The organism is Bifidobacterium sp. SO4, from assembly GCF_018555355.1.
Taxonomy (GTDB): domain Bacteria; phylum Actinomycetota; class Actinomycetes; order Actinomycetales; family Bifidobacteriaceae; genus Bifidobacterium; species Bifidobacterium miconisargentati.
In genome coordinates, this window is record NZ_JAFEJP010000003.1 from 1 (window position 1) to 57,671 (window position 57,671).

At 62.4% G+C, this 57,671-nt stretch carries 55 protein-coding genes and 2 pseudogenes (1 of these 57 running past the window's edge); 40 read left to right on the forward strand and 17 right to left on the reverse strand.

Annotated elements, in window-relative coordinates; all coding sequences use genetic code 11:
* Positions 1-236: 236 nt before the first annotated feature.
* Positions 237-1,115 carry an Abi family protein gene (locus JS536_RS02940; protein WP_214355712.1) on the forward strand — a complete coding sequence of 293 codons (879 nt, stop codon included), beginning with the start codon at positions 237-239 and terminating at the stop codon, positions 1,113-1,115.
* 197 nt (positions 1,116-1,312) lie between these two features.
* Here the strand turns inward: JS536_RS02940 and JS536_RS02945 are convergent, their stop codons facing one another.
* From JS536_RS02945 to JS536_RS02955, 3 genes are read right to left on the reverse strand one after another with little or no spacing between them, the layout of a single operon-like run.
* A complete protein-coding gene (locus JS536_RS02945) occupies positions 1,313-1,639 on the reverse strand; it encodes a hypothetical protein (protein WP_214355713.1) in 327 nt (108 codons plus the stop codon).
* Positions 1,639-2,274 carry a type II toxin-antitoxin system antitoxin SocA domain-containing protein gene (locus tag JS536_RS02950; protein WP_214355714.1) on the reverse strand — a complete coding sequence of 212 codons (636 nt, stop codon included), beginning with the start codon at positions 2,272-2,274 and terminating at the stop codon, positions 1,639-1,641. Before JS536_RS02950 ends, JS536_RS02945 begins: the two co-directional genes overlap by 1 nt.
* On the reverse strand, positions 2,271-3,491 hold the full coding sequence (locus JS536_RS02955) for a tyrosine-type recombinase/integrase (RefSeq protein ID WP_214355715.1): 1,221 nt from the start codon (positions 3,489-3,491) through the stop codon (positions 2,271-2,273). Before JS536_RS02955 ends, JS536_RS02950 begins: the two co-directional genes overlap by 4 nt.
* 324 nt (positions 3,492-3,815) lie before the next feature.
* Here JS536_RS02955 and JS536_RS02960 point away from each other — a divergent pair, with 324 nt between their 5' ends.
* On the forward strand, positions 3,816-4,040 hold the full coding sequence (locus tag JS536_RS02960) for a helix-turn-helix transcriptional regulator (protein ID WP_214355716.1): 225 nt from the start codon (positions 3,816-3,818) through the stop codon (positions 4,038-4,040).
* Between the two features lie 183 nt (positions 4,041-4,223).
* On the opposite strand, the gene JS536_RS02965 is transcribed toward JS536_RS02960, so the two are convergent.
* Both JS536_RS02965 and JS536_RS02975 read right to left on the reverse strand, forming a co-directional pair.
* Complete coding sequence (locus tag JS536_RS02965; RefSeq protein ID WP_214355717.1) at positions 4,224-4,853, reverse strand: HAD family phosphatase; 630 nt, start codon at positions 4,851-4,853, stop codon at positions 4,224-4,226.
* A 180-nt stretch (positions 4,854-5,033) separates the two neighbouring features.
* On the reverse strand, positions 5,034-7,010 hold the full coding sequence (locus tag JS536_RS02975) for a bifunctional ADP-dependent NAD(P)H-hydrate dehydratase/NAD(P)H-hydrate epimerase (RefSeq protein WP_240544227.1): 1,977 nt from the start codon (positions 7,008-7,010) through the stop codon (positions 5,034-5,036).
* A gap of 191 nt (positions 7,011-7,201) precedes the next feature.
* On the opposite strand from JS536_RS02975, the gene abc-f reads away from it, so the two are divergent.
* Positions 7,202-8,803 (forward strand): ribosomal protection-like ABC-F family protein, encoded by a 1,602-nt coding sequence (gene abc-f / locus JS536_RS02980; protein ID WP_214304475.1) that lies wholly within the window; start codon positions 7,202-7,204, stop codon positions 8,801-8,803.
* Positions 8,804-8,910: 107 nt separating this feature from the next.
* Positions 8,911-9,618, forward strand: a complete 708-nt coding sequence (locus tag JS536_RS02985) for an SDR family NAD(P)-dependent oxidoreductase (RefSeq protein ID WP_214355718.1) — start codon at positions 8,911-8,913, stop codon at positions 9,616-9,618.
* Positions 9,619-9,756: 138 nt separating this feature from the next.
* Here JS536_RS02985 and JS536_RS02990 read toward each other — a convergent pair whose 3' ends face one another.
* The 6 genes and pseudogenes from JS536_RS02990 to JS536_RS03015 form a co-directional block, all read right to left on the reverse strand.
* A complete protein-coding gene (locus tag JS536_RS02990) occupies positions 9,757-10,422 on the reverse strand; it encodes a hypothetical protein (RefSeq protein ID WP_214355719.1) in 666 nt (221 codons plus the stop codon).
* A 141-nt stretch (positions 10,423-10,563) separates the two neighbouring features.
* The gene (locus tag JS536_RS02995) at positions 10,564-12,009 is read right to left on the reverse strand and encodes an energy-coupling factor ABC transporter ATP-binding protein (RefSeq protein ID WP_240544228.1); all 1,446 of its coding nucleotides are present in this window, start codon (positions 12,007-12,009) and stop codon (positions 10,564-10,566) included.
* Between the two features lie 74 nt (positions 12,010-12,083).
* A pseudogene (locus JS536_RS03000) lies at positions 12,084-12,779 on the reverse strand (energy-coupling factor transporter transmembrane component T); the annotation flags it as partial.
* A gap of 155 nt (positions 12,780-12,934) precedes the next feature.
* Positions 12,935-13,573 (reverse strand): MptD family putative ECF transporter S component, encoded by a 639-nt coding sequence (locus tag JS536_RS03005; RefSeq protein ID WP_214355853.1) that lies wholly within the window; start codon positions 13,571-13,573, stop codon positions 12,935-12,937.
* A gap of 106 nt (positions 13,574-13,679) precedes the next feature.
* Entirely contained in the window at positions 13,680-15,266 is a 1,587-nt protein-coding gene (locus JS536_RS03010) for a HAMP domain-containing sensor histidine kinase (protein ID WP_214355722.1), read from the reverse strand.
* Entirely contained in the window at positions 15,263-15,934 is a 672-nt protein-coding gene (locus tag JS536_RS03015) for a response regulator transcription factor (protein ID WP_214355723.1), read from the reverse strand. Before JS536_RS03015 ends, JS536_RS03010 begins: the two co-directional genes overlap by 4 nt.
* Between JS536_RS03015 and JS536_RS03020 the strand changes: the two genes are divergently transcribed.
* From JS536_RS03020 to JS536_RS03070, 11 genes are all read left to right on the forward strand, one after another.
* Positions 15,933-16,217 carry a hypothetical protein gene (locus tag JS536_RS03020; protein WP_214355724.1) on the forward strand — a complete coding sequence of 95 codons (285 nt, stop codon included), beginning with the start codon at positions 15,933-15,935 and terminating at the stop codon, positions 16,215-16,217. The two genes, JS536_RS03015 and JS536_RS03020, sit on opposite strands and share 2 nt — an antisense overlap.
* A 21-nt stretch (positions 16,218-16,238) precedes the next feature.
* On the forward strand, positions 16,239-17,138 hold the full coding sequence (locus JS536_RS03025; protein ID WP_214355725.1) for a hypothetical protein: 900 nt from the start codon (positions 16,239-16,241) through the stop codon (positions 17,136-17,138).
* Positions 17,139-17,351: 213 nt separating this feature from the next.
* A complete protein-coding gene (locus JS536_RS03030) occupies positions 17,352-18,212 on the forward strand; it encodes a hypothetical protein (protein ID WP_214355726.1) in 861 nt (286 codons plus the stop codon).
* 102 nt (positions 18,213-18,314) lie between these two features.
* Entirely contained in the window at positions 18,315-18,722 is a 408-nt protein-coding gene (locus JS536_RS03035) for a hypothetical protein (RefSeq protein ID WP_214355727.1), read from the forward strand.
* Between the two features lie 179 nt (positions 18,723-18,901).
* A complete protein-coding gene (locus JS536_RS03040) occupies positions 18,902-20,020 on the forward strand; it encodes a peptidoglycan-binding protein (protein WP_214355728.1) in 1,119 nt (372 codons plus the stop codon).
* Positions 20,017-20,793 carry an ABC transporter ATP-binding protein gene (locus JS536_RS03045; protein ID WP_346427454.1) on the forward strand — a complete coding sequence of 259 codons (777 nt, stop codon included), beginning with the start codon at positions 20,017-20,019 and terminating at the stop codon, positions 20,791-20,793. The genes JS536_RS03040 and JS536_RS03045 overlap by 4 nt, the downstream gene beginning before the upstream one ends.
* Positions 20,786-21,985: an ABC transporter permease gene (locus JS536_RS11945; protein ID WP_214355854.1), complete on the forward strand. Its 1,200-nt coding sequence runs from the start codon at positions 20,786-20,788 to the stop codon at positions 21,983-21,985. Before JS536_RS03045 ends, JS536_RS11945 begins: the two co-directional genes overlap by 8 nt.
* Before the next feature lie 313 nt (positions 21,986-22,298).
* Entirely contained in the window at positions 22,299-23,822 is a 1,524-nt protein-coding gene (locus tag JS536_RS03055; protein ID WP_214355729.1) for a DUF3375 domain-containing protein, read from the forward strand.
* Positions 23,823-23,848: 26 nt separating this feature from the next.
* Positions 23,849-24,676 (forward strand): DUF4194 domain-containing protein, encoded by an 828-nt coding sequence (locus tag JS536_RS03060; RefSeq protein WP_214355855.1) that lies wholly within the window; start codon positions 23,849-23,851, stop codon positions 24,674-24,676.
* On the forward strand, positions 24,673-28,278 hold the full coding sequence (locus JS536_RS03065) for an ATP-binding protein (protein WP_214355730.1): 3,606 nt from the start codon (positions 24,673-24,675) through the stop codon (positions 28,276-28,278). Before JS536_RS03060 ends, JS536_RS03065 begins: the two co-directional genes overlap by 4 nt.
* 397 nt (positions 28,279-28,675) lie before the next feature.
* Positions 28,676-28,927: a hypothetical protein gene (locus JS536_RS03070; RefSeq protein ID WP_214304487.1), complete on the forward strand. Its 252-nt coding sequence runs from the start codon at positions 28,676-28,678 to the stop codon at positions 28,925-28,927.
* A 3-nt stretch (positions 28,928-28,930) separates the two neighbouring features.
* Here the strand turns inward: JS536_RS03070 and JS536_RS03075 are convergent, their stop codons facing one another.
* A complete protein-coding gene (locus tag JS536_RS03075) occupies positions 28,931-30,364 on the reverse strand; it encodes an MATE family efflux transporter (RefSeq protein WP_346427455.1) in 1,434 nt (477 codons plus the stop codon).
* A 133-nt stretch (positions 30,365-30,497) separates the two neighbouring features.
* On the opposite strand from JS536_RS03075, the gene JS536_RS03080 reads away from it, so the two are divergent.
* Positions 30,498-31,100, forward strand: coding sequence for a Type 1 glutamine amidotransferase-like domain-containing protein (locus JS536_RS03080; RefSeq protein WP_346427456.1), 603 nt, complete (start codon positions 30,498-30,500; stop codon positions 31,098-31,100).
* A 22-nt stretch (positions 31,101-31,122) separates the two neighbouring features.
* Here JS536_RS03080 and JS536_RS03085 read toward each other — a convergent pair whose 3' ends face one another.
* Complete coding sequence (locus JS536_RS03085) at positions 31,123-32,445, reverse strand: MFS transporter (RefSeq protein WP_214355732.1); 1,323 nt, start codon at positions 32,443-32,445, stop codon at positions 31,123-31,125.
* A gap of 580 nt (positions 32,446-33,025) precedes the next feature.
* Here JS536_RS03085 and JS536_RS03090 point away from each other — a divergent pair.
* The 4 genes from JS536_RS03090 (at position 33,026) to JS536_RS03105 (ending at position 36,027) form a co-directional block, all read left to right on the forward strand.
* Complete coding sequence (locus JS536_RS03090) at positions 33,026-33,427, forward strand: VOC family protein (protein WP_214355857.1); 402 nt, start codon at positions 33,026-33,028, stop codon at positions 33,425-33,427.
* Positions 33,428-33,518: 91 nt separating this feature from the next.
* Positions 33,519-34,223 carry a response regulator transcription factor gene (locus tag JS536_RS03095; protein WP_214355733.1) on the forward strand — a complete coding sequence of 235 codons (705 nt, stop codon included), beginning with the start codon at positions 33,519-33,521 and terminating at the stop codon, positions 34,221-34,223.
* Positions 34,202-35,533 carry a hypothetical protein gene (locus JS536_RS03100; protein WP_214355734.1) on the forward strand — a complete coding sequence of 444 codons (1,332 nt, stop codon included), beginning with the start codon at positions 34,202-34,204 and terminating at the stop codon, positions 35,531-35,533. Before JS536_RS03095 ends, JS536_RS03100 begins: the two co-directional genes overlap by 22 nt.
* A gap of 104 nt (positions 35,534-35,637) precedes the next feature.
* Positions 35,638-36,027, forward strand: a complete 390-nt coding sequence (locus tag JS536_RS03105) for an SdpI family protein (protein WP_214355735.1) — start codon at positions 35,638-35,640, stop codon at positions 36,025-36,027.
* Between the two features lie 192 nt (positions 36,028-36,219).
* On the opposite strand, the gene JS536_RS03110 is transcribed toward JS536_RS03105, so the two are convergent.
* Positions 36,220-36,489 carry a type II toxin-antitoxin system RelB/DinJ family antitoxin gene (locus tag JS536_RS03110; RefSeq protein WP_214355736.1) on the reverse strand — a complete coding sequence of 90 codons (270 nt, stop codon included), beginning with the start codon at positions 36,487-36,489 and terminating at the stop codon, positions 36,220-36,222.
* 502 nt (positions 36,490-36,991) lie between these two features.
* Here JS536_RS03110 and JS536_RS03115 point away from each other — a divergent pair.
* The 12 genes from JS536_RS03115 (at position 36,992) to JS536_RS03170 (ending at position 49,723) form a co-directional block, all read left to right on the forward strand.
* Positions 36,992-37,513, forward strand: a complete 522-nt coding sequence (locus JS536_RS03115; RefSeq protein ID WP_214355737.1) for a GNAT family N-acetyltransferase — start codon at positions 36,992-36,994, stop codon at positions 37,511-37,513.
* A complete protein-coding gene (locus JS536_RS03120; RefSeq protein WP_240544231.1) occupies positions 37,506-37,985 on the forward strand; it encodes an ASCH domain-containing protein in 480 nt (159 codons plus the stop codon). Before JS536_RS03115 ends, JS536_RS03120 begins: the two co-directional genes overlap by 8 nt.
* Before the next feature lie 284 nt (positions 37,986-38,269).
* A complete protein-coding gene (locus JS536_RS03125; protein ID WP_240544232.1) occupies positions 38,270-39,451 on the forward strand; it encodes a glycosyltransferase family 2 protein in 1,182 nt (393 codons plus the stop codon).
* Positions 39,448-41,148, forward strand: coding sequence for a glycosyltransferase family 39 protein (locus tag JS536_RS03130; RefSeq protein ID WP_214355738.1), 1,701 nt, complete (start codon positions 39,448-39,450; stop codon positions 41,146-41,148). Before JS536_RS03125 ends, JS536_RS03130 begins: the two co-directional genes overlap by 4 nt.
* 226 nt (positions 41,149-41,374) lie before the next feature.
* Positions 41,375-43,438, forward strand: coding sequence for a hypothetical protein (locus tag JS536_RS03135; protein ID WP_214355739.1), 2,064 nt, complete (start codon positions 41,375-41,377; stop codon positions 43,436-43,438).
* 3 nt (positions 43,439-43,441) lie between these two features.
* Positions 43,442-44,104, forward strand: coding sequence for an ATP-binding cassette domain-containing protein (locus JS536_RS03140; protein WP_214355740.1), 663 nt, complete (start codon positions 43,442-43,444; stop codon positions 44,102-44,104).
* 138 nt (positions 44,105-44,242) lie between these two features.
* On the forward strand, positions 44,243-44,767 hold the full coding sequence (locus tag JS536_RS03145; RefSeq protein WP_240544233.1) for a hypothetical protein: 525 nt from the start codon (positions 44,243-44,245) through the stop codon (positions 44,765-44,767).
* A complete protein-coding gene (locus JS536_RS03150; protein ID WP_214355741.1) occupies positions 44,764-45,705 on the forward strand; it encodes an ABC transporter ATP-binding protein in 942 nt (313 codons plus the stop codon). Before JS536_RS03145 ends, JS536_RS03150 begins: the two co-directional genes overlap by 4 nt.
* The gene (locus JS536_RS03155) at positions 45,702-46,487 is read left to right on the forward strand and encodes a hypothetical protein (RefSeq protein WP_214355742.1); all 786 of its coding nucleotides are present in this window, start codon (positions 45,702-45,704) and stop codon (positions 46,485-46,487) included. The genes JS536_RS03150 and JS536_RS03155 overlap by 4 nt, the downstream gene beginning before the upstream one ends.
* A gap of 499 nt (positions 46,488-46,986) precedes the next feature.
* Positions 46,987-48,180 (forward strand): hypothetical protein, encoded by a 1,194-nt coding sequence (locus JS536_RS03160; RefSeq protein ID WP_240544234.1) that lies wholly within the window; start codon positions 46,987-46,989, stop codon positions 48,178-48,180.
* 1,044 nt (positions 48,181-49,224) lie between these two features.
* Positions 49,225-49,461 carry a hypothetical protein gene (locus JS536_RS03165; protein WP_214355743.1) on the forward strand — a complete coding sequence of 79 codons (237 nt, stop codon included), beginning with the start codon at positions 49,225-49,227 and terminating at the stop codon, positions 49,459-49,461.
* On the forward strand, positions 49,454-49,723 hold the full coding sequence (locus tag JS536_RS03170) for a DUF4160 domain-containing protein (RefSeq protein ID WP_214355744.1): 270 nt from the start codon (positions 49,454-49,456) through the stop codon (positions 49,721-49,723). Before JS536_RS03165 ends, JS536_RS03170 begins: the two co-directional genes overlap by 8 nt.
* A gap of 27 nt (positions 49,724-49,750) precedes the next feature.
* Here JS536_RS03170 and JS536_RS03175 read toward each other — a convergent pair whose 3' ends face one another.
* Together JS536_RS03175 and JS536_RS03180 are read right to left on the reverse strand one after the other, a co-directional pair.
* Entirely contained in the window at positions 49,751-50,959 is a 1,209-nt protein-coding gene (locus tag JS536_RS03175) for a histidine kinase (RefSeq protein ID WP_240544235.1), read from the reverse strand.
* Complete coding sequence (locus tag JS536_RS03180) at positions 50,935-51,633, reverse strand: response regulator transcription factor (RefSeq protein ID WP_214355745.1); 699 nt, start codon at positions 51,631-51,633, stop codon at positions 50,935-50,937. Before JS536_RS03180 ends, JS536_RS03175 begins: the two co-directional genes overlap by 25 nt.
* 377 nt (positions 51,634-52,010) lie before the next feature.
* On the opposite strand from JS536_RS03180, the gene JS536_RS03185 reads away from it, so the two are divergent.
* From JS536_RS03185 to JS536_RS03205, 6 genes and pseudogenes are all read left to right on the forward strand, one after another.
* Positions 52,011-52,265 carry a hypothetical protein gene (locus JS536_RS03185; protein ID WP_214355746.1) on the forward strand — a complete coding sequence of 85 codons (255 nt, stop codon included), beginning with the start codon at positions 52,011-52,013 and terminating at the stop codon, positions 52,263-52,265.
* 11 nt (positions 52,266-52,276) lie between these two features.
* Positions 52,277-52,621 (forward strand): hypothetical protein, encoded by a 345-nt coding sequence (locus JS536_RS03190; protein WP_214355747.1) that lies wholly within the window; start codon positions 52,277-52,279, stop codon positions 52,619-52,621.
* A 7-nt stretch (positions 52,622-52,628) separates the two neighbouring features.
* A pseudogene (locus JS536_RS11775) lies at positions 52,629-52,703 on the forward strand (N-acetyltransferase); the annotation flags it as partial.
* Positions 52,704-53,057: 354 nt separating this feature from the next.
* A complete protein-coding gene (locus JS536_RS03195; RefSeq protein ID WP_214355748.1) occupies positions 53,058-53,516 on the forward strand; it encodes a hypothetical protein in 459 nt (152 codons plus the stop codon).
* Positions 53,517-53,673: 157 nt separating this feature from the next.
* Positions 53,674-53,973, forward strand: a complete 300-nt coding sequence (locus JS536_RS03200; RefSeq protein WP_214355749.1) for a DUF2316 family protein — start codon at positions 53,674-53,676, stop codon at positions 53,971-53,973.
* A gap of 50 nt (positions 53,974-54,023) precedes the next feature.
* A complete protein-coding gene (locus JS536_RS03205; RefSeq protein WP_214355750.1) occupies positions 54,024-54,719 on the forward strand; it encodes an SOS response-associated peptidase in 696 nt (231 codons plus the stop codon).
* Positions 54,720-54,787: 68 nt separating this feature from the next.
* Here JS536_RS03205 and JS536_RS03210 read toward each other — a convergent pair whose 3' ends face one another.
* A complete protein-coding gene (locus tag JS536_RS03210; protein WP_214355751.1) occupies positions 54,788-56,149 on the reverse strand; it encodes an MATE family efflux transporter in 1,362 nt (453 codons plus the stop codon).
* Between the two features lie 659 nt (positions 56,150-56,808).
* Between JS536_RS03210 and JS536_RS03215 the strand changes: the two genes are divergently transcribed.
* Both JS536_RS03215 and JS536_RS03220 read left to right on the forward strand, forming a co-directional pair.
* A complete protein-coding gene (locus tag JS536_RS03215) occupies positions 56,809-57,555 on the forward strand; it encodes a hypothetical protein (RefSeq protein ID WP_214355752.1) in 747 nt (248 codons plus the stop codon).
* Between the two features lie 36 nt (positions 57,556-57,591).
* On the forward strand, positions 57,592-57,671 hold the start of the coding sequence (locus JS536_RS03220; protein WP_214355753.1) for a bifunctional indole-3-glycerol phosphate synthase/tryptophan synthase subunit beta. The gene runs 2,008 nt beyond the window's last position; the window shows 80 of its 2,088 coding nt (coding positions 1-80); it begins with the start codon at positions 57,592-57,594; the stop codon falls past the right edge of the window.

Below are 57,671 nucleotides of genomic sequence, written 5' to 3' on the forward strand. Positions count from 1 at the left end.
CTGCCGCTTCGTCGCCATGCTGATCCTGTCTTCCATACGACAAGCCAAACAGACCAACCCGGTTTCGCGCTCACTCCAGGTGAGGCACCACTACCCATTTCGCGCTCAAAAAACGTGAGGCACGTCGACACATGCACGCAACCAAGGACGGGTGATAGTATGAACGCCAACAGAAGCCTCCCACGCCTCCTCACAGTGCGCAACCCGGGAGGTTCTCTCATCTTCGGAGGCCTGCGATGAAACCCCCGAAAACCCTTGACGAAATGGTCTCGCTCATGCAGTCGCGCGGACTGGAGATCGCACATCCGGACGATATGCGCAGGATACTGTTCGATTCCAACTATTACCGGCTGTCCGGCTACTTCCGACCATTCCAGAACGACCCGGCTCATGGCGACAACGATTTCAAAACGGGAACCACGGCCGAGGACTTCCTCGCCCCGTACCGTCTCGACACCGAACTGCGCGGGCTCATACTCAAAGGCACCGCGCGCATCGAACTCGCCGTGAGGTCCCGGTTCGCATACCTGGTCGCGCTCGACGGCGGAGCCTACGACTACCTGTCCGAAACCTCGTACCAGCCCGCACGCAACGGGCGGGGAGTGGAGCTGCGCGCCAGGCTCATCGCGAACATGCACAAGTGGATGGACATGTCCAACGAGGTGTGCATACGCCATTACCGCAGTCGGAACGAACCCGTGCCGATCTGGGCCGCGGTTGAGACGATGCCGTTCGACACCATCTCCCGCATGATCGGCCTGCATTCCGACACCAATGCGCTCAGACAGTTGTACAAGTCCCTGGGATTGCGTACGAACATCCGTACCTCGGCCGAGATCATCCACGCGATGGTCTACCTGCGCAACATGTGCTCGCACCACAGTCGCCTCTGGCATCGGGAAATGGTGATCGTGCCGCCGGTCACCAAGGACATGCGCAAACGGTTCCCCGGTCTCGCGTACGAAGGGAAATCGGTGGAGCAGGCGCTGATCGCGCTCCTGTACCTCGTGGATGAGATCAACGGGAATGACGAATACTCGTCGGGGCTGCTCGGCTTCCTGGACGCGCATCCGGAATACGCGGGCGGCCTACGGCACCCGCTGCACTGGGAGTGACCCGAAATGGCTCCACGACAACCCTGAATAAACGAAAAGGCCCCGCCGGCGCTGCGAACGCCGAACGGGGCCAAGCCGGGGGAGTGCTACCAACACTCCGTTTCCGGCGGTTGAAGAATCCAACAAGGAAATAAGAAAGGAGGATGCTTCAACCACCCATCCTAGTTGATAGGTTGGGCGAAGCCTACCCGAAAATGCTATTTCGAATTACGGCCGAACAGGAAACCCAACGCGGTCGTGGCAATCAGCTTGAACGCATCGAATAAATCAGCCAGCGGATCACTGCCGGACAATACCGGACAGAAATGCTCAACGAACGCGGAAACCGTCATCACGGCAAGACAGACGACCACGATTCGCAGCGCGGCACTGTTTTTGAAATCCTCGACCTTCCACGTGCGTTGCTCCTGAGCAGTTACGTCGGAGGCCCGCAGGTCTTCAATCTCAGCCGGCAGCGCATCATCGGTGTACGGGCTGGCGTCGTTGACCACGTCATCCGGCACGGGAGGAATCGGACGTGCCATCATAAGCCCCCGAGACCAAGCGCGGAGAGGAATGTGTCATCGTCGGCCATATCCTCATCCCTTATATACATTGAGCGTGCCTGCCATGCCTTGTCCCAGGCGGACCCTGGAGCTCTGACGAGATTGGCCAGACTGGCCGCGGAATACCCGGAGAGGTTGTTCCATGTCAGATCCAACGCATGCCGGGCATTGCTGCCGGGACGTTCCTCAAGCCACTGCGTGCGACCGTTGGCCCCAGCGAGATACGCTCCCACGGGGTTGCCGGAATCCGACAGCAGCCGCCCGTGTAGGCTTGCCAGAACCGGCCCGGTCTCCCAAGCTTGGAACTGTTCGGAGACGAGTCGCAATCCCGACCGGCGCATATACAGGCAGGCGACCACGTACATGAGTTTCTGCAATTGCATCGAGTTTATCGGCATGAAATCATCGAAGGAACGCCGAAGCACGCTATTGGCGACGATCGCCGGATCCATGCCCGGACCGCCTATGCGCCCGTCGTTCTTCCTCTTCCACGACGGAGGGGCCTTCGTCGTCGGTTCCGCTGCTGTCATACCGACCAGAATACCCTCGGCAATGGAGGAGGCCTGATGGCGAACGTCGTGGGACACGCCACCGGCAAAGGCGTCCGCGGTCATGAGACGTCGTCCAGATCGGGTATCGCCCTGCTCATCGTCCGCGCCAGCGCCTCCGGCCGCCAATGCGTGTACATCGCGGTCGTCTCGATGTCCGCATGCCCCATGATCAGCATGCGCTCGTCATCCGCGGCACCCGACTCGCCGATCATCGTCGACGTCCAATGCCGGGCGCTGTACATGTCCACGTCGGGCAGGCCGCCCGCCGCAAGGCATTTCCTCCACCGCACCTTCTCCACGTTGAACGTGAGCGGACGCCCCCACGCATTCGCGAACATGAGCTGACGGGGGCCGATGCCCCACATGGCCACATGACCCCACAAACGGTTCCACAGCTTCTCGGAGACGGGCACGAACCGGTTGCCCCGTTCGCTTTTCGGCGTGGTCAGCCACCTGTCCCCATACAGGTGCGTCGCATCCAGCCAGTCCGGGATGACCGCGTCAACACCGCCCGCGTACCGTTGCACCTGCTGGCAGACGAAGATGCCGGGCACGCCGTTCCTGCGCTCCAACTGGAACGGCATCAGACCATAGCGTTCACCGGGACGCATGCCCGTGGCAAACGCCAGCGTGAACATCAGGTTCCACATGTCGCGCATCTCCGGCGTATCCGAGTTCCCGCCGTTGCTGCCCGACTCGTAGCTGCCGGTGGAGGAGATCAGCCGCGCCGGCTCGTCCGGCCCGAGTATCGGACGCGGCCTGCGCCGCGCCCGCGGCAGACGCAGATGACGCATGGGATTGGATTCGATGAGCCCCTCGTACTCCGCATCCTTGAGCATGGCGGACAGGACGGACAGGTGGCATCGGACCGTGGAACGGGCGCGCGTGCGCCCCAGGAACCGTTCCAGCTTCAATATGTGCTCGGGTTTCAGCTCGTCCAGGCGCAGGCCGCCGATCCGCTCGCACATGGTCCTCATCCAACCGTTCTCCGACTGCCACGAGTTCGGTTTGATATGGTTCCTGTGCTCCGCCATCCACCGTTCGGCGTAGTCGCGCACGAACGGGCTGTTCGAGGAGCGGATGAGCCCGGTGCGCTCGTATTCGGCGACCTTCGCCTCGAACCTCGCGCGCGCCTCGGCCTTGACCTTGCCCGTCGACTCGATGTAGCGGCGAGCCCCGGTCGCGGGGTCGGGCTCCACCTCGCGGCGGAAATGCCACGTTCCCTTCGAATCCTTGAACACGCCTCCGGCGCCCTTGGTGCGTCGTCTCGTCGTTGTCATGATGCCTCCCAACCGGGTTCGGGAGTACACTCTATAGTCCACTCTATGCGGTTGTACAACGGTCGAGGAACGGCGGAAAACTTGGGTTTTCAAAACCACCGGATTCCACCCCAAAACGACGTTGCGACAGTGGGTTATCCGCATGATTCCAACGTTTTTCACACCTCTTACGAACAATCCGAAGGAGAAGGTTCATCTAGGATGGTCGGTAAGACAGGTTATAGCCGGGAAATTCCATGCATGCGGGCGAATCGTGAGACAATGCAAGATGATGCTTGATTTGATTCTTATGAATCTTACGAAACGTCAGTAGGGAGGCCAACGATGGCGGACAAGGATTACGTGTACCCGGAGGTGGGGGAGTCGCTGCGCAGGGCGCGGGAAAGCGCCGGCATGAGCCAGGATCAGCTGGCGGAGGCGTCGGGAATCTCGCGCATCACCATCAGCCGCATCGAACAGGCGCATATCAACCCGTCGTTCCGTTCATTGGAGGCGCTGGCTCAGGGCATGGGACGGAAGCTGACGATCAGCTTCGATCCGGTTGAGTGAGTTTTTGTGACTTTCCCCTCCAGGGGAAGCCATTTGTCGGTGAGCAACTATTCCGAAGACTCAGCTGTAGCATGGTTGCTGAATGCGATGAGACCGTGAATTCCTGAAGTGATCCGGATGCTCCCCTCAGTCTGCTATCGCAGACAGCTCCCCTCGGAAGAGGGGAGCCGGAGCGAAGGCGTCTTACAACGCGACGCCAAGCTGGGCGAGGGAATCGCGGGCGGCGATGGCACCTTCGAACAGGACGCCGTGGACACCGACCTCGTTGGCTCCGACCACGTTCTTGGCGGTGTCGTCGAAGAAGACGCACTGCTCGGCCTTAAGGTCGAAGCGCTTGAGCGCCAGCTCGTAGATGTCCGCGTTGGGCTTGTGCAGCTTCTCCACGCCCGACACCACGGTGCCATCCAACAGTTGCTCCAGGCGCGGGAACTTCTCGAAGGCCAGATGGAAGGTCTCATGCGACCAGTTGGTCAGACCCCACACGCCGTAACCGTGGCGCTTCAAGTCCTCCATCAGCTCGACCATGCCCGGCAGCGTGCGCGGCAGCGCGTCCGCGTAATGGTCAATGTAGTACTTGAAGATCTGCGCGATATCCTCGCCCTGTTCGCGCACCACGTCCGGATAGATGCTGGCGAAGTCCTCGCCGGCGTCCATCCGGTCCTCGTAATGGAAGAAGCCACACGGGTCGTCGTCGGCGCAAATCCGGGCGACGACATCGTCCGGGAACTTGCCTTCAAGACAGGCGCGGGTGTTCCAATCCAGCAGCACGCCGCAGAAATCGAAGATCACATCGGTGATGGGGGAGTTGGTCATGATGCTCCTCAAGCAAGCGGGAAACGGTATTCGGTTTGCTCCTGCGAACCGGACTGTCCATGTCTCGGCGGTCGACTTCGCCGCCGCCACCCCTCACCGGGAAAACCGGAGAGGGACAGGCAATCCAAGTTCAATAGAGCCGTTCGGCTTCAGTGTACTCGCGGTATCCGCGCGATTCGGCTACGCGACCACGTCCGCGATGGCCTCGGGAATGGCGCGAATCACGTCGCCGGCCACAATGGGGTGCCCCAGCGTCATGAAACGCTGGCGGCGGCTGTGACCGACCAGCTCCGGCTCCTGCCATCCCTGCTGCTCCGACTCGGCGGCGATGGACGCCGCCATGCCATGCAGGTACGCGGCCGAGGTCACGGTTTCCGCCGTGGTGATCTCATCGCCCTGCTGGGCGAGCAGCGCGCCGATGAGACCGGCCAGCACGTCGCCGGCGCCGGCCGTGGCTAGCCACGCGGGCGCACTACCGGACACGTACGTGTGGTCCTCGTCCACCACGATGGTCACAGCACCCTTGAGCAGCACGGTGGCACCGGTCAGTTCGTGCGCGCGACGGGCACAGGTCAGCGGACGTGTCATCACGTCGTGCGCCGTGTATGCGGGGGAACCCTCGTTGGCGGCAGACGGAACGGAGACGCCGTCGCCGGTCGGCGCGACCTCGCCATCGCCCTCATCGCCATCGGACGTGACGGCAGGCTCGGTCTCGTCCAAGTCGACTGCGGAAGCCCGGTACGGCTGATCATCGTCTGTGCGGTCCGCAGCATCCGTATCGGACTGTGACGGACCGTCATGGACGAATCCGACTGAACCGGTATCGTCCGCTCCGCGCTCACCGGATTGCGAGGCCGACTCAAGCCGATTCAGCAACGACGCCATTTCGCCGGCGTGCGGGGTAATGACCACCTGGCCGGGCACACGTTCCGGCAGCAGGTCAAGCGCGCCGGCATCCACCACGACGGGCGGCATGTCGTAGGCGGCATCATCCACGGCGGGATCCCCGTCCAGCGCGTAATGCCGGAGCAGCGCGCCGATCGTCTCACGTTGGATATCGGCGTCGGCACCTTCGGCATCGGCGTTCGGCACGCCGGAACCGACCACCCAGGACTGCACATGTCCCTTGCCCATCACCGCCTCGGGCAGGGCCGTGAGCACCATGTTCTGCGCACGTTCGGGGCCAAGGTAGCGCACCATGCCGGTGTTCGCGCGTGCGGCGGCGCGTGCGGTAAGCACGGCCGCACCGGGGTAGCGCTGGGAGCCCGTCACGAGTCCCACCACGCCGCGCGAATACTTGCCGTCCTCGACGTGCGGCAGCCGTACCGCATCCGAAGCGAAGGCGTTGTCCACCACCTCGACGGCGGGTTCCACATCGTCGATGTCGAACCCGAAATCGACCAGTTCGATGCGTCCGCAGCCGAACGTCGCCGGAGGCAGGACCGCGCACGGCTTCATCGCGCCGAACGTCACCGTCACATCGGCCGGCAGATACGGACCCGGCAGCGAACCATCGTCCACCCCCACGCCGGAAGGCGTATCCACGGCGACCACCAGCGGGAAATCGCCGGACGGTTCACGTCCCGGCATGGCCGGAGTATCCGGCACCTCACCGTCGAGGCCCAACGCTGCGGCCAACGCGGCCGGGATGCCCCGCAACGCGCCATGGATGCCGATGCCGGTCATGGCGTCGATGATGAGATGCGACTTCGAGGCCAGGGAGACCGCGGCCTGCAGGCGTTCGCCGGCCTCTCCAGCCGAGAATCCCGAAGCGCAACCGGGGATTTCGGCGGCCGGGTCCAGCACCAGCACCTTGCCGCCGGCACGCACGAACTCGGCGAAACCGGCCTCATGCAGCGAACGGCCCACGGCCACGGCCGTGACGGCGGCACCTTCCTGCGCCAACGCGGCCGCGGCGAACAGGCCATCGCCGCCGTTGTCGCCGGCACCGGCCAGCAGCACGATCGACGTATCCTCCAACGCCAGATCCTCATCGTCGAGCAGCCCGGCGGCGGTGTGGGCCACGGCCTGCGCGGCCATGCGCATCAATGGCACGCCCTTGTCCAGCAACGGACGTTCCATGGCCCTCACGGTTTCGGCATCATAAGCGCTGTGCAGCAGCAGCTCGCGGCGGTCGGCGTCATCGTCGTATTCCATGGCAGTCCCCTTCACAAAACGGCATATGCAATCATCGATTTTAGTGGTTTCGCCGGTCGCGGACCGCCAATGTCATGTTCAGCGAACACGGGCATCCCTCCGGTCTTCCGTGGTTCTTCACGCCTTCCGCTACCATGGTCTGTTGGTTTATCGCAGTTTCAACGAATCACAAGGAAAGCGACGGGTGAGGTATGGCGATTGATGCACAGGGTCTGGAAATTCAGATCGGCGCGCGGACGTTGCTGCATCCCACCGACTTCCATGTGGCCAAGGGCGACAAGATCGGTCTGGTGGGCCGCAACGGCGCCGGCAAGACCACGCTCACGCGCGTGATCACCGGCGACATGCTGCCCACGGCCGGCAAGGTGCGCGTCTCCGGCAAGCTCGGCTACCTGCCACAGGACACGCACGCCTCCGACCCCACGCAGACCGCGCTCGACCGCATGATGAGCGCGCGCGACATCGCCACCATCATCAGCCGCATCCGCAAGGCCGAAAAGGAAATGACCGATCCGGATCCGGACGTGATGAGCAAGGCCATGACCCGCTACGACAAGGCTATGCAGGACTTCGACAAGGCCGGCGGCTACGCGGCCCAGTCCGAGGCGACCGCGATGGCGGCCTCGCTGGGACTGCCCCAGGAGGTCATGGAGCAGCAGCTCGGCACCCTGTCCGGCGGTCAGCGCCGACGCATCGAGCTGGCGCGTATCCTCTTCTCCGATGCTGACACGCTCATCCTCGACGAGCCCACCAACCACCTGGACGCCGACTCCATCGAATGGCTGCGCGGCTACCTCAAGAAGTACGAGGGCGGCTTCCTGGTCATCTCCCACTCCACCGAACTGCTGGACGAGACCGTGAACAAGGTGTGGCATCTGGACGCGCAGCTTGGCCAGATCGACATGTACTCGCTGAGCTGGAAGGGCTACCTGCACCAGCGCGTGGTGGACGAGGAGCGCCGACGCCGCGAACGCGAGGTGGCCGAGAAGAAGGCCGAACGCCTCATGAAGCAGGGCATCCGCCTGCACGCGAAGGCCACCAAGGCCGTGGCCGCGCAGAACATGATGCGCCGTGCCGAAAAACTGCTGTCCGAAACCTCGGAGGCGCAGAAGAAGGAGAAGGTGGCGGACATCCGCTTCCCGGAGCCCGCGCCCTGTGGCAAGACGCCGATCATGGCCAAGGACATCTCCAAGGCATACGGCTCCAACATCGTGTTCGCCGGCGTGAACCTCGCCATCGACAAGGGCTCGCGCGTGGTGATCCTCGGCTACAACGGCGCCGGCAAGACCACCACCCTGCGTCTGCTGGCCCATCTCGAGGAGCCGGACACCGGTTCCGTGGACTACGGCCACGGCTGCAAGATCGGCTACTTCGCCCAGGAGCATGACACGCTCGACCTCAACGCCACCGTGTTGGAGAACTTGCAGCATGTGGCCCCCGAACTGGACAACACGCAGGCCCGTTCCATCCTGGGCTCGTTCCTGTTCTCCGGCGACGACGCGATGAAGCCCGCCCACGTGCTCTCCGGCGGCGAGAAGACCCGTCTGGCATTGGCGACCTTGGTGACCTCGCGCGCCAACGTGCTCCTGCTCGACGAGCCCACCAACAACCTCGACCCGGCCTCGCGCGAGGAGATCCTCAAGGCCATCGCCAAGTACGAGGGCGCGATCGTGCTCGTCACCCACGATGAGGGCGCCGTGGAGGCACTGAACCCGGAGCGCGTGCTGCTCATGCCGGATGGTGACGAGGATCTGTGGAACGACTCCTATCTGGAGCTCGTCGCCGAGGAATAATCTCTTCTCTTGTTTTTCGGCTCCTCTTCCCGAGGGGAGCCCTTCCGGGATAATGAAGGTGATCCCGTAATCCTCAAACCTCAATCATCACCATGAAGGGAAGCGTCATGACCACCGCGAACGGACAGAAGATCGCCATCGTCACCGGCAGCGCGCTGGGACTCGGCTACGAGTTCGCCAGCCAGCTCATCGCCAAGGGATGGCTCGTCGCCGGCATCGACTTCAACGCCGAGCGTCAGGCCGAGCTCACCGCGCAATGGCCCTCCGAATCGTATCGCGCGTACGTGGGCGACATCACGGATGAGGCGTTCGTGCGCGAATCCGTGGCCGACATCGCCGCGCTGGGCCACATCGACCTGCTCATCAACAACGCCGGACAGCCGTCCTTCAAGGTGCCCACCGCCTACGAGGCCGCCGACGTGGACAAGTGCCTCAAGGGCCTCAAGGGCATGATCCTGTGGACCGTGGAGACGCTCAAGGCCTGTGACGAGAAGGACGTCAAGATCGCGCAGATCATGAGCACCGCCGCCACCCGAGGCAACGCGAACGAAAGCGTGTACTGCGCCACCAAGTGGGGCGAGAAGGGCTACACCAAGAGCCTGCAGGCCGCGTACAAGGGCACGAGCGTCAAGGTGGTGGCCGTCTACCCCGGCGGCATCGACACCGCTTTCTACCGTGACAGCCACGACTACGTGTCCGAGGCCAAGCAGCACACCTTCATGCAGCCCGGCCCGCTGGCCGAGGTCATTCTGTTCAACCTCATCAACGAGGCGAACCTCACCGTCACGGACATCGAGATCAACCGCAACAGCTGAAATCGCGGTTGAGCGGCGGTGTGGCCGCCGTGATTTTCCGTAGTATGGGCTGTAACCGCGTGTACAGACGAAGCGGACGCGGTTACAGCCCATTTTGCTGCTTCAACAGGCAGTAGTTGCGCGATCGTTGCGTTGCGCTCAGCCGAGATGATGCAGCGCGCGGATGATGCGGCAACGGTCTTCGACAGTGCCTTCGTCGGCGCACATCGTGGCGTACCAGCGCGGGTTGCGCAGGGTTTCGCCGGCGTCTTCGGTCTCACCCGCGGCGACGAGCGTGCCGAGATCATTGGCGTACTGGAAATGCAGGTGGCTGAGCAGACCGCCCTCGCCGAACGCCTTGCGCGAGGGCAGGGGAGCGATGGCCAATAGCCAACGGAACGGGCTGTCCTCGGCGTTCGGGTCGTCGGTCACGAACACGTAGGTGGGTGAACCTTCCAGCCCGTGCTCGATGACGTGGTCGATGCGATATTCGTAGGTGTCGAGGTCGGTGTTGTCCTCCGCGTACCAAGTGATGCGTACGTCCGCTTGCTCGCTCCGCGGCTCGCCGACGGTCCAGTAGCCGATATGGATGATGTTCTCCGGGCTCGTGGTCGAGCAGGCCATCGACCAGAACGTGCGGATGCCGTGGGCGGCCATCGGCGCTATCTTCGGGTCGGCGAGCACCGCCTGCTCGGCCTCCTCCCAGGTACTCCGGATAGACGAATCCTCGGAGTCGATGTAGTGCTCAAAACTCTCCCAATCACCGAGCCAATCAGAGAGGTTGAAAGACTGGAATTCCGCCGTTTGCTGTTGCGTGGTATTCACTATGGGTTCCTTTCCGGTACGTATGGGTACATATTGCTGCAGATTTTTGTGTTCCGGTTGCCTGTTTGTTGATTGACTACCCTTCGGTCGGCTTCGCCGCCAGCTCCCCTGACAAGGGGAGCCAAGAAATGCGATTCGTCTTCATGCCGCGAAAGTCCGTTCGAGGTTAACGATGCGGGTGCACCAGCCGGCGGCGAGCTCCTCGTCGTGCGTCACCACGAGAATCGTCTTGCCTTGCGCGGCCAGTCCCCGCAGTAGTTCGCCCACCTGTTCCATGTGGTAACGGTCGAGGCCGCTGGTCGGCTCGTCGAGGATGATGAGGTCCTTGCCGCACATCAGGGCCGAGCCGATGGCCACGCGCTGCTTCTGCCCGCCGGATAGGCTCATCGGATGCCGGTCCGCGAACCGGGAGAGATCCAGATCCTCCAGCACGAGGTTCGCCTGTGCCGACACAGCCGGGTCGGTCTCGTCCAGGCCGATCGTGAGCTCATCGCGCACGCTGTCCGAAAACAGCTGATAGTTCACGTCCTGCATCACCAGGAATCCGGTGCGGGTCAGGTCGCGTGGTTTCGCCGTGCGTCCGTTGAGCGCGACGGAGCCGGAAATCGGCTTGGCCAATCCGGTTAGCGTGCGTACGAGTGTGGTCTTGCCGCAGCCATTGTGGCCCATGAGCCCGATGATGTCGCCGGCGTGGAACTCCAGGTCCGGGATGTGCCGGGTGAAGCCGTCGCGTCCGCGATAGCCGATGACAAGATTCCGCGTGGACAGCAACGGTTCTGGATTTCGCATCCCCGATGATGTCGCGTCGCCAAACCGAGATGATCCTGGAGTTGTCCGCCCGCCGGAGTTCGGGGACAATCCCCGTTGCGCGCCGCTTCGCGTCTCCAATTCGGCGATGCGGCGGCGGTATGGTTCGAGATCAAGCGCGCGCAGCCCCATCGCGGCAATGCAACCGGGGGAAAGCGCCAGGAACTCGTCCGCCTCGTACTGCCGGGCGATACGCCCGCCGTCGAACACCACGTACCGGTCGGCCACGCCGTTGAGCCAGGCAAGCCGATGCTCGGCGATGACGATGGTCAGCCCACGGGCCTTCATCGCCTCGATGAGCACACGCATGTCCGCGATGGCGGCCTGGTCGAGATTGCTGGTCGGCTCGTCCAACACCACCAGCCGCGGGTCGAGCATGCAGGCCGCGGCCATGGCGATGCGCTGCTTCTGCCCGCCGGACAGGTGGAAGATGCTGCGGCCAAGCAGCCCCGTGACGCCGAAACGTTCGGCCACGGCGTTCACGCGCCGGTCGATCTCGTCCGCCGGCAGCCCCATGTTTTCGGCGGGGAAGGCTAGTTCGTCGGTCACGTTGGCGTTGAAATACTGGGTCTTCGGGTTCTGGAACACGCTGCCGACCAATGGGGTGAGCTGGTCGATGGGCGTGGTGGCCGGGTCGAGCCCGCAGGTGTGCTGGCTGCCGGCGAACGCGCCGTGGAAGAACTGCGGAGCCAGCCCGTTCACCACACGTGAGTACGTGGTCTTGCCGCAGCCGCTGGCCCCGCACAGCACCACGCATTGGCCACGAGGAATGCTCAACATGATGTTCATTAATGCCGGGGTGTCGGCATGCTCGTAAGTGAACGACATGTTGTCGGAATACACTTCGGGCGTCATCAGCGAATCACCCCCGCGATATCAAGAATGAGCGGGATTGCCGCGGCAACCATTGCGAGCCAATCCACGGCACGCAGGCGAATCAGCGTACGCGACGTATGCTCGCCCTCACGTCCGAGCCCCTTGGTTAGCGCCGCCACGGACAGGTCCTGCGCCACGGTGGTGGCGTTCATGAGCAGCGGGATGAGAATGTATTCCAGGGATTGCGCGGGATGCCGCACGAGTCCCCAACCGCCCGAGGCGATGCCACGCAAGGCCATCGCGTTGCGGATCTGCCGGTAGTCCTCGGCGATGGTGGGGAAGAACCGGATCACCACCACGCAGGGGATCACCACTGCCTCCGGCACACGCATGCGACGCATCGCGCAGATGAACGCGCTGGCGGACGTGGTGGTGAAGGCGTAGGCGCCGGTCATGAAGCAGGGCAACATCATCGTGGCGCCCACCGCCAGCGCGGAGGCCACGTGCAGCCATGGCAGTCCCAGGGCCTCCGGGTCGAGCAGGCCGAGCGCGGTGAGCACGGCGTACAGCACCGCGAAATTCGCCGCGAGTCGCCACCGGCCCGCAACCGCCAGCGGAACCAGGAACAGCACCACCATGATGATTTGCGTGATGAGCGTCACATGGAAGAACAGCATGAGATTGGCCGTCAGCAGCAGGAACAGTTTCGTGCGTGGATCGAGCGTACGATCGGCGAGACCGGATTGCCTAGAGCTGCCGGATCGGGCCGATGGAAGGCCATCGGTATCGGCCGAAAATGCGGGCGCCCCCGGTGCCGTCGTGGCCGCCGGGGGCTGAAGGGACGCCCGGGAGTCGGACGTCACAGGTTCCGTGGAAAAGGAGGATCGCATCAGACGATGCCGGCCTTGACGAAATGCTTCCTCAACATCTTCTGGCCGAACCATCCGCCGATCAGCGCGCACACCAGGATCGCGGCCATCGAAACGAAGAACGTGCCGGTGTTGATGTTGGCGAACACGCCGTCGATGTACGCCGCGTCCTTGCCGCGTGCCTGAAGGCTGGCCACATAGGCGTCCTTCATGAACCACAGCGGCAGGATCGGGCCGGTGAGCCCGTAGGAGAAGACCACGTAGCTCACGAGCAGCAGCGCCTTGCTCTTGTACTTGCCGGCGCGCGCGATGAGGTCGGCGGCCACCGGGAAGACGATGCTGGCGATGAACGAGAGCACGAAATGGCCGGAGACGAACAGGAACAGGCCGATGACCACGCCCATCACCGTGATGCCGCCGAACTTGCCGAGACGCGCGGCCAGCAGCATGTAGACGCAGCCGGAGATCAGCGCGGCGATGGCGGGCAGGAAGATGGAGCCGAAGCCTCCGGTGAACAGGGTGCTCACCAGCGTGGCCGCGCACACCATCACGAAGTAGAGCGCGGCGAACACGCCGATGGTGATGAGGTCGGCCACCTCCAGCTTGCGCGGCTTGTCCGGTGCGGTCGCGTCGGTGCTTGCGGAATGGTCAGGGGTGATGGATGCGTTCGGTGAAGTCAAGTCGATTCCGTTCTTCTGAGGGACGGGTATGTTCCTCAGGCCAATCTAACGGTGATTCAAGGCAAAGGCAATACCCAATTTTCGATTATTCGGCGAATCGGATGGACGCCTGGAATCGGTGGTCATCGGTGCGGGAGAGTTCGAGCGTCGCGCCCATCGCCTGGCAGGCGGCGTCCGCGATGGACAGGCCCAATCCCACGCCGGGCGTGGCGCTGATACGTGAGTTCTCGCCGCGGTGGAACGGCTGGATGAGCTCGGCAAGGTCGTCGGGCAGCGTCTCGTCGGTCGTGTTGGTCACGGTCAGAGTCGTTCGCGACCGGTGTCCCGCGGATGCATCGGAACCTCCGGCTACATGATTCGTCCCGGCGGCATCATCGGCAAGGCCGGCGGCCGGCATGTGATCGATGGCCACGGCGATCGACCCGTGCTCGCCGTTGTGCACCACGGCGTTGCGCAGCAGGTTGCCGACAGCAAGGTCCAGCAGCGCCGGGTCGGCGTGGACCGGCAGTGCCGCGTTTCCGACGATTGCCGTGCCGTCATCATCCGACGTGGGTTCCCCGTCCCCGAAACCGGTCACGTCCACGGTGATGCCGTGCTCGGCCGCGGAACCGGTGATATCGGCCAGCGACTTGTCCACGCACGCCCGGAGATCCGTGGTTTGCGAGGCGACCGTAACCGTGGCGGTGGCCCGGTCATGCGCCGGCCCACCATCGCCGGACACCCGTCCGCCGCCGATGGTGCCGCTTTGGATGCGCGAAAGCGTCAGCAACGCCTGCACGAGCGCGGCCCCGCGACGGTTGGCGGCGAGCGCGCGCCGCACGGACGGCTCCACGTCGGCCGGGAACCTTCCCTGCGCGAGGGGCGCGTCCAGATTGGTCTCCACGGCGGCGATCGGCGTGCGCAACTCATGCGAGGCATTCGAGACGAACCGGCGTTCCGCCTCCGAGGCCGCCTCCACACGGTCGAGCATGCCGTTGATCGAGTCGACCAGACGATCGATGTCGTCGTGACCGGGTTTCACGTCGAGCCGAGCGGTCAGGTCGTTCGGCTGCAATGCGGCCACCTGACGGTCCACGGCGGTCACGCGCCGGGAGAGCATCGTGCCGATGAGCCATGCCGCCACTACCGCGAACACGCCGAATACGGCGAGCGCGATGATCGAGACCGTGCGCATCGTGGTGGTCAGCGTGTTGGTGACGGCGTTCGCCGTGTTGATCATCACGCCGTTGTATTCGTCGAGGATCCACGGGCCGTTCTTGGTCTTGTCCTTCGCCGCGTCCCATTCCTGGGAGGTGTAGGGCACGTAGAACTCCATGCCGTCGAGGTTGCGTTTCGCGCCCGTGTAGCAGACCACCGCGTAATCTCCGGTGCCATTGGCGGCGGGGTCGTTCTCGGCGTCCGAGCCGGTGGTCACGGAGACCGTGCCGTCCTCGTTCGCGCACATGGTCATCGTCTGGTTCGCCTCGGCGGTGGTGCGCGCCACGACGATGTTCTGCGTGACGATGAGCGCCGTCATCATCACGATGATGATGAGCGCGATGGCCAGCGTGATCTTCGCACGAAACGATTTCGGCATGAGTCTGCCGGCAATGGCGACGGCATGGGCCTGCAGCGATCGGAAAACGTGCATGGGACCGGCGGCAAGGGACGACGGGAACAGGTGGGTTTTCATGCGAGCCGGTATCCTTCCCCGCGCGCGGATTCGATGGCGTCGCGGTCGCCCAGTTTGCGACGCAGCGAGTAGACGGTGGTCTTGATCACATCGGCCGGTTCCGCGGCGGCCGCATCATCCCAGACGGTCTCGTACAGTTCGGCGACGGTCACATACCCGCCGTCCGCGCGCATGAGTTCGAGCAGCACGCCGTACTCCTTGGGAGTGAGCTTGACGAGCGTTTGCCCGTGGTCGCGGAACACGAGGCGGCGCGTGGTATCGAGCGTCAGATCGCCGTGCGCGAGCACCGCCGCCGTGGCCTGGCCCTTGCCGGCGCGGCGCTGCAGGGCGCGGATGCGGGCCAGCAGCTCCGGATAGGCGAACGGTTTGGTCAGATAGTCGTCGGCGCCGAGGTCCAGACCGCTGACACGGTCGCTCACCTCGGCGGCGGCCGTGAGCATGATGACCGCCACGGGGATGCGGTTCGCGGCGATCGTGGCCATCACCGCGTCGCCGGACAGCACCGGCAGATCACGGTCCAGGAGCACGATGTCCACGTTCTGCTCGGCGAGGATGCGCAGCGCCTCCACGCCGGTGGCCGCCAACGATGTGGCGTACCCCTCGTATCGCAGCGCGTCGTCCAACGCGGCCGCCAGTTCCCGGTCGTCCTCCACGATGAGAATCCTCATGCCATACCCCTTCCATCCCGCGACGCCCATCCATCCGCATGCCGCAGGATGCGCATCGCCGGTGCGATGCGGCCGTCCGCCGGCCGATGAATGGCGACCGGATCCGTCCTATCCCATTATCGGCCCATTCTGCGCCGCGCAAGGTAAGGCGAAGGTAATCATGTTCCTCACCATGCCGGCACCGGCCGTGGGATTGAATGGAATCATTCCGAAACCCGCGAAGGACGGTGGCAAGCGGAACCGGGTCGCGCGGGAATCCCAAGGCATCGACGCCTCGGGATGATCGGAGGAAAGGGGAGCGAAGATGAACCGACATGCGGGCCGCAGCACTGCCATCGCGGCGGTAATCCGAAACACCTGCGCCGCGGCGCTGGCCGTGGCTTGCCTGATTGGAATGGCCGCCTGCTCGTCGCCGGCCACGACCGCCGACGACGGCGGACGCGACAAACCGGCCGGCGGCGTCACGGCCGAAACGACGACCGGCACGTCCGGTGCTGCGGACGACTCCGCCACCGGCCCGTCCGCCGACCTGAGTACGGCCGAACTGGAGACGATCGCCAAACGATTCACCGCCTGCCTGGTCGGGAAGGGATTCGACGCCAAAGTCACGGCAAGCTACGCATTGCTGCCCGTCGGCTCGACCGCCGAAGCGGCACCGCAGACCACCGTGGTGGTACGACGCCTCGGAGCGGACGGCACCCCGATCATCCCCGGACCGGGCATGGAGATCAGCGGGGACTCCGACCCGCTCTACCCGGACATCATGTACAGCATCGTCTCCGCCGACGAAGGCATGTGGGTGGGATTCAAAAACTCCAAGGCGCTCGCCGGCTCCATCTACGCGGACAAGCAGGCCGACTACGCCGCATGCGAGCGGGAGAACCCCGACTTCGCGCAACCGAACTACTCGGCGAACGTCACCGCAGCCGGCGGCGCGTCCGCGGCGGGATCGGATGCCGAGGCGCAGCAGACGCTCATCGACTTCGCCCGTCAGGCCCGCAAGGACGGATTCGACTGGATGGCCGACCCCGCGCCCGGCGAGGACAAGTCGGTCGAGATCCCATCCGACGTGTCCTACGAGGAACTGCGACGCTTCTACGACACCTACTCCGGAGACAAGTGGCCCAGCCACGACGGCATCCCGTTCGGCACCTTCTGCACCGGCGAATGCTCCGCCTACAACCGTCTCATCGAAGAACGGTAGTGCCTCCGTCTTGGCTCCCCTTGTCAGGGGAGCTGCCGGCGTAGTCGACTGAGGGGCAGTCTTCCATAGCCAATGTTGGTTTTTCGGTCTGTCCCAACAATCCAGGTCCTCGGTAAGGCGAAAGTAAGACGATTTCACACCGACCCGCCACCGCACGCGGGGTTGGATGGAACCATCAACCACACACGGACCGTTCACACGAAAGGAACCGTCATGACCATCGGCCTCGATCACGACTTCGACCTCCGCCACACCGCCAGACACCCGTTCCGCCGCACGTTGGCGGCCGTCATCGCCTCCGGCCTGTGCCTCACGGCGCTCGCCGGCTGCTCCATGCCGTTCACCAACCAGGCAACCGATACGGGCGATTCCGGCACGGCCGCAGGCTCGGAATCCAACGCCACCGACAACCTCACGACCGACGCCAACGCCAAGAAATTCGTCTCCTGCCTGACCGGCAAGGGCTTCGAAGCGCAGGCTACGGCCGCCCCCGGAGTGCCCGACGCGAACGGCAAAATGAAGACGCCGACCACCAAGAACATGGTCATGCTGCGCATGCTCGACGCGAACGGACAGCCTGTAGAATCCGGCAACGACGGCATGAGCGTGAGCACCGACTCCGCCACCCAACAGATGTACGCCAACGCCATGTTCACCTCCATCGACTACGGCACCGTGTGGGTGGCGTTCAAGGATTCCACCGCGCTCGCCGGCAGCCCGTACGAGTCGAAACGGCAGGACTATGCGGACTGTGAGGCCGAGAACCCGAACTTCGCCCAGCCCGCCCAGGACCTGAACCAGACGCCCAGCTACTCCGGCGCGGACAAGCAGGCGGCGCTTGACTACGCGAAGAAGGCGCGCGACAAGGGCTTCAGCTGGGTTGCCGACCCGACCGGCGACGAGCCGACCACCATCCTCATCCCCAAAACCGTGGGGGAGGACGAGCTGCGCCGCTTCTTCAAGGAATGCCCGGTTGGCGACGCAAGCATCACCTTCGGATTCGACGGCACGGCCGAGGATTTCGGCTACGACTACACCAAGGTGATGGACGAGGCCATGGGCGTGGCCTCCTGACCGCGCGAAGCCCGACAACGAGGTATGGGACTGCTCCATGTTGAGCCGCTGGTCGATTCACCGATGAACCGGAACGAAGAATGAGGATATGGGGGAGTCATCATGAAAACGCATCACGATACCGGAACGGGGAACAGATACACCAAGCTCGCGCAAGCCATGGCCGGCACGCCGTACGCCTCCAGACAGGCCGACTACGCGGCCTGCGAGGCGCAGAACCCCGACTTCGCCCAAGCCACGTTCAGCACGGAGCCGAGGGACGCCAACGCCTCGGACGAGGACAAGGCCGCCGTGCTGAAATACGCACAGGACGCCCGCGCCAAGGGCTTCGACTGGATCGCCGACCCGAGCGGCGAACATCCGTTGACCATCGTGATCCCGAACACCGTGCCCGAAGAGGACGTGCGCCGCTTCTTCCAGGAATGCCCGGTCAACGATGTGCCCGTGATCATCGGCTGGGAAGGCGACTACCCGTACGACACCTTCGCCGTCCAGCAGGCGGCACACTGAACCATTCTTTTTGATTCCCTCGATTGCGGCTCCCCTCAGTCTCGCTACGCGAGCCAGCTCCCCTCAAAGAGGGGAGCCAAGATCGGACGACATCATCGGCTCCCCTCTCTGAGGGGAGCTGTCACCGAAGGTGACTGAGGGGAGTCCCTCCGGAAAAACGCACACAAGGAGCAAACATCATGACGCGAACGGAAGCACGACGGTTCTCCAAACGCCGCAGAATCGCCACCATCGTCATCGCCCTCGTCGCCGTGATCGGCCTGGCCGTCACCTGCGCGGTCATGAAACCATGGACGCTCATCGGCCACATGACCTCGGCCGGTCAGCAATCCGCGCAGAAGGTCGACGTGACCACCCTGCGCGCGCAGCCGGTCACCAAGGGCGTGCTCAACGCCGAAACCCGGCTCGGTGCCACCCTGCAATACGACGACGCCTCCGACTTCGCCGCCGCAACCGGCGTCATCACCCAACTGCCGGTGGCCGGCAAACAGATCGGCACCGGCGAGCAGGTGTACGAAATGGACGGCGTTCCCGTCGTGCTCTTCCACGGCGAACGTCCCTTCTGGCGCACCCTGGACACCGGCGTCACGGACGGGCCGGACGTGGCCCAACTCGAGCAGAACCTGGCCGAGCTCGGCTACTTCTGGGGTGTGCCGGACAACCATTTCGACGCCTACACCAAGGAGGCCGTCCGCCAATGGCAGCTGTATTCGCTCGGACTCACGGGCGATGCGGCGAACGGCGTCTTCCAACCCTCCGCCGTGGCCGTGGCCTCCGCCGCACCCATCCGCATCAAGACCGTGACCGCCAAACTCGGCGAGACCAACGTGAGCCCCGCCAGCTACACGGGCGTGACCCTGCACGCACAGTCCACGATCACCGCCATCCAGGCCGCCACGTTCAAGGCCGGCGACAAGGCGCAGGTGATCCTGCCGGACAACACCACGATCGACACCACGATCGCCGCCGTCGACCAAGGCGGCCAGCCCACCGGCAAGGACGGGCAGACCACCTCGCCCTCCGCGCGCATCGACTTCCCGGACCAGACGCAGGTGGCGAAATTCGGGCCCGCGACCGTCCAGATCATCGTGCCGAACGCGAACGCCGCCAACGAGGAGACGCTCATCGTGCCGGTCACCGCGCTGATCGCCGGCACCGGCGACTCGTACGCGGTCGAGGTGATTCGCGGGGACGGGCTCGAACGCATCAAGGTCGAGATCGGACTGGTGGCGGGCGCCCAGGCGCAGATCACCAAGGCCGACGGGCTCAAGGTCGGCGACAAGGTGGTGGTCTCGTGAGCGCAACGCCGATTACCGGGCTTCCCGCAGCCGCCCCCGGCGGCGACTCCTTTCGGCGAGAAAAGCTGGAAGATACAGCCCTGCTCACCTTGGACCACGTCACCAAGGCGTTCGCGGGCAAGGACGGCAGTCCGCTGGAGATCCTGCATTCCACGACGCTGACCATCGGCCGTGGCGAGCGCATCGCCATCGTGGGCCCGTCCGGCTCGGGCAAATCCACGCTGCTCTCGCTGCTCGGCACGCTGGACATGCCTACCTCCGGCATGCTCTCCTACGACGGCGAGGACGTGGCCGCGATGGGGGAGAGACGCCGCAGCGATCTCAGGGCCGAACGCATCGGATTCGTGTTCCAGCAGTTCCACCTGATCGCCACCGTCTCCGCCCTGGAGAACGTGATGACCGGCCTGCAGTACACCGGTCTGCCGCGCAGGGAACGCCGCGCGCAGGCCGCCGAAGCGCTCGAACAGGTCGGTCTCGGCGAACGGTTGCATCACAGGCCCTCGCAACTGTCCGGCGGCGAACAGCAGCGTGTGGCCATCGCCCGCGCGCTCGCCAAACGGCCGGACATCATCTTCGCCGACGAGCCGACCGGCGCGCTCGACACGGACACCGGCCACGCCATCATCGAGCTGCTGCTCGGGGCGGCCGATCAGGGCGCAAGCCTCGTCGCCGTCACCCACGACCCGAACATCGCCGCACGCTTCCCGCGACGCCTGCACATCCAGGACGGCGTGGTCACGGAACTCGACGAAGGAGGCGCACGCCATGCGTAAACCGCTCGCCACCCGCATCGCCGACCTCCTGCACGCGGCATGGATCGGCGCCACCGGCCGCGTCTCGCGCACCATCCTCGCCTCCCTCGGCATCGCATTGGGCGTCGCCGCGTACGTGGCGCTCTCCGGCATCGCCGCCTCCAACCAGGCCGCCCTGCTCGCCCGACTCGACGCGCTCGGCGCGAACCTGCAGGTCGTGGCCCCCGGACAGGACGCGACGGGACAGCCCGTGCCGCTGCCCGACTACGCGCCCGAAACCATCGCCCGGCAACCCGCGGTCGAACGGGTGGGCGTGTTCCTCACCCCGCCCGCGAGCGCGCAGGTCTTCAAGAACGAGCTCGTACCCAAAACCAACGGCAACGCGCTTGCCGTGGCCGTCATGCGGCCCGGCGCGCTCAAGGCCGTGGACGTCTCCTTCGCCCAAGGGCGCGGCATCGACGCGCATAACGAGAGTCTGCCGGTCACGGTCCTCGGCTCCGAGGCTGCCTACCGTCTCGGCGTCAACGAGTCCGGCGACCGCATCCTCATCGACAACGAATGGTACGGGGTCATCGGCATCCTCGACCCCGTCCCGCAGGCGCAGGCCATCAACTCGTCCGTCATCATCGGCGCCCGATGGACCCTCGACCATTACCCGGACCAGGCGGAATCGATCGGCGCGATCAGCCAGATCTACGTGCGTACCACGCCCGGCAACGCCGAATCGTTGCGACGCATGATCGCCCACGCCGCGAACCTCGCCGGCGGCAACGTGTCCGTCACCGCATCCGCCGACCTGTCCCAGGCGCGCAACGCCACCAACGACTCCCTGACCGCATTGGGGCTCATGATCGGCGTGATCGCGCTCGCGGTGGGTGGCATGAGCATCGCCAACATGATGATCGTCACCGTGATGGAACGCCGGGGCGAAATCGGCCTGAGACGGGCCCTCGGGGCCACGCCCGGCAACATACGCCTGCAGTTCGTCGCCGAGGCGGCGCTCCTGTCCGCCATAGGTGGGTTCACGGGCGTGGTGATCGGAGCCGGGGCGGCCATGTCGGTCGCGGTCGGCGCCGGACAGCCGCCCGCCCTCGACTGGGCCGGTCTGCCGATGGCCTGGGGCGCGGCCGTGCTGGTCGGCATCCTCGCCGGCCTCTACCCGGCCTCACGCGCCGCGCGTCTGACCCCCACCGAGGCGTTGCGCGGCGAATAACGGCGAAGGACCCTGTTCTGGGCTCCCCTTGTCAGGACATTGCCGTGAAGCGCAAACAGCGGAGCTGTTTGTAGGCGATGTGCGAGACGACAGTCGAGCCAGCAGGTCTCGAACGAAGTTCGTCCTTAATTGCAGGATGAGCTGGCGGCGAAGCCGACTGAGGGGTAGTCTGGCCGGTTCAATATCACCTTGGCGTAACAGAGCATAAAGTCAAGCACAATTCGCCCACCCCCGGCACACGCCGGCGTGCGCTCCGCGATCAACGCCCCGGATGATAGCCTTGTAAGCCGACGGGAAAGCGAGGCGACGATCGATGGGCGATGTCAGACGGGAGATGGAACGGCTGCGACCGGTCTACGAGACCGGCGTGCTGCGCTTGTTGCTGCGGGCCAACGCCAAACTCTACGTGGCCCTCCTGCGCGCCGCGTTCGACCCCCTGACCGGCGAACTGCCGCGCGAAACCCTCGAGGAACGGTTCGCACAAAGCCTGTCCGCCCTCGCCGACGCCGGCGACTACACGCCCAAACCCGATCAGTCGTATGCGGAGGCGGCGCACCAGATCCTCGTGGATCTGAGTCGTGAAGGCGACGGCGACTACGCATGGCTCGCCAACGCGCACGACGCCGCATCCCACCGGTTCCTCTACCGGCTCACCGCCCGCGCCCATCGCGCCATCGACGCGCTCGGCCGGCTCGAGGACGACACCCGCACCTTGTCCGGCGCGCAGGCCAATTCCATCATCATGGAGATCGAGCACGCGCGCATGCAGCTGACCGCCGACCCGGGCGAACGGGTACGTCTGCTCAACCAGGAGATCAAGGAACGCCGGCACGAGATCAAACGCATCCAACAGGGCCAGCAGCACGCCGCACTCAGCGACGACCAGGTCAGGGACGTGATCGCCGTCATCCACAACACGTTGCGCGGTGTGCCCATCGACCTGCGCGAACTCGTGCTCGCCGAACGCGACAACGGCGACGCCCTCCGCCGGCGCATGCAGGGCGGCGACATGAGCGTCGACGAGATCCTCACCGCCTATCACGAGGAATACCGGCGTTCGTTCCGGGAATCGGACAGCGGTCGACGTTTCGAGGACGCATTCCAGGTGATCATCACCGACGAAGGCCGCCAGCAGATCGACGACGCGCTGCGCGACATCGCGAAAACCCCGTATCTGGCCGGCGAATCCAGTGCCCTGCTCGACCAGATCCGCGACGAACTCGCCCGCATCTACGAAGGCATCGAAGCGGTACGCGGCCAGATGCGCGTCTCCGACGAAGCCGTCAGCCGACTGGTCCGCCAACAGACCGACACACGGTACCGCACCATGCTCGGCACGCTCAACCGCCTGTTCGTACGACTCAACGCCGACGCGAAAGCGCACCCGAACGACGCCTCACGGCCATACCCGACCAACAGCGCGGGCGCCCAGTTCGCGGCCCTGCCGACACGTCCGGCACGTTCGATGACGCGATCCGCGGCCCCCGGCCTGTCCGACATGCGACCGGCCCAAGGCGACGATACGTCACCGGTCGACCTCAAGTCGATGATCATCGGCGGCGGGCCACGATTGCATCGCATGATCGCCCTGATCCGCCATGATCCGGCCATACGCACGGACGGGCGCATCGACGTGGCCGCAAGCTTCAACCGCCTGCCGGACGAGGAGCGACGCGAAAGCGAACTGGTCGGATTCCTTGGCGCCATCCCATGCTCCGACGATGCGACCGGCGTCACCTGGCACTGCATCACACTGGACGGCGCTCAACGCGACTGGATAACACGGCCGATACTGACGACACGGGACGAACTGGACGAGATCGTGAGGCAAGGATGAGCGAACCCATGAACAACACGGACACGATGACCGGCACCGCAACCGCCGACGAGACGCAGGACGCCACGAACCCGGCCGAAGGCGCCGTCAACCCATACGCCCTCTTCGAAGGCGACCGCGGCGACATGACCGCCGACGCGCGCATGGCCGCGATCGCCCTCAAACGCGAACGCTACATCTCCGGCGACCTGTACGACACGGTGCTCGACAACCTCGACGCCGTCACACGCTCGCTGAATAACGACCTGCTCGAACTGGTCGTCAACGAACGCTACCGCATCATGATCGCCATGCCCGTGGCCGGCCCCGACATCACGCTGCGCGCGCTGAAAACCCGCATCAGCCTCAAACGCGAGGAGGCCGCGCTGCTCGCGTTCCTGCGCATCCGCGTGCTCGAATACGAGAACTCACGCGAATCCACCGGCCATTGGCTGGTGAGCTTCGAGGAGATCCGCGCCGCGCTCGCCACCGGTACCGGCTTCCTGGCTGCGCGCAACGACGAGGAGACCGTACTCAAACAGGTCGGCGCGATCGTGTCGGCCATGTGCACGTACGGGTATCTCGAACGCACGACGGACGACGAGACCATGTACCGGATCACGCCGCTCGTGCCGGTGGTGCTCGACCGGGAACTGGCCGGCACCTGGCTGAACGTCGCCGACAACGATTTCGAGACGGCGGCCGACATCCCAGCGTCCGGCACGTCGGCCGCATCCGATGAACCGCCGGCGGAAGACGAGAATGCCATCGATGAGACGGACTACGCCGCGCCGCTCTTCGGTGATGAGACGGCTGAAGCCGCGACTGATTCGACGGACGAGACGGATGCGGCACGCGACGGGGAAGGGGAGTGACGATGGCCAAGGACCTGCAGATGATCGCCGACCGGTGGATGATGGAAAGCCGCCAGCTCATCAACTGGGGCTCATACGAGGGATACCACGAATTCCGTCCGTCCATGGACCGGAACCTGCCCGTGACGCTGATCGCCGGTGCCAGCGAATCCGGCAAATCGACGCTCGTGGACGCGCAGATCTCCCTGCTCTACCCGACCGGCACCCCATTCAACAAGGCCTCGAACTCCGGCCGCTCCGAACGCAGCGACTACACGTACCTGCTCGGCATGGTCGGCGTGGGCGACACCGGCGACGGCGACCGGCCGATCTACCTGCGCGGACGGGACGCGAACGGCGCACCCCAGGCCGTCTGGGGCGCTATCGTCGACACCTACCGCAACCTGACCGACGGGCAGACGCTCTCATGCGCCAAGTTCCTCTACCTCATGCCCGGCGACGAACGCAACGCCGTACGCCGCCAATACGCGGTCTGGGACCGGCCGATCGACCCGCGGGCGATGGACGCCTACCGCGACGCGCCATTCACACCCACGCAGCTGAAAACCGCATACCCGCAATGCCTCACGTTCCCCAGCGCCGAAGCCTTCCACGAGCACATCTGGTCGGTGATGGGCCTGAGCGCCGAAGCATGCCGTCTGCTCGCCAAGATCCAGTCGGCCGACGCGCCCTCCCGGCTCGACGACATCTTCAAACAGGGCGTGCTCGGCGTGCCGGAGGCACTCGACCTGGCACGCACCACGGTCGACGACTACGACCGGTACGCGGAGAACTTCCAAGCCATGGAAGACAAGGCCAACCGCATGGCCAAGCTGCGAGACATCCGCGACGGCTACGAGCGATACAGCGAAACGAAACGGCAGGCACGCCGGTTCATGCCGGTCGACCCGTCCACGCCATCCGGCGAGGAGACGATACGGCGATGGGCGGTCGCGCGCATGGCCGACGAAGCCGCCGCGCAGCTGCCGGCCGACGAAGCCGAACGGACCGCACGCCAGACCGATGCGATCGTAGCCAGCCGTCGCGCGGACGACCTGCGCTCGCGCATCGACGCGATCCGCAGCCAGATGCAAAGCCTGGACGGCGGCAATCTCGCCCGTCTCGAATTCGAGCTCGACGCAGCGCAACGCACGTTGGAGGATGTGCAAGCCGTCCGCGACCGTATCGCCGCGGGCTACGACGCGGCGGGACAAGTCATGCCCGATGACGAGAAGGCCTGGGAACAGGCACGCATCGATGCGGTCACGTTCAAAGTCGCCTACGAACGGCGCAACAACGAGCTCGAAGAGGCGCGCAACGAGGCATTCGGCCGTCAATCCGAGGCCCGCGAAACCCTGCGTACGCTGGAACGCGACTACCAGCGGCAGAGCGCGCAACGCACGCGCATCACGCAGCAGATGGACGAGACGCGCGCCATGCTCTGCCGGGCGACCGGGCTGAGCGCCGACGAACTGCCGTACGTCGCCGAACTCATGGACGTGCGCGACACGGAGGAACAATGGCGGCTCGCGATGAACGTGGTCTACGCGCCGATCGCGCAGACCATCCTCGTGGACAAGCGGCATGAGCAGGGCTTCGCCGCCAAGGTGAGCGCCATCGACCCGCATGCGATGGCCCGCCGCACCTGGCAGTTCGTCGACACCACGCACGACTACGATGACGGCGAGACCGATGCGGTGGCCGCGTCCGATTCCGACGCATGGATGTCCGACAAACTGCGCTACCGTGAGGACTCCCCGTTCGCCGGATGGCTGCGCGAGCAGACCCGGTCCGACCGGTTCGACGCGCGCTGCGTGAAGGCCATCGACGACACGGACCACGACACCCGCCAGGTACAGCTCGACGGACAGATCAAATCCGGCAAACGAGGCCAACACGGCGTCAAGGACCGCCAGCAGATCATCGGCTTCGTCAACGAACGGTATCTGGAACTGCTGCGCTCGCAGATCGACGCCGCCCGCGCCCAGGCCGACGAGGCGGCACAGGAGTATGCGGACGCGAAGGCGGCGGTCGACCGACTGCACCGCGAGCGCGAACTCGCCGACCAGCTCGCCTACACGGCCTGGGAGAAGATTGACGTGGACGGCGCCGCGCGTCATATCGGCGAAATCAAGGACACGATCGCTTCGATCAGGAACAATCCGAAACTCGCCAAGCTCGCCGACATGCGTGACACGTTGAGCGAGGAACTTGCCCGCGTCCAACGCCAGCAGATCGAGGCCGAACAGGCGGCGAAATCCGCCGCCGCGGCCGTCGAGGCGGGACGTGCTTGGCTGGATACGCATCGGAACGGTGACGGTGATGCCGCCGGTACGGCCGCGTCCGTGTCCGCATGGGCGATGCTCGGCGACGACATCATCACCGAACTCACGCAGGCGTACGAGCAGCGGTTCGCCGGATTCCCCGATGCGGCGCTACGTGCGCACATGATCATCGGCGCGGGATTGACGGCGCCGAGCGGAACCGCGCAACCGCAATCGGGCGGCACGTTCGCCGACCGCATCATCGACGGCATCGGCAAGGACCTGGCCACGCACATCCTCACGCTCAACGAGCGCATCGAGACCGCACGCACCAACGTCGAACTGAAGATGAGCGCGTACATCGAACGGTATGCGACCGACGACGACGCGCTCACCGCCAGCGTGAACGACTACCGGTACTATCTCGAGGAACTCGACAGCCTCGCGCATCTGGCCGCGGTGGCCGCCACGGACGCCGAATACCGGCGATGCCTCGACCATCTGCTCATGAGCCTGCTGACCATCAAACGAGCCATCGACACGGACGCGGGCGACATCCGCGACCAGCTCGACCGTATCAACCAGATGCTCGACGGGCAGAAATTCGGTCCGCGCCACGGCAACCTCTCGCTGCACGCAGACGTGCGCCGCCCCGACCGCGCGTTCTCGTCGCAGCTGCAACGCGCCATCGGCACGCTCAACGATTGGAAATCCGGACAGGCGGGGACGGCTGGTACTGGCACCCGCTCCGAGAAGTCCGGCGCGGATTCCGGTGCGAATGAATCGAAGCGGGCGTTCGCGGCGTGCGCGCCGATGATCGAACTGCTGCGTCAGGAACTCGCACAGGTCAAGGACGTCAACGGCATCCGCAGCTACGGCGCGCGCGACCTCGACCCGCGCTGCCGTTCATCGTTCTACGCAATCGTGCATCATGACGACGGACAGGACGAACGCATCACCTCGACCGGCGGCCGTTCCGGCGGCGCACTGCAGGAGCTTACGTCGTTCGTATACGGTGCCGCGCTCATCTATCTGCTCGGCGGCGGCATGGAGAACCGGCTCAAGCCCAGCTACACCACGCTGTTCCTCGACGAGGCGCTCATCAAGGCCGACGGCCGCTACACCCAGCGCGCCCTGGGCGTGCTGCCGCGCCTCGGCTTCCAGGTCATCGTCTCCGCGCCCGAAAGCAAGACGGGCGAGATCATCGAGGTGTCCACCAAGGCATACGTCACGGTCAAGGATGCGTCCAGCGGATTCACCTCCCTGCGCGAGGCCACCTGGAGTGGCTACGAGGAGGCCTCTACTGAGACTGAAGGTGTGCCCGGAACCGAGACCGGCACCGAGAAAAGCGCAGACTGACATATGGTCGCGATTGTGCCATGCGTGCTGTCGCGACCATTCGCATTGAATACGCATTCGTGTAACAAACGTAATTGCGCGTGGCACGCTTTCGTATGAGAACATGTGCTATGCTCTCATACGAAAGCGTTTGCATCATTGAATTCGAATTCATCTTGACCAGTCGTCATAGCATTCATCTTCGGATAGGAATGTGACTGAAGATCAGACGCTGCGTCATTTACCGTTTTCGGCAAATCGCCATTGTTTCCACCATTGCATACGTCGGCAGTGCCGAGGTCTCGCATCCTTACCACCGCGACCGGCATCACGCCGTATTTGTCATCTTTGCCATCGCTGCCGCAATGCCGTCGATGAGCGGCGCGGCTTTTACTACAGTTTTTGAAAGGCCATTCCCATGATGTTCATCAAGGACAACACCCATCCCTTCGATTACGCCGAGCGTCTGTCCGGATGCCCCTCCGGCTTCGAGGCGCGCATCGTGCGCTTCACCAAGGAGCTTCCCTTCAACGCCACGGTCATCATGCCTCCGAACAAGGTGCCCGCCGACGTCGACTTCGAGCTGGTCGGCAACCACGCCGTCCTCCACCACATGACCCCCGACCTCGGTGCCGCCGAGGACTGGACCATGGCCTGGGCCTGCCGCTGACGGTCAGCGACTCCCGGTTGCTCCGGTTGCCGTGGCCGTGTCGGACGTTCCCGCCAGCAGTCGTCGCACATACCATGCGAACAGCAGTCCGGCCACGATCGCCGAAGTCGCATCGGAAATCGGCTCGGCGATGAACACGCCAGTCGTACCGAGCCCAAGCCGCGGCAGCACCAGCGCCAGCGGCACCAACAGGATGAGTTTGCGGAAGATCGCCAGGAACAGCGACGGCTTCGCCTGACCCATGCCCACGAACGCGCACTGGACCACGTTCTGGATGCCGAACACGCCCATGCCGCAAACGAAGTAGGGCAACGTGCGCGTCACCACGTCGATGATTGCCGCATCCGAAGTGAACAGCGAAGCGACCGGCCCTGGGAACATCGCGAGCAGCGTCGTCATCGTGCAGTTGATGGCGACCTGCACGATCATGGTGCCCGAATACGCGCGTCGCACGCGGGCATACAATCCCGCGCCATAGTTGTAGCCGATAATCGGTTGCACGCCCTGCGAGATGCCCTGCGAGAACACGAAGATCAGCTGCATGAGACTCGTCATGATCGTCATCGCACCCACATAGGAGTCGCCGCCGTACCGTTGCAGCGACGCATTGAACACCACCTGAATCACGGATTCGGTGATCTGCATGATGAACGGCGAGACGCCGAGAAACAGCATCGGACCGAGCAGACGGGTCAACCGGATGTTCCGAGGACGAAGCTGAATGGCGCTGCGCGAGGAGGCCAGGAACCGAATCACCCATGCGGCCGACATCGCCTGCGCCACAACGTTCGCCAACGCCGCACCTCGCACGCCCATGCCGAGCGCGAAGATGAACAGCGGGTCGAGAGCCAGCGAGCTCAGCGCGCCGATGAGTACCGAACCCATCGCCACGAGCGCCTTGCCTTGTGCGGTGATGAATGTGTTGAGGCCCAACGCAAGCTGCACGAACAGGGTGCCGGACAGGTACACGGTGAGGAAATCGACCGCGTACGGCAACGTGGCGTCGCTTGCGCCGAACAGCACGAGAACCGGCGTCTTAAACAGCTGGATCAGCACCGACAGCACAATCGAGATCACGACGATTGCCGCCACCGACGTGCCAAGGTAGCGTTCCGCCTTGTCCCGGTCGCCGCGGCCGAGTTCGATGGATGCGAGCGGGCCGCCGCCCATGCCGACGAGCATCGCGAATGCGGAGACGGCGAGCGTGATCGGGAAGCATACGCCCACACCGGTCATCGCCAGATCGCCTGCACCGGGGATATGCGCGAGGAACAGACGGTCGACGATCGTGTACGCCGCATTGCACGCCTGCGCCACCACCGCCGGAATCGCCAGCGACACCGCCAGTCGTCCGATCGGCTTTGTGCCAAGGTCGTCATTGGCGGTCTGCCGCCTCGTCGCCGTCTCCGCCCGCTCATTTGTCTCGCGTTTCGTCACGAGAGGACATTGTATCGCCAGTGCCGTCGCGGGGACCGTTGACGTGACTAACCGTATGGTTACAGAAACGGCCGAATAGCCTATTACGGTCGGTGGCATGAGCAGATTGCTGTTGACGTCATTGTTCGCGAATGTGGCCTCGCTGCTGCCCGCATGCATGCCGGAGGTCGTGGATGTTGATGCCACCGTCGCCTTCATCCCCACTGCGAGCCGGGCATCATGGCCGCGCTTTCATGTGCGCGCGGCCGAGCGGGCATTTGAACGATTGAGAATCCACGTTGATGTGCTGGATGTGGCGGCCGAAACCCCTGATGAGATACGCCGCCGCATCGGCCGCGACGATCTGATTTATGTGGCTGGCGGCAACACATTCTATCTGCTGCAGGAACTGCGGCGTCGCGGCACCGACAAGGCTATCCGCGAGGCGGTGATTGCGGGCAAACCGTATGTGGGGGAGTCCGCCGGGTCGGTCGTCGCTTCGCCGAACATCGCCTACATCCGTTGGATGGACAGTACGGCGAAAGCCCCCGACCTGCACGGCTACGCGGATTGCGAAGCGCTCGGATTTGTGGACTTCCGCCCGGTACCGCACTGGGGAAGCCTGCCGTTCCTGACATCCACACGCACCATCATGAAAAGGTACGCCGGACGATACGCGATGAAGCCGATGCACAACAACGAGGCGATTGCGGTCCGCGGGAGCGCGACGCGATTCCTGCGTGGCACTCCCGCGTGATTCGCCGTACCGCGGCGGTCGTCTACAGTTCGGCCTGCTCCCACTGCGCCGGCAGCGGGATATTCCTCGTTGGGGTGACGCAGGCGAGCAACAGGCCGAGACCTGCGCACGCAACGACCAGCATCATGACCGCCCGGAAACCGAACCCGGATGTCTGCAGCAGCCAGCCGACCAGCGCGGGTGTCAGGGCTCCGGGAACACCGATCGCGGTTTCGAATACGGTGGACACCCTGCCCTGCATGTGGTCCGGGGTGCGACCGTAGATGAACCCGAGTTCGCCGGCGTTCAACGCAGGGAACAGCAGCGACGCGACCGTCATGCACGCGACGATCACGCCGTATGAGTCGGTGAACAGCAGCGGAACCATCGCAAGTGTGAACATGGCGAAGGTGAGCATGATGAGTTTGCCGGTCGGAATATGGTCGACCAACCAGCCGGCGGCCAGCGAACCGAGCAATGCCGCGATACCGGTGGCCGTGCCGACCAGGCCGATGAGCGCCGCGTCCGTACCGCGGGCGGCGAGCATGATCTGCACGCCGATGATGCTCCCGTAGCAGGCGACGTTGATGACCGCACCTTGCGCGATGGCCGCGAGCACCGTCCGCCTGGTCAACGTCCATGTCCAGCCTTCAACGAACTGGGCGAGGAATGACGGATTCGTCGTCTGTCCGCCGGCGGTCGGACGCTCCGATGATGACGAATCGCTCCCGACCGCGGTTGCCGTCCTCTTCGGCAATGCCAATGCGGTAAGGGCCGCCGCCAGGTAGAGCACCGTGGATGCGAGGAACGGGAACCATCCGGCGATCCTGTACAGCAGTCCGCCGATCGCCCCGCCGGACAGTTCGACGCAGGATTCTCGCGCCTCACGTATCGCCTGCGCCTTGGCGAACCGTTCCATCGGCACGATCGATTTGAGCATCGCATCGTTGGAAGGCCCCAGCAGACCGTTCATCACGGCGAACAGGACGACGAACAGCGCGAACAGGATCGCGTTCATCATGCCGGCGGCCAGCAGGACGGTCGTCGCGAGGGACAGGACCATACCGGCCAAGCCAAGCAGAATCATCAGTTGTCTGCGGTCGTGACGGTCGGCGATTGCGCCGCCGATCGATATCAGCGCCAGTCCTATGGCTGATTCGATGGTGACCAGCAGACCCGAGACGAACGGCGAACCGGACAGGGCAAGGCCGACCAGCGGAATGGCGAACGTACGCAGACTGACCGCGAACACGTCGGCCGTGTCGGCGACGAACCAGTTGCGGTACGCGGCAAGCCTCCACAGTGAGCGAGTGTTGTGCGCGGTTTCGGCAGGGGAGTGATTAGATGGGTGGGTTTCGGTGTTCATGGTGAAACTCGTTTCATGACTGCCATGAACGGCATGCGAAAGCCAATCGGGCACAGACGATTATGACGAGCGCGGCTTCGCGTTCATGGGATGCGTTCGGAAATCAGGCATAACAACATATCGCGCGAGCCCGAAGCGGCCCGCGGCGATAGGGAAGAGACGGAAAGAGATAGACCGTCAATCCGCCTAGTCGTATGCGAACGATTCCAGAACGACGTACATGCAAGTCTCCCTTACGCTATGACAACGCTGTCCCGTTGCCGGAATGCTCAGGTTGGCATTCCCGCAACATTGCATATATGTTCATGATAGCTCGCTGTGAGCGGAGCAAACGCCCGAGATATGTGGCGGTGTTGGTGGTGATGGTGGTTTGTGTGGCGTTGAGGGTGGGCGCGTCGCCGCCGGTGGTTTTCGCGTTCGGGGTGAGGACGGACCATAGGGCGTTACGGGTCTGACTGGTTTGCGGCCAGATCTTGGTCCAGCGGGCGGCGAACAGTGGATGCTCCCGATTTCCGCTTCCAGCTAAGAGGTGTGACCAGAAGCCGGACAGACCAGACACAATGCGCGTACAGTGGCAGTCATGTTGGATCACATCACCTTGCACGTACGGGACGTAGAACGCAGCATCGCGTTCTACCGGCAGGCGCTCGCCCCACTGGGATACGTCACCAAAGCACATCACGAGCCGACGATCGGCTTCGGTGTGGACGACGGCACGCTCCACTCCGACTTTTACGTTTCGCCGATGGACGACGCGGAATCCTCGCCGGTCACCCACATCGCGTTCCTCGCCCCAGACCGCGCGTCCGTGCAGGCGTTCTACCGGGCCGCGCTCGCAGCCGGCGGCCGGGACAACGGGGCTCCCGGTCCCAGACCCTACCATCCCGGCTACTATTCGGCGTTCGTGCTGGACCCGGACGGCAACAACATCGAGGCCGTGGTCGATTGGTCCGGTTGGTTCGAGGACCGTCAGGAACGTTGAATACGCATCGCAAGGCGTGATGCGGGGTAATCCCAATGCAGGAATGGGCGCGATGTCCTTGTGGCATGGCGGTATGACGAGGTGGTGAGGTATGTACGACGGCGAGCGCTTCAGCCTTGCGATGGTGGACAACGACCAACTGACGCTGAAGATGCTGACGCTGCTGGTTCGGCGGGAGCTTCCCAACGTGGGCATGGCATGGGTGTGCCGGAACGGCCGTGACGCGGTCGCACGCTGTCTGTCTGCCGGTTCCCGGCCGGATGTGCTGCTGGTTGATATGTCTCTGGAAGGATTGAACGGCATCGAGGTGTGCCGGCAGGTACGTGCGACGACGACCGATGTGGTGTTGATCGGCATCACATCGTTTTCGTTGGAGCATTACGCGGCCGATGCTCTGGCTGCCGGCGCGCAGTGCGTGATGGACAAGGCGAGGGTGAAGGATATCTGCGATGCGGCGGTCGCGCTGGTCAACGGTCGGATGCCGCAGACCCGGTATGTGTCCGATTTGACCGCCGCGCAGTCGCATGCATTGCTTGCGGCGCAAGCTGAAGCCAAGGCCGGAACGGTTGCCGGCGGCGGCTCCCGTACTGGCTCGGCTGCTGCCGTGACGTCGCTGACGGAGCGTGAGCGCGAGGTCATGCGACTGTGCGCGCAGGGCAGAAGCTCACGTGAGATCGGCGAGCTGTTGCAGGTAGGCGAGTCATCGGTGAAGACATATGTGATGCGTGCGGCGAAGAAGCTGGGTGCGCGGAACCGGACGCAGGCGGTGGCTGAATGGCTGATGTTGCAGGACTGATCAGACGCGCAGGTGCGTGGATCTGTGAGCGTATCCGAGCGGCCGGTGTGGGGCCGGTCATGTGGTGCGTCGTGCTGCTGTCCGCCGGGTTGACGGTGTTGGAGATGGTCGAGTATCCCGCACAACTTGCAGCCACCACGGTGCTCACGGTCGTACATATCCTATGCCTGCTGGTGCTGCCGTTTTACCCGTTGCCGATGAGCGTGGCAATCGCCGTCACGTATGTGGCGTGCGCCTTCCTGCCGGATATGAGTGGAGCGAGCCTGTTCTACGGCATGTGGGTCGCGTTGGCGGCCGTTGGTCGGTATGGCAGGTCGCGCTGGTGGTGGCTGTTGCCGCCGTTGATCGCCGCGGTGCGTTGGATGGTCGCGGCCCGCGCCGGGGTTCCGTTCGGCGACTACGTGATATTGCTGGTGTCGTTCTTCGTCGTGTATGCGTTCGGACGCGCGATGTCGTGGAGGGCTGTGGCCGTGCAGGCGGAACAGGACCGGCTGCGGTACGAGCGGGAGCGAGACCGGGTGGAGGCTATGCGCCGCGACGCGCGGGCCGCGAGCAGGATTCACGATGCGGTGACGAGCGATCTCGCGTATATGGCCATGCGTTTGGACTACGAACGCTCACGCGAGACGAATATCGAGCATGTCGAGCTGCTCGACGACCTGTACCGGCGTACGATCGACACACTCGGCGAGGTGCGCACGGTCATCGACATGCTCGATGGAAACGATGATGACACGGATACCGGAAAGGCCCCTGATCCCATTGGGGATGGTCACAACGACGTCTCTCCGCGAAACGACATCGACTACGGTGACGCCGAACATACCGGCGACGACGATGTCGAAAACGGAGGCTCGGCCACAACACCCTCGTCCTGCACCACGTTCCCCAAACGTGTCCGCGATGTATTGGAACACGGCGACCAATATCTCGCGCAGCTCGGCTTCACCGGAGACTCAACGCTGATTGACAACCTGCCCGAGCACAAACCGACGGATTCGGATGATGTCGTTCACGAGCGAGAGTCCGCCGTAATCAATCTGCTGCGCGAGCTGTACACCAACATCGCCGTGCACGGCGATCCGTCCGGCGAGTACCGCGTGGTCGTACGCCGCAATCGTGATAGCCTGTCCGTCGATCAGGTCAACGACATCGCCGAGCACTCTCTCCTGCCGGACAAACCCCACTCCGGCAAAGGCCTCTCCCTGCACCGTATGCGGTTCGCATCCCTCGGTGGTTCGATCAGCACCTCCGCCGAAGACAACACCTGGATTCTGCACGCGACCCTGCCATGTGTTCCATTGTCATAGTGATCTCATTGTTCTCCGATAGTCCCCGTCAACCATAGTCGACATCGTCTGTCGTGCGGGTTCGCCGATTATTATCATTGAGGGCATCGGAAAGGATTTGGGATATGCTTCTTTGCCTGATCGTTCTCTTCCTGCCGGTGGCGCAGTGGTGTTTCTCCATGTATGGGTTCGCGAAGAACGGTCAATTGGAGAGGAATTACCAGATTGGCATCAAGACTCGCTGGATCATCGCCTCGGACGAGACGTGGGAGTACGTACACCGCAAGTATGCGTTTGTGTTCCTCGGCTGTGGCGTTTTGGTCGCTACGATGCCATTAGACGTGGCGGTAGGCATGATCGCGGCCCGTGACATCAATACCATGGACATGATCTGGTGGTGGATGCTCCTTGCACTTGCCGTCATACTCGTCGCATGGCTTGTCATATGCGGAATCATCGCGAATCACGACGCCAAGAACCACTATTTGGATGCTGCACTGGGGAACCGTGAATGAATTGAAGATCCCATGCAATGGTTTGAAGACGTCGCCGAATTGCTTTTAACTGCGTTGAACGCCATCGGCGACGTTGTCACTTATGGGATCCGACTGCTACGAGGCCCTGCGGCAAAGCGGTTATTTGCCCAGCAGCTCGTCATGGCTGCCGGTGCGCATGAACACGGCGGTGTAATCCGGTTTGAGTATCCGTCAGATTCCCAGCGAGTCGAACATGTCGTCGGCGTCGTTGAACCGTGGTTTGCCGTCGGCGATCTTGCTCTTCGCTTCGGCCAACGCCTGCATGGTTTCGTCCGGCACGGTCGTATAGGAAAGACTGATTGGGATGCGCTTCTCGCGAACGATTTGCCTATAGAACGCGCGAGTAACCGAGGACAGGTCCAGGCCGAAGTCCTCGGCGATGGACGCGGCTTTTTGCTTGGTGTCCGCATCCACGCGGACGGTGACCGATGCCATGCTCATCGTTAACCTCCCAACACCAATACGTAAGATAATGGTATAAGTTTGTATGACAATAGTCAATGCACATAGTATTTGTCGATATCTGTGACCGAGGCGAGCATGATTACTGGATTCATGTTTGTCGTCTTTGGATGACAAACACTCCTCTGATTGGCATGATTCTTCGTGAACAATCATCATGAAGGAAATACGATTCCCTGCGACAGTATCCTTAGAACGCACGACGGTGTCAGACCGGCGCACGCAGACGACTGATTGCGCGCGCCGGTCTGACACACTGCATGGCCAAACGACGGCATCAGAGGCAGGAAGTATCTGCTGTTGATGCCGACGACACCGGCTGACCGACACCATGCCAGGCGGATTCCATGATGACCGCATGCTGCCGATTCATGCCAATCGAAGCGGAATCCGTCATCTTTAGACGACAGCAGGCAACGAAAACGCGGTGATCCGGCCGGCCGAGGGTAATGTGATCCGCATCGTAACAAGGGAGGCGACTATGCAGTTGATCGAGACATGGATGGCGGACCCGGAGCGCGCGTTCGAGCTGTTCGTGAAGTTCCCGGCGGAGGAGACGGGATTCGAGAATCCCGCGGCCGGCATGGACCATGAGCAGTTCGCCGCATACGTGCAGGGTCTGCGCGACGAGTCGCTGGGCATCGGATTGCCGGACGGCTGGGTGCCGGCCACCAAATACATCCTCGTCAACGACGAAGGCGAGTACGTGGGCATCTTCAACCTGCGTCACCGGCTCACCGACTTCCTGTGCAACGGGCCGGGCCACATCGGCTACGGCATCGCCCGTGAATACCGTGGCCGAGGCTACGCGACCGCCGGGCTGAAGCTCACGCTCGCCAAGGCGCGCGACCTCGGCATCGAAGAAGCGTATCTGAGCGTGCACAAAACCAATCCTGCGAGCCTCGCGGTGCAGCGGCATTGCGGCGCACACATCGACCATGAGGACGAACGGGAATACTACACGCGCATCGACACGAGTAAAGGAACAATACGCGATGAGTGACGATACGACGATGCCGACTCTGCCGCTGTTTCCGGAATACGCCGATCTGCCGAAGGCCGAGTTCATGGCACCCGGACCGGCACGTGATCGGCTGGTCGGACTGATTCTCGACGGCGTGAAGACAGCCACCGCCTCGCTGCTGATCGACTATGAGGAGTGCGGCGATCCATTGCCCCGCATCGGCGGCCGTTCCGTACTGGTCGATTCCGACGGACAAGCTGTAGCGGTATTAGCCACCACCGATGTCGCCGTGATTCGCTTGGCCGACGTCACCGACCGACATGCTTTGGCCGAAGGCGAAGGCGATACGACCGCGGCGCAATGGCGGCGCACGCATGAGGCGTATTGGAACTCCGAAGAATACCGCGCATGGTTCGCCGACCCGACGTTCCCCATCAACGACGACACACTCGTGGTATTGGAACGCTTCACCGTCACGGAACGTTGCATGAACACTGTGAGGAACAGCTAAACGATCCGCACGAGCATCAACCCTCAACGGCATGCAATGACGATTCGCGTCTCACCGATTGAACCACGATGGTTCGGGAGAGAGGGCGCGGCTGCCAACACTCGTTTGGACTCCCTTACGTCACCCCCACATACCCTGAAACGGCAATGAGGGTAATGCGTCCGACGAACCAGGGGTGATACAGGCATGTTCCACGTTCCGACGAACGCACACTGGAATCGTACTGACACAAGTCATACGGCGGATTGCAAGGTGGCGCTCGCCGACGGGAAGAAGGTGCGATCATGGTCAATCGATATTCGCGGCATTGCCATGCCACTCATGCTCCTGTGAAACGCAGACTCCATGCTGCGATGGATATCGCAAGCAATGCGTATGAACGGCAGGTCATGCTGTCCATCGTCGTGCCCTGCCATAACGAGGAGGAGTGCCTGCCGCTGTTCCTGTCATCCGCCGCACAGGCCGTCCGCGAAATCATGGTGGCGTATCCCGGCACGACGGCCGAAGTAGTGCTGATAGACGATGGTTCCACGGATGGAACGGCAGCGTTGTTGAGGCAGGCCGCGGATGGGCAGCAACTGTCATGCCATAACCCGGCGAAATCACGCCGTACCAGCGGTATCCCCGCGTCAAACCTGGATATGCCGCCCTTCACAATCCGCTGGCTGTCGCTGTCCCGCAATTTCGGTAAGGAAGGCGCGCTGCTCGCCGGGCTTGACGCCGCGCAAGGCGATCTCGTGGCGGTGATGGACGCGGATCTGCAGGACCCGCCGTCGCTGCTGCCGCGCATGTTCGCGATGCTTGCCGACGACCCAACACTGGACTGCGTGGCGACACGACGCACCACGCGCGCGGGCGAGCCGCCGATTCGATCCGTGTGCGCACATATGTTCTACCGGCTGATGAACGCCATGTCGCCGGTCGAGGTGCCTGATGGCGCGCGCGATTACCGTATGATGCGCCGCCGGGTCGTCGATGCGTTGACGTCGCTGACCGAGCGCAACCGGTTCTCCAAGGGACTGTACGCATGGGTGGGATTCCATACGGCATGGATCGACTATCCGAACACGCGCCGGGCCGCGGGCAAGTCCAGCTGGAATTTCTTCGCATTGGTCCGCTACGCGATTGAAGGTCTTATGTCATGCTCCACGGTGCCGCTGGCCGTAGCCTCGTACATCGGGTTGCTGCTGTGTGCCGTCGCGTTCGGAGCGACCTGTTTCATCGCGGTTCGTGCGGCCATGTTCGGCGACCCGGTGGCCGGCTGGCCGTCGCTCGCGTGCATCATCACGTTCATCGGCGGACTGCAGCTGATGTGCCTGGGCATCATCGGCCGATATCTGGCGAACACGTACCTGGAATCCAAACGCCGGCCGAACTACATCGTGCGCGACGGCAACATCAACGTTCACAATGCCAGTAATACCTGTTTCGACCGTCCGGCACATGACAGGAAGATGCCGTCATGACGACGATGAAGAACGAAGCCGTCACTCCGGACACCGGACATGCCTGTGAAAGCACCGACGATGGCCGTGCCAGTTGGATCGCATCCGCCATCCGCCGCTCGATTCCCGCACAGGCCGCCTGCTGCGCGCTGGCGACGACCGTGTTGAGCTGGCTGATGGGCCGCAGCCAATCATTGTGGTTCGACGAGCAGTATTCGCTGATATTGGCGAGTCGACCGGTATCGGAGCTGGTCGCGCTCACCGCCGTCGACGCGCATCCGCCGCTGTACTATCTGCTGCTCAAGACTTGGATGCCCGTCGCCGGCGACAATGTTGCATTGCTGCGACTGCCGAACTGCGTATGTCTCGGCTTTGCCGTGTTCGTGCTGATCATGTTGATGCGTGACCTGTTCGGCGACCGCGTCGCAGTGGCGTGCATGCTGATGCTGGTGTGCGGCGGATTCATGCTGCGCTACGGCTATGAACTGCGTATGTACTCGCCTGCGATGCTGCTGGCCGTGGGTGGCACGGCGATGCTGTTGCACGCGGTCGGGTTGATCGGGCAGCGCGACCGTCAGCATCGCGTTTCGGATGCGGCCGAGATTGACGTGGGTAATCGACAAGGCGACTGTTGCCGATCACATGATCGACGTCGTCGCATCGCATGGTGGTGCGCGTACGCCGTGACCGTCACGCTCGGCATGCTGACGTTGTATCTGACCGCATTCGTATGGCTGACGCACGCGATCTGGCTCACCGCGCGCTCATGGCGCATGCAACAACTGTCCGCATGGCGATGGCTGTTCGCCTATGCTACGTCGGTCATACTGTTCCTGCCGTGGATGCCGGCGTTGCTGGGCCAGCTCGGCGGAAGTTCCGTACTGCCTCCGGTCCGTCGACGCGCGAACATGTCCGGCGTGGCCAACACATTCGACATCATGCTGCTCGGCATGACGGAAACGGAGCTGCCGTCGATTGTCTCGTTGCTGGTTGCGGCCACGATGACGTTGATCGTCGGCATACTCATTGCGGAACATTGGCGCGAGCAACAGCCGGTTAGCACGACGGCATCGCAGCAGTCCGCCGAAGCCACGGGGCTGATCATCATGCTGTTCGCCGTGCCGACGGCATCGCTGATGGCATGGTCTGCCGTAAAGGAATTATTCAGCGGCGGATACGGCATGTTCTCCGTGCGCTATCTGAGCGTGGTCGCGCCGTTCTTCTATGCCACGCTCGCGCTGGCGTGCGTCATCGCATATCGATTGCGCGGTCGTCGCGCGGTACTCGTCTACGTCGTGGTCCTTGCGACGCTGATTGCCGGAACGATTGTGTACGACGTGCGCGGCAACCATAGCTTCGACCGCAACGATACGCCCGGATCGGCCGAGCTCAGCCAACAGGTTGTCTGCTCGGCCGCGCAGCCGGTCGTCGCGCAGGACGAGTACACGTACATCGACGCATACTGGTACTACCGCGACTGCCCGTACTACTACTTCCTGGAACCGGGCGACGTTCCCGATCGCGGCGGATACGCGCCGCTGCATGATTCCGCCGCGCAACTGAAAACCGTCGCCGATCTCAGTGCGAACCGGTTCACGCTCCTGTCCTGGTCCACAACGCGCAACTACGACAAATTCCTCGGCTCCACAGCCGACCAATGGACGCAAACCGGGATCATCAAACGTGATGCGAACGCAGCCATCACCTACCATCGATGACCGGTTCTCGCGGAACAGGAACCATGAAGGCATCTGTTAAGGAGCAACGCTGAATGGGAGAGACTGGACGGGCCAAGAGCCATCGCCGAAGTCACTGTCATGCGATTGCTTGACATGATGTTGTCCCGACCTGCATGACGACGCTATATATCGACATATCGACTTATCACATGATTGTCGAAGGGGATTCGTCTTATCCAAACGTTTCTAGAAAGAGGGAGGGGCTATGCGGAGTGGTTCCATTCGTCTTGCGTTGTGGATCGCGGCTTTCGTCGCGGTTCTGGGATCGTTTCTGATTCTGAATGCGTTGGATTTGTCGGCGCCTCTTGCGGTGCGGGCCACCGTGCAGGTGTCTGGTTCGTCCCCTCGGGTCAGGAGCGAGGAGACGATCGACGTGATATCCGAGGTGGCGCAGGCGAACAGGGTCAATATCGTCAAGAATGTCGCCGATGTGCAGGACCCCGGCGGGGTCAGGCATGTATATGTCGCCGTGGGCAATCCTGCCGGCGGGGCCGCGTCGTGGATCAATCATGGTTATCCGTCGTTCAACACCTCGATGCGGACCACGGTTGGCCGGATGGGCGACTTGGCCGGCTCCGATCCCCGTGGCACGTACTACGTGTTCGACGGGTCGGCCACGTCGGCGGTAGACATGCAGCGTGAACTGCGAGATCAGGGGTACAACGTCCTGGTCAAGACGAGCTTCCTTGGCTCGTATGCGCAATGGGTCATCGGCAGGCCTGTCGGGGTGAGTTTGGTCGTCGCGCTGCTGCTGTGCGCGACGCTCGCGGGCGGTTTCGCCTTGATGAACGCGAAGGGATACGCCGTACAGAGGCTCCACGGGGCGGGTCCGCTGGTGTTGATGGGGTGGGATGTCAAGGCCAATGCGGCCGCCTGCCTGCTGGGAATGTGCGTCGTGGCCACCGTCGTATGCGGGCCGGTGATGGCGTACAACCACGGGGCTCAGTGGAGTTTGTTCGGTATGCTGTCGGCCGTGATCTTCCTGGCCGTATGTGTGGTCATGACGGCCGCCTATGGCGTGGGGTTCGCGATCGCATCCGCGGAGCCGTTGCTGTCCGCGGTCAAGGGGCGACTGCCCTGCAGATTGCCTTCCATCATGGTGTATTGCGTCCGCGTGCCGGCCGTGTTCATCACCATATGGGCGGTGACCCTTCTCTTCACGGCTCTGGGCGACCTGCACAACCAGCAGCAGGCCCAGGAGGCATGGCGGGACGCCGGCGGGGTGGCACAGGTGCATCTCAATCCGAACATGTCACCGGAGGAACAGGACGAATACAGTCGCAAAACCGGTGAATGGCTGGAACGGGCCGAGAACGAAGGACGGATGGTCCTAGCCCATGAAGACGACCTTCGGTTCATGTCGTCCCCGGCGGACGACGGGCAAACGGTATCAGGCACGGTGCTGCTGGTCAACGGCAACTATCTGCGGCACCAGACGGTCAAAGACGATGACGGGCATCGCCTGACGGCCGGCGGCGACGGTGTCACGGTGGTGATACCGTATGCCGCGGATGCGGCGACCACGAAAACATACGAGAATGCGATCGGCAGCTGGGTGCAATCCCGGACATCCGCCCGCGGCATCGCCGTCCCCGAGATCGATTACGTGCGCGGCGACAGGGGCCAGCAGCTGTTCGGCTACGGGTCCGCCCTGCCCGACACCCCGGCCCTGTTCGACGACGCGCTGATCGTCGTGGCCGACAATGATAGCGGACTGTTGTCCGCCGACGATTACGCCGCGTATGCCAGCCAGGGCGACGCGCTGCTGGAAAGCACACGATACGCGCTTGTCTCCTCGCGACAGGCCGGCTTGAAGGACTTCATCTTCGCCGTAAACGATGCCGGGCAAAGCGCCGCAGCGCATTACGCGCAGCTCAGGTCGGACCTGATCGTCCACGTATACAACGTCGCGATGTCCGTCATCGTCCTTATCGCCTCGGCCGTGGCCATCGCCCAGATCAGGGTCCGTGAACGTGCCCAGACCATCTTCGCCCGTTACATTCACGGATGGTCTTTCGTGAGAACCCATCTGAGTCTGGTCATGGTCGAATCGGCGCTGATGGCCGCCCCGTGCATATGGTTCGCGGCGCAGGCCGTTCGGGCCGCCGGGCGGACCGTAGTCTCATACGCCCAGAACAATCCGTCGCTGCTCGACGGATACCAGCCGCTCCTTGCCATGCTCATCGCCGTGACGAGTTTCGCGGTCTGCATGCTGTCCACCGCCATATACGTGCGCAGAAACGTCCAGGCCCACACCCGGGAGGAGTAACCGATGACCACCGCACCATCCGATCACACGCCGTCCACAACGCGGCTCGACATCAGGGATCTCTCCAAATCCTTCGGCAGCCACCTGCTGTGGAAGGATCTCACGTTCTCGGTCCGTCCGAGGCAGATGATTGCCCTCACCGGGCCATCGGGATCAGGGAAAAGCACCCTGCTGAACTGCATTGGACTACTGGAGAAACCGGACAGCGGCGTTATCGAGGTCAACGGGCGAGATATCACCCGATACCGTTCCTGCGCCACGCGCCTGTTCCGGGAAAAGACGCTCGGCTATCTATTCCAGGATTACGCGCTCATCGACAACGCCACCATCGAGGAGAACCTGAACGTCGCCCTGCTTCACCGTTCGGCACAAGCAAGGAGAACCGCCATATCCCAAGCCCTGCAGCAAGTCGGCCTGGTCGATCGTGAAAAGGAGCCGGTCTACCAGCTTTCCGGAGGCGAGCAGCAAAGAGTGGCGCTGGCACGCCTTATCGTGAAAAACCCAGCGATAATACTCGCCGACGAGCCGACAGGCGCCCTCGACCACGACAACGCCGACATGGTCATCCACACCCTGCGCGACATGGCTGAGCACGGCGGCGTCGTCATCATCGCCACCCACTCCGACCATGTGGCCGAATCATGCGACTGGACCATCCAACTGTGATGTGCCGTCGGCGGTCTTGATGATGGAACAGTAACGTTCGGGGCCACTGTCATGCGATTGCTTGACAGCATGTTGTCCCGTCCTGCATGACGACGTTATATATCGATGTATCACAGTGATTGTCGAAGGGGATTCGTCATGGATGGTCGCACGATATCGGTCAGGCTTTCGGTCTGGTTCGAGGGCGTCAAGTGGCGTATCGCCAATGGTCGGCGGGCGACGTTGCACTGGTGGTATCTGGTGTTGGCCGGAGTGCTGATCGCATGGCTGGGAGTCGCGGAGGTCGTGGCGTTGCCTTCGTATGGCGGGTATGCGCGGGAGGTGTTCTCGAATCTGTTGGCCGGGGTCCCGTCCGCGCCGCCCGCCGCCGTGCAGGTTACGGTGTTCCAGTGGTCGTGTTCGGCGGCTTGGCTGGTGTCGGCGTATCGGCAGTGGGCTCGTCGCCAGTTCTCGTGGATGATCGTGACGATGGTGTGCAGTCTGTTGTATGTGCCGTTCGTGGTTTATCTGGTGCATGAGGTGCTGGACCAGCGTAAGGGGGTTGTCCGTTTGGAGGAGAAGCCGGCGGAACCGGATACCGTTGACGACGATGGGACGGTCGACGACGAGGCGGATGTGCAAGATTCGGAGCCGACGGTTCGTCACGACGAGGTTTTCTCATGAACGCCGCGGTCGAGGCCCGTGGTTTGGTCAAGCGGTATGCGTCCGGTCCGACGGTAGGTCCGATCGATTTCGAGGCTTGGCCGGGTCAGGTGCTGGCGGTGGCCGGGTCGAATGGGGCGGGCAAGTCCACCACGCTGCGCATGGTGCTCGGTCTGTCCGCTCCCAGTCAGGGCCGAGCGTTGATTATGGGACGCCCGTACCGGCTGCTGGAACAGCCCGGATTGCATGTGGGCGTGTTTCTGGGCGGGCGTCTGGGTGACGAGTCGATGACGGGCGGCGAGTATCTGACGTTCATGGCCGGCATGATGGGATTGCCCGACGCGCGTCGTCGTGTGCGCCGCGTGATGCACGATTGCGGATTGGATCGCTGGCCGAAGGCCCGGATCAAGGGGTATTCCACGGGGATGCGCCAACGGTTGGGCGTGGCTGGGGCGATGCTCGCCGACGCGCCGATCATCGTGTTGGACGAGCCGTTCAACGGACTGGACATCGCCGGCAGGCTGTGGCTGCACGATTTGCTGCAACAATGGGCCGCTGCCGGCAAGACCGTTATTCTGGCCGCCCATGAGATCGACGAACTGCAACGCATAGCCACTCACGTGCTGATCATCATGCACGGCAGGCAGATGGCCTACGGTCCGCTCGCACAGGTCATTGCCACCGGTGGTGTCGAGTCGGGAACCGTATTCCGGTTCGCTCCCGATGTGGACGAAACCGGAAAAGCCCTGGTGCTGGATGATCTGACCGCGATGGGAGCCGACATTCGTTCCGTGGAGAACGGCCTGTACCTGGCCCGACGGATGGATGCGGCCGATGTGTTCTCCGTCTCGGCCAGACGCGATGTTCCACTGGTTCGACTCGACCACGTCGAGCCGACGCTGCGCGATGTGATGATTGGCATGATTCGCCGGTCTTCGGAAAAGGAAGGCACATCATGAACGGGTACGGACAGTGTTTGCGACGCTTGATGCTGCTTATGCGTTACGTGGTATGCCGCCCCGCGCCGCTCATGGCATGGACCGGACTGCCGGTAGCGTTCACCGCGTTCGCCGCACTGACCAGCGCCTCCGTCCGGCTCATGTTCTCCTCCGATGCCAGACTCGATGGCCTTGCCACGCTCACGGGATTGGGACCAAGCATCGCCGGGGCGGTCATGCCCATGAGCGAACCCGTGGCGATCATCGCGGCGCTGCTATCCGTCCGCGTCCTGACCGACACGGCCACGGCCATGCCATTGTTCCTGATCGAGCCGAAACGGACGCGACTGTTCCTGACCCTGTGTGCCGGCATCGTCGCCGCCGGTTTCCTTGCATCTATAGTCGGAGGGCTTGCCGCGACCGGCGCTTCCCGTCTCATCCTCGGCTCCGTCGTACCGGCGCAGGCATGGCCCGCACCGCTGTCCGCATCGTTGCTCCTCTGCCTCCCCGTGGCGCTGATACTTACAGGGCGCATGCTTGTCGCCGCCTCACTGTGCGTGGCCTTCAATTCGACCGGCAAGGGCGCGATCGCCTACATCGCCTTGTACTATCTGCTGCCCATCATCGCAGCGAACCTGCCAGCCCCTCAGACATTGCACGAGTGGCTGCCTTCCATCGCCGGCACCGCCATACTGGACCAGTCTCCCGGCATGAATCCGACGCTGAGCGGACTGATCGCATTGGCATACGTCATCATCGCGGCCATCACCGCATGCGCGGCACAGACGCAAAGGGACATCTAAAACCATGCAGAAGGAATCTGTTTATGGCTACGAAGATTCCTGTCATGCGATCGCTTGACATGATGTTGTGCTGTCGGCCGTTCTCGGATTGAAAAGATATGGCAACGAAAACGAATCTCGCGGAAGGGAATCGATCGCAATGGGAAAGTCCGTTAATGAAACATCGGCGCAAGAACGTGAGGGGAACGTATCGTATCGTTTGCCTCTAAAATGGTGGGAACTTTTGACGTACGTGTTGATTTTTGTGCTGGCATTGGTTTTCAACGCGATGCAATTCCCTAAATGGGTGGTCGTTCCACTCGTTCTGGCAATCCTATCGGTCCGGGCCGCCCGAATACTTCTCGCAAAAAGAAAGAAGAATCGGGCGGATTAAGCCTGTGAGCAGGGACATCGCATATAGTCAGGTTCCGTAAGTTGGGGGTCCTTATCCTGCATAGCCGGTTTGTGTGCCTGTCATGTGAGTGATGACAGCGTGGCAAGCGGATGTGGAATTATCCGTATGCTGACGGTATCGGTTCGGATCGATGATCGATTCGGAAAACACAGGAAAGGCACAACGAAGAAGATGCGGCGCTATCACAAGACGGCGATTGCCATAGTCGCCGCGGTATCGGCCGCGATCATAGTGGCCGCCTCGCTCATCGTCTGGTACGTTGCCGTCCCGCATTATGAGCGCTCGAGCGAGCCGGCAGCCTATCGGATCATCTATTCGGCCATGTTGGAATCGAACAAGGGTGGCGTGCTGACCATTGACCGCAAGGGCGGCATTATTGCGGATGAACGGGTCCCCGAATTGCAGGACGTGTCCGTATACTCGTATGAGAACGGCAAGTTCATCGCCGGAGGTCAACGCTCAAACATGCATCTCATCATCGACAAGGATGGCGCGATGCAATCGTTCCATCTATTGGATAATCCGAACTATTCCGGCGTCATGTCCATCGGACCGTATGGTGACGGGGTCGTGGCGGTGATGAACGGCAACGATTCTCCGGAAGACGACTCGTACCTCAACCTGCTGGTCGTCCAGGACGGTGCGGGCAAAGTCACTGAGCGGAAAATACTGAAGATCTACACCGAAGGCCAGGCATCCGACGGGCGGCACCTGTTCATCACCGGCCATGAGCTCACGTTGAGTTCCAACCGATACCAGGGCAAGATCATCCGCTACGGGTTATCCGACCGTTCGGTCAAGGAACAGGTGACCGACGACGCTCTGCTGTACCTGCGACCGGTCGTGTGGAACAATCACGTGCTGGTGGCCGGCACGGACATGAACGGGACTCCCCGGCAAATCGACATGTTCGATGCGAACACCTTGGAACGGACGGACAGCACCACGGTCTCCTCGGACTTCCAGACGCTTGTGATCGTTGCGGGAAAGCCATGGGCCGTAGGAACACGGCAAATCTGCCCCGTCATCGAGCAGCCGTTCGCTATCGGTAATCAGTGCATCTCCATGCCCACGGGGTCATCACCGTATGTTTCGCAGGCCATCGTCGTGGACACGCGGATCGTCATGCTGGTCCGAGAGTCCTTGAACCCGGCCGTGAAGGTCCCGGCACGTGGAGTGAAGCAAGTCGGCATCATCGCGGACGCCGACACGACTACCGGCAAGGTGTCGACCACACCCGCGCTTATTCCGACCAACCGCAGCAGCGACAGCATCCTCGTTGTACCGGTGGCACCATAGCTGCGAACGAAAACGTATGTCCGACTTGCGTTGAGCCCGATATTGAGCGCAATACGCGGTCGACTGCCGGTGGACTTGGCGGATGCAGGCCTTGGCTGACGACTCCTGTCATGCGATTGCTTGACATGATGTTGCACCGTCAGCCGTTCCCGGATTGAATAGATATAGCGATGAAAACGAATCCCAGGGAAGGGAAGTGATCTCAATGGAACAGTCAACTCATAGCACGTCGGTACAAAACGGCGGCGTCAGACGACTGGTCGTGATCCTGGTGTGCACATCCATAGCATTGCAGGCTCTCGCATTTGCGATCCCGGGAGACGTCTTGGGTCTGCTCTGTCGAGCCGTCGGAGTGCTACTGCTGGTCATGGCTCTACTCACAGCTCTGAAAGGCGGCGCGAAATCGAACTCCTTCCTTGCCATAGGGATTGGCGTAGCGGCAGGTTTGGCTGCTGTCGCTCTGGTGATTGCGCTCCTGTAGCCCGGACTGGTAAGACTGACGCCGATCGGAGTCGGAATGAGCGAAAGAACATCGATTGCCAGTGTCGTGCTGGCGCTGGTATGCGTGCTGTATGTGGTGATTTCGGTCATCATCAAAATCTGTTGCGGAAGACAGGGGAGAAACCATGAACCAGCAGAAGGACTCAATTGGAATAAAACCTGTGACGGATGACTGTGCGAGATCCTCGTCCAACCGTTTCGCGGATTGGCTGAAGGGATGGGGACCCGTCTTCCTTGGAGTGGGCGCGGGCGCATTCCTAGGTATCGTCGCGTACGTTCAACACTGGATTAGCTGAATGACATCAGCTGATCTCCCATGAGGAGCAAAGCCGCAACCGCGCCATGTTCGTTTTCACTCAGACAAACGTTTCCAAGGAAGCTGAATATTGCCTTGAGTTGTACGCAATTAGAGAGTGCGCAGCTGGAGGCGGTCTTCGATCCTGATGGATACGAGCAAAGGGTTCGGGCCATGCTTCGTGAGGGAAACCGCATACAATAGGACGTGTAATACTTCGTAGGGGGAATCATGGATTGGAGGCTGTCATGGCGAGGATCGGCATGAACAACCTGTTGGAGGCCAACGGTCTTCGACTGGGATACACGGCGAGAACGGTTACGGTCACCGAGCCGGCGACCGGGTTCAAAATCGTGTTCAACAATGATGGCACGGTGCGCAGCAACACGTTCCCGTCCGAATCGCTTCCACTGGTGGAAGGCTACTTCAAGCGTTCCTATCCGTTCGTGGAGGATGCGCGCGAAGTGGATCGCGAATATGCCTGAGATCTGGTTTGAAGACGTCGCCGGATACGAGTTTTATGTGACCAGCAATGACGGCGGTCACGGCGTGCATTTTCATATCAAACGTAACAACTCGTATCGGCTTGCCAAGTTCGTGCTGACCGCTGACGGGGATGTAGTCGTGGACTCGACCACGTTGGATGCCAAGACGACACGGAAGATTCAGTTGTACATACGCCGCAATTGGAATGGTTTCGTCCAGGCATGGCGCAGTTTCTTCGGTAACTGCCATTTCGACAAGTGACAGGTTCGGCAGGAGGCATTCGGCGTTCTACTGGTGTAGTCCGTTGCCCGATTTGTTTGGGAAGGCGGCATCCAGCTGCCAGTGCCGCTGTTCCGTGTGGATGGTGAAGCTGCCGCCGGCTGTTTCGATGATGGCGCGGTAACGGTCGAGGCCGCTGCCCAATCCGAGCTTTCCGTCGTGTTCAGTGATGGTGTCGCTGACGGAGATGCGGGTCTCCTTAGCGTCGAAGCTAATGGAGACGGCGTACCATTCGGCCGGGTCGGCGTGCTTGGCGATGTTCGCGTACAGTTCCGTCAGCAATCCTATGAGCAGTCGCATCATGCCGGGGGAGAGCGGATGATGGAACTCGCCGAGCAGATTATCGCCGGTGAAACCGAGCGATTCGAGTTTCGTCTCCTCGTCGTCGATTAGGGATTGCAGCTCTGCCTGTTGTACGGTAACGGGATCGCTGTTCGGGATCGGCGTTGATGCTTCGCCTCGTGCTCCCATCGATTCTGGCTGCTGAATCGGATACTCTTCCAGCGACTCGATGACCGCGTGCGTGTGGGTCATGGCGCGATCGGCCGCGTCGCGTAGTTCCCGGAGCTGTTGCCGGTATTCCTGTTCGCCGGCGGGCATGCCGCTGGTCTCGGCGTGGTCGATGCGTAGGATGAGGTAGGCAAGGTCGTTGCTGATGGTGTCATGCAAATTGCGGGCTGTGTCCTCGTGTTCCTGCTGGCGACGCAGCATATAAGAGTCATGATCACGCTGCCTCATCATGTGCAGCAACAGGCCGGTCACTAGCGGGAAACAATAAAGCGCGATATGCATCAACGTAGCCATCAGCAGACGGTTGCTACTAGGTGGTGCGGGAGCGACCAGCAACACGAGCAGCATGCCGGTGGCGATTACGCCAGACCATGTGTTGAGATAGGCAAGGAATCCCGTACAGATAATGCTGATGGCCAATGGAGTGATCATGAGTGTCATTACCAGCAGGATCTCCCCGGCCACGAGTGCCGCCCATAGAAACCATTGCGGGCGGAACATGCCGCCGACCAGACCGACGAGCATCACCAGAACCAGCGCAAGATGCTGCACGCTCACTGTTGAGGAGGCATCCGTCGCGGCCCGGGCCATGTATTCCGCGATGAGGGCGGCAGCCAACAGCACGCATGCCGCCGCAATGACCGGATGATCGCTGCTTGGACCGATTCGTCCGATAAGCCGGCTTACAGCAGATCGTATCTGGCGCATGCCTCCAGCACCTCCCTGCGGCTGGTCACACCGAGCTTGTCGGCCGCGCGATGCACGTACGTGAACACACTGCCCTTGGCAATACCCAACCGCTGTGCGATCTCGTCGGTGGTGAGATGCTGCGCGTACAGGCGCAGGATGTCCTTCTCGCGCGCGGACAATGAGTCCTTCATGTCCTCGGACATCTTCACCGGCACCGTACCGGACAGCAACGCATACGCCGATGCCGCGTCATGGAAGCCCGCCTCGGCCTGAGCAGCGGTCGGCAGACCATGCGCCGCCCGTCGCACGGCGTCGGCGATGCCGGTCTTGAGTCGTTCCTTGGCGAGCAGTCCCTGCGCGCCGGCTTTGATCGCCTCCGCCCGGTAGACGTCCGTCGAATACGAGGTGACGCAGATGACACCCACCTCGCCCGTCCTGCGCCGGATGCGCCGGCACACGTCCGCGCCCGTGATGCCGCCCAACGCCATGTCCAATACGAACACGTCCGGCCGTGTATGCGCGTTGTGGCAGTGCTCGATCGCCACCGCCGGCGACCCCGTGCTCCACACGACGTGGAAATCCCGGGACATGGCCGCGATCATCGCGCACATCGCATCCAACGCGAACGGATCATTATCCAACACGCCGATGCGGATCACATTCGCCGTCTCCGGCTCGTTTCCAAGTCCCATGACACCCACTGTACCGCCGACGGCCATTGGCTCCCCGGTATGAAACGGTGTCATGCGTTTGCTTGACATGACGTTGCGGATGCGGAGCGTGCGTGGATTCAATGGAAATAATGAGATTTGTTGGTACACGACGAAGGATGGGAGGCCACGGATGGGAAACCGCGTATGGAAAGATGACGGCCGTGCCGGAACGATCATCGCTATTGTGGTCGTCACGGCATTGGTGGTGGCGGGATTGTGGTTCGGATGGACGCGATACCAAAGCTATAGTACGGTTCAGAATTTGTCGCAGAGGTTCTCGATCTCATTCCCCAAGGACACGAGGGCAACCGTCAGTAAGGAAGAAGGAGAGTTTCCACGGAGACGGGTACAGGTACGTGAAGATCACCGCCGACCCGGAAAAAGTTAACGGCACCATTCTGGATGGCAAGGAGTACTCCAGCAATCGACTGTCACAGGAAAGCAGACGTATGGTCAAGGAAGCGAATTCGACTCTGCAATTGGATCTGGGAACACAACTTGATGATCTGTACAAGCAGCCGCATAGGAAGATAGACAACGAGAGCGGCACGCTGATCATCATCCGTGATGCTGATTCCTCGGAATGGCTTTTCTTCGAATGCCTGATCTGAAAGGATCTCCCATGAAGTATCTGCTTATCATCGACATGCTACCCACATACGGGCTACTGTGCTATCTGCTGGTCAGCATTTGCATCACGCTGGCGTTTCGCTGGCTTGCGCATGCGTGCGAAGACCGGCGAAGACTGCGTTTCGCCGTCATCACACTGCTGATCGGTTCGTTGCTCGTTGCTCTGCTTGCTGGTTGTGCGTACACCATCGCTATGCCATACGCACAACCGGACATGGTTGATTTCTACCGCACATACCGTCCCGCCGTGTTGGTGTTCCTCACAGGACTGTTCTGTGTGCAGTCCGTGTTCGGCGTCGCCGCCATGCAAGCGACCCATAATTGGCAAAATGACTGAGCCACTGCACATCGGCTTCATCGAGACCGGCCGCACCCAAACCGAAGACATGGGGCTGGAACTCGAAATGATTAACTATTGATAGTAGGGAAACCAACGGCGGTTCTCCATTGTCGATATTCATTTTCCGAGTATCGACATTCATGTGAACTCTTTACGTCGCCACTCACATGCTCTGAAATGGCAATTAGAACAGAGTCCCTGAATCAGGGATGCCACAGGCGTGGTTCTTGGAGTCGTATCCGTCCATTGAACGCAAACCAATATCATCACATAATGCGTATGCAACCATCGCCTATCTCCGATAACCAACCCTCTAAAGATGCGGTTGCTAAGCAACTGTCATGCAATCGCTTGACATCAAGTTGTCGAACCGAATGTGGCGCGTCATGATAGTGGTGATATATGCGTGCCGCGATGAAAGAGGCGGATGATCATGGATGGAAACAACGTTTCGAAGACCTCTCACCGTGTGGTGTTCAGCGAGCGGCAACTGAGCTCGTTCGGCATCTCGTTCACTCTGGCAGTGTGCTCCATCACGGCCATCGCATGCGGCGTCATTCGATACGGTGGGCAGGGCAGACCGTTTTGGACGATCATGCTGCCCGCCGGTCTCGCATTGCTGGCGGACCTCGCGTATGCGATACGAGGTTTCATTTGCCGCAGGTGGGAGGCGGCCCATCCGCTGTCCGATGAACGGCTGCGTCGGCCCGACCGTTTGTGCGAGCAGCTGCTGGCCATTCTCGGCATCAACCTATGGGGCTGCCTGTTCATCGTCGCCATGGTGTTTCCAATCAGGCCGTTGCAGTACGTGGCCTGGGCGTTGGCCGCAATCATCCTGATTGGCGTTCTGTTTGCAGAAGTTGCCAACAGGCGCTCCCGCAAACAGTCATAGCAGGCAGGGTGCCAGACGGATTCGGCATCACAGTCAGGCCGCACTGCCTATAACCACATCTCATGTGAGACGTCTATGAGCCAATATGCGTAGTATGCGGCATGATTCGGGACTAGATTGGACATGGATTTTACACTGATAGCTAGGGGAGTAAAGCATGTCTTTGACGACCGAACAGCGCACATCGACCATCCGCGAGTTTCATGAGAACATGGCTCTGCTGGGATTGACCGCAGACCAGATCGGAGAGGATTTCGGGGTTTCCGGCGCGACCGTCGAGCGCATCATCGAACTCAAGTCCGGCGTGCTGGAATATCCATGGATCGTGCGTCGCTATCTGCTTGACAAGGCCGCCGCCGCAGGCGTGGAGCCCGTACCGTTCAGCGCGTTGCGCGGCGACCCGCACGACTACTGGTTCCTTGACGACCGTGTCATCGACGCGAACCGACTGGACTGAATCAGTCGGACTGACACAGTGGAGCATTACGGAATGGTACGCTGAACGCCATGTGCAGGTGTTTTGCCGCTGATTTGGATTGGGATGCGATCGCGGAGCAATTCGACGTGGAAAAAGATCAGACGGATCCCGCCACGCTTCCGCAGCCCTCGTACAATTTCCAACCCAAGCAGACCATCGGCATCGTGGCGCAGGGGAAGGATGGGCGGCGTCACCTGGCCGGCGCGTACTGGTCGCTGATTCCGGCGTGGGGCACCACCAAAGACCTGTCGTATCCCACATACAATGCGCGCATCGAATCGGCGTGCGTCAAACCCACGTTCGCCGACTCGGCCAAGTCCATGCGCGCGGTCATCCCCGCTTCCGGATACTACGAATTTCGCGGCCGCCGACCGTATTACTTCCATGCGCCGGATGACGCCCCGTTGCCGTTGGCCGGACTGTTCTCCTGGTGGCGTGCAGGCCAATCCCCGTGGCTGCTGACCGCGACGATACTCACCTGTCAGGCCGTGGACGGCCCGGCCACGGTCCATGACCGTATGCCGCTGCTCGTGCCACGCGACATGACCGGCGCTTGGCTCGACCGGTCGGTCGACGGCAAGTTGTTGCTGTCGAATATGCAGGAAGGTGGCATCGCCCTATCCCGCGGCCTTGCATTCCATGAAGTCGCCGCGTTTGATTCGTCGGACGACGGTCGCAGGCTGATTCAACCATTGCCTCGATTCCACTCCGATTACCTGTTCTGACGTGCTCTAGTGTGCGGATCGGCCCGGCTTCCGCACATCAGAACGGCACGAAAGCTGGCATGACGCCATTATCGGGACCGGCCACGCAGCTCAGGCAGCATGACGGCGAACAGGATGAGCGCGAGCACGGCGGTGAGCAAATCCGCCATGGCCTGCGCGGCGATCACGCCCGCGTAGCCAAACAGACGCGAACCGGCGAACAACGTGACGGCGAGCATCACGCCCTGACGGCTGATGGACAGCACGAACGCGCCGAGCGCCTTGCCTGCCGATTGGAACGTGCAGGTCGTGACCATCACCACCGCCACGCACACCAGGCTCAGCAACTGCACGCGCAACATGCCGGCACCCAGTGCCACGATCGTCTCGTCGGCGATGAAGAAGCGCATCAGCACACGGTCGGCAAGGCTCAGCACCAGGGTCATACCGAGCGCGAACAAGCACAGGAACGCATATGAGAACCGCATGATCGCGCGCAGGCGCGGCATGTCGCGGGCGCCGTAGTTATAGCCGATGAGCGGCTGCGCGCCGAACGCGAACCCAGCGAAGATGAGCACGGCGATCAGGATGATCTTGAGCGCGATGCCCATCGCGGCCACCGTGTCGGTGCCGTAGGGGAGCAGGAACAGGTTGACCATGACGATGCCCACGCTTTGCGTCAGGTTCGTGATGGCTGCGGGGATGCCGATGGCGAGGATCTCGCGGATCTCATGGCCGCCGATGTCGATCGCGGCGCCGATGCGGGAGAGGATGAGCCGCGGATTGATGGACAGGTTCTGGCTGCGCGAGACGAGGAACCAGATGTAGTACACGTCGGTGCAGATGTTGGCGATCACGGTCGCGCCGGCCGATCCGGCCGCACCCCAGCCGAACACGTGGATGAACAGCGGATTGAGCACGATGTTGACCGCCGTGCCGGCGATCGAGCCGATCATGGATTGCACGGCGTGGCCTTCCGTACGCAGCAGGTTGGTCGGCGTCATGGAGACGATGATGAACGGCGAACCGATGATGATCAGCGTGTAGAAGTCGGACGCATGCCGCCATGTGTTGTCGTCCGCGCCAAGCAGTGTGAGCATCTGCGGTCGGAACAATAGGCCAAAGACTACGATGAGCAGGCCCGTGACCATGGCCGCATAGAAGCAGAACACGCTCAGTCGTTTGCCGTCCGCGTATTTGTGTTGCCCGAACAGTCGCGAGATGACGGAGGCGCCGCCGAGACCGAAGATGTCGCCGAGCGCGATCATCACGGTGAATACGGGTGCGGTCAGGGAGACGCCGGCCACCATGTTCGTGTCCCCGGTATGCGCGATGAAGTACGTGTCGACCATGTTGTAAACCAGCGTGACCAGCATGCTGAGCACCACCGGCATGGCCAACGAGAAATACGCCTTCGGGATGGGTGCTTTCTCGAACAGTTCGTTATCCATGCCGCTCCTTGCCGTCTCTCGTCGATGCATGATTGTGGATGTGCGCCTGCGTTGCGTCCATCACGCGAATCACCACGGGCATGCTACCAACCACAGTGCGGACAACAACACGCCGTGCGGCTTGTGTCGATGTGCCTTACACCCATCTGCTTCGCCAAAGCAGATAAAGATGGCTGAAGGGTAATCTCATCGAGTCCGCGATAATTCCGGTTTACGGAACCTTGCTCGTTACGAACGTTCTGTTTGGCTGTTTCAGCGGCGCGTTCGTTCTTTCGAAGCATCGTCTTCCGCATATAGTGCAATCGTTGGCATCGATGGTTCCTTGCGGCTGGCTCGGTGGGCCCTGCTTGAATGCCAGGCTGCGCCGCAAACGAATTATGTCAACCCCGCACTAGAGTTCACTGGGCTTCGGCAAGTCGCAGACAAGCTTACCGTACATTGGATTGTGGGGAAATGAGCAACGTGAAGCATCATCGTCGGCCTTGCATATATGCATGAATGAACCACGATGATGGCAAACGTTGTCAATCGCAGGGTGGACACTGTCGTACAGCGACCGGCGATGCACCAGCAAAGGTGCCGCATCGTCAATCACATACGACAGACCGTCTTGCGGCGACCGGATGGGGGAAGTCGTGAACAGTCGCAGGAAGGACCGGATGATCATTTCCGGAATCGGCGTAGTCATCGCCGTACTTACTATCGTCCTCAGCGTATTGGGCATACGGGTCAGCGCATCAGTGCTCCCGATATACATGCCCATCGTGCATCTGCCGCAACCGGACGGCACATTGCATGCTGCCATGCCGTCGGAACAGGATGCCTGGACGGATGCTTGGGAACGGTATTGGCAAGGCAGCGGCGAGGAGCCGTACCGCGAACTGACGCCGGACGGCTCGTTGGACGGTCTCTTCGGCGATTCCGGCGATTCGGGAAATGTCGGCGGTTCGGGCCGCGACGGCGGGACAGACGTATATACCTACGGCATGATCAGTGAACAAATCTGCCAGACACTCGCCCCGGTGGCCGTGCTGGCGTATACGTGGGATGTGCCCGAACGAGAGCAGAACCTACGCGACTCATTCGTCGAAGGCGCCGATGGCCTGGACGTACCCATCGAACAGGTCCGCTTGGATTCAGGCGTCAACATAGGACCGGGGTATGCGTCGCTGATCATCAATGACGCATCAGTGTTCTGCGTGGTCGAAACCAGTGCCGGCATCGACTGGGAACTCTACTATACGGACTACGAGCGCAACGAATATAAGGCCAGCGCCATCATGCGTGGCGACCATGCCGAAAACGGCCATGCCGATGATGGACGCTCATTGACCTCTGTGGAATATCACGGATTGTTGCGCCCAGAATGTAGAACGGGCGGTCCGTGCGCGGTTCGCTGTGGCTAGAGTGTCGCATGATCGACCACCAACAAAGGGAGGATCATGTCGGTTTTGGACGAACTGGTGGCGGGCGCGCTGGAGGACCAGCAGACCCGCGAGCGTACCGTGTCGCTGGAGGAAGT

Excerpts from the sequence above, each read along its gene's own strand:
- JS536_RS03125 (WP_240544232.1), top strand. The coding sequence starts at position 38,270 with ATGGTCAATCGATATTCGCGGCATTGCCATGCCACTCATGCTCCTGTG.
- JS536_RS03100 (WP_214355734.1), top strand. The coding sequence starts at position 34,202 with ATGGCTGATGTTGCAGGACTGATCAGACGCGCAGGTGCGTGGATCTGT.
- JS536_RS03090 (WP_214355857.1), top strand. The coding sequence starts at position 33,026 with ATGTTGGATCACATCACCTTGCACGTACGGGACGTAGAACGCAGCATC.
- JS536_RS03215 (WP_214355752.1), top strand. The coding sequence starts at position 56,809 with ATGATCATTTCCGGAATCGGCGTAGTCATCGCCGTACTTACTATCGTC.
- JS536_RS02940 (WP_214355712.1), top strand. The coding sequence starts at position 237 with ATGAAACCCCCGAAAACCCTTGACGAAATGGTCTCGCTCATGCAGTCG.
- JS536_RS03095 (WP_214355733.1), top strand. The coding sequence starts at position 33,519 with ATGTACGACGGCGAGCGCTTCAGCCTTGCGATGGTGGACAACGACCAA.
- JS536_RS03160 (WP_240544234.1), top strand. The coding sequence starts at position 46,987 with ATGCTGACGGTATCGGTTCGGATCGATGATCGATTCGGAAAACACAGG.
- JS536_RS03055 (WP_214355729.1), top strand. The coding sequence starts at position 22,299 with ATGGGCGATGTCAGACGGGAGATGGAACGGCTGCGACCGGTCTACGAG.
- JS536_RS03155 (WP_214355742.1), top strand. The coding sequence starts at position 45,702 with ATGAACGGGTACGGACAGTGTTTGCGACGCTTGATGCTGCTTATGCGT.
- JS536_RS03010 (WP_214355722.1), bottom strand. The coding sequence starts at position 15,266 with ATGAAAACCCACCTGTTCCCGTCGTCCCTTGCCGCCGGTCCCATGCAC.
- JS536_RS03025 (WP_214355725.1), top strand. The coding sequence starts at position 16,239 with ATGAACCGACATGCGGGCCGCAGCACTGCCATCGCGGCGGTAATCCGA.
- JS536_RS11945 (WP_214355854.1), top strand. The coding sequence starts at position 20,786 with ATGCGTAAACCGCTCGCCACCCGCATCGCCGACCTCCTGCACGCGGCA.
- JS536_RS02960 (WP_214355716.1), top strand. The coding sequence starts at position 3,816 with ATGGCGGACAAGGATTACGTGTACCCGGAGGTGGGGGAGTCGCTGCGC.
- JS536_RS03145 (WP_240544233.1), top strand. The coding sequence starts at position 44,243 with ATGGATGGTCGCACGATATCGGTCAGGCTTTCGGTCTGGTTCGAGGGC.
- JS536_RS03060 (WP_214355855.1), top strand. The coding sequence starts at position 23,849 with ATGACCGGCACCGCAACCGCCGACGAGACGCAGGACGCCACGAACCCG.
- JS536_RS03135 (WP_214355739.1), top strand. The coding sequence starts at position 41,375 with ATGCGGAGTGGTTCCATTCGTCTTGCGTTGTGGATCGCGGCTTTCGTC.
- JS536_RS03210 (WP_214355751.1), bottom strand. The coding sequence starts at position 56,149 with ATGGATAACGAACTGTTCGAGAAAGCACCCATCCCGAAGGCGTATTTC.
- JS536_RS03200 (WP_214355749.1), top strand. The coding sequence starts at position 53,674 with ATGTCTTTGACGACCGAACAGCGCACATCGACCATCCGCGAGTTTCAT.
- abc-f (WP_214304475.1), top strand. The coding sequence starts at position 7,202 with ATGGCGATTGATGCACAGGGTCTGGAAATTCAGATCGGCGCGCGGACG.
- JS536_RS03180 (WP_214355745.1), bottom strand. The coding sequence starts at position 51,633 with ATGGGACTTGGAAACGAGCCGGAGACGGCGAATGTGATCCGCATCGGC.
- JS536_RS02975 (WP_240544227.1), bottom strand. The coding sequence starts at position 7,010 with ATGGAATACGACGATGACGCCGACCGCCGCGAGCTGCTGCTGCACAGC.
- JS536_RS03040 (WP_214355728.1), top strand. The coding sequence starts at position 18,902 with ATGACGCGAACGGAAGCACGACGGTTCTCCAAACGCCGCAGAATCGCC.
- JS536_RS03130 (WP_214355738.1), top strand. The coding sequence starts at position 39,448 with ATGACGACGATGAAGAACGAAGCCGTCACTCCGGACACCGGACATGCC.
- JS536_RS03070 (WP_214304487.1), top strand. The coding sequence starts at position 28,676 with ATGATGTTCATCAAGGACAACACCCATCCCTTCGATTACGCCGAGCGT.
- JS536_RS03085 (WP_214355732.1), bottom strand. The coding sequence starts at position 32,445 with ATGAACACCGAAACCCACCCATCTAATCACTCCCCTGCCGAAACCGCG.
- JS536_RS03020 (WP_214355724.1), top strand. The coding sequence starts at position 15,933 with ATGCCATACCCCTTCCATCCCGCGACGCCCATCCATCCGCATGCCGCA.
- JS536_RS02945 (WP_214355713.1), bottom strand. The coding sequence starts at position 1,639 with ATGGCACGTCCGATTCCTCCCGTGCCGGATGACGTGGTCAACGACGCC.
- JS536_RS03115 (WP_214355737.1), top strand. The coding sequence starts at position 36,992 with ATGCAGTTGATCGAGACATGGATGGCGGACCCGGAGCGCGCGTTCGAG.
- JS536_RS03195 (WP_214355748.1), top strand. The coding sequence starts at position 53,058 with ATGGATGGAAACAACGTTTCGAAGACCTCTCACCGTGTGGTGTTCAGC.
- JS536_RS03175 (WP_240544235.1), bottom strand. The coding sequence starts at position 50,959 with ATGCGCCAGATACGATCTGCTGTAAGCCGGCTTATCGGACGAATCGGT.
- JS536_RS03150 (WP_214355741.1), top strand. The coding sequence starts at position 44,764 with ATGAACGCCGCGGTCGAGGCCCGTGGTTTGGTCAAGCGGTATGCGTCC.
- JS536_RS03035 (WP_214355727.1), top strand. The coding sequence starts at position 18,315 with ATGAAAACGCATCACGATACCGGAACGGGGAACAGATACACCAAGCTC.
- JS536_RS02985 (WP_214355718.1), top strand. The coding sequence starts at position 8,911 with ATGACCACCGCGAACGGACAGAAGATCGCCATCGTCACCGGCAGCGCG.
- JS536_RS03110 (WP_214355736.1), bottom strand. The coding sequence starts at position 36,489 with ATGAGCATGGCATCGGTCACCGTCCGCGTGGATGCGGACACCAAGCAA.
- JS536_RS03030 (WP_214355726.1), top strand. The coding sequence starts at position 17,352 with ATGACCATCGGCCTCGATCACGACTTCGACCTCCGCCACACCGCCAGA.
- JS536_RS03105 (WP_214355735.1), top strand. The coding sequence starts at position 35,638 with ATGCTTCTTTGCCTGATCGTTCTCTTCCTGCCGGTGGCGCAGTGGTGT.
- JS536_RS03120 (WP_240544231.1), top strand. The coding sequence starts at position 37,506 with ATGAGTGACGATACGACGATGCCGACTCTGCCGCTGTTTCCGGAATAC.
- JS536_RS03165 (WP_214355743.1), top strand. The coding sequence starts at position 49,225 with ATGGCGAGGATCGGCATGAACAACCTGTTGGAGGCCAACGGTCTTCGA.
- JS536_RS02955 (WP_214355715.1), bottom strand. The coding sequence starts at position 3,491 with ATGACAACGACGAGACGACGCACCAAGGGCGCCGGAGGCGTGTTCAAG.
- JS536_RS03190 (WP_214355747.1), top strand. The coding sequence starts at position 52,277 with ATGAAGTATCTGCTTATCATCGACATGCTACCCACATACGGGCTACTG.
- JS536_RS02995 (WP_240544228.1), bottom strand. The coding sequence starts at position 12,009 with ATGTTGAGCATTCCTCGTGGCCAATGCGTGGTGCTGTGCGGGGCCAGC.
- JS536_RS02965 (WP_214355717.1), bottom strand. The coding sequence starts at position 4,853 with ATGACCAACTCCCCCATCACCGATGTGATCTTCGATTTCTGCGGCGTG.
- JS536_RS03205 (WP_214355750.1), top strand. The coding sequence starts at position 54,024 with ATGTGCAGGTGTTTTGCCGCTGATTTGGATTGGGATGCGATCGCGGAG.
- JS536_RS03015 (WP_214355723.1), bottom strand. The coding sequence starts at position 15,934 with ATGAGGATTCTCATCGTGGAGGACGACCGGGAACTGGCGGCCGCGTTG.
- JS536_RS03170 (WP_214355744.1), top strand. The coding sequence starts at position 49,454 with ATGCCTGAGATCTGGTTTGAAGACGTCGCCGGATACGAGTTTTATGTG.
- JS536_RS02950 (WP_214355714.1), bottom strand. The coding sequence starts at position 2,274 with ATGACCGCGGACGCCTTTGCCGGTGGCGTGTCCCACGACGTTCGCCAT.
- JS536_RS03140 (WP_214355740.1), top strand. The coding sequence starts at position 43,442 with ATGACCACCGCACCATCCGATCACACGCCGTCCACAACGCGGCTCGAC.